At 45.7% G+C, this 57,671-nt stretch carries 44 protein-coding genes and 1 pseudogene (1 of these 45 running past the window's edge); 28 read left to right on the top strand and 17 right to left on the bottom strand.

Translation table 11 applies throughout. The annotated features are described in order from the left end of the window. Positions 1-560: EF-Tu C-terminal domain-related protein (locus ACXAGP_RS19355; RefSeq protein WP_475263277.1), on the top strand; the 560-nt coding region annotated here is incomplete at its 5' end. 542 nt (positions 561-1,102) lie between these two features. Here ACXAGP_RS19355 and glnG read toward each other — a convergent pair. The 4 genes from glnG to glnA form a co-directional block, all read right to left on the bottom strand. Further along, complete coding sequence (gene glnG / locus ACXAGP_RS19360; protein ID WP_475263279.1) at positions 1,103-2,512, bottom strand: nitrogen regulation protein NR(I); 1,410 nt, start codon at positions 2,510-2,512, stop codon at positions 1,103-1,105. Further along, positions 2,509-3,573 (bottom strand): nitrogen regulation protein NR(II), encoded by a 1,065-nt coding sequence (gene glnL, locus ACXAGP_RS19365; RefSeq protein ID WP_475263281.1) that lies wholly within the window; start codon positions 3,571-3,573, stop codon positions 2,509-2,511. The genes glnG and glnL overlap by 4 nt, the downstream gene beginning before the upstream one ends. A gap of 84 nt (positions 3,574-3,657) precedes the next feature. Continuing rightward, entirely contained in the window at positions 3,658-4,164 is a 507-nt protein-coding gene (locus ACXAGP_RS19370; protein ID WP_475263282.1) for a DUF4124 domain-containing protein, read from the bottom strand. Between the two features lie 148 nt (positions 4,165-4,312). Next, entirely contained in the window at positions 4,313-5,722 is a 1,410-nt protein-coding gene (gene glnA / locus ACXAGP_RS19375; protein WP_475263283.1) for a glutamate--ammonia ligase, read from the bottom strand. Between the two features lie 495 nt (positions 5,723-6,217). On the opposite strand from glnA, the gene typA reads away from it, so the two are divergent. The 4 genes from typA to ACXAGP_RS19395 all read left to right on the top strand — a co-directional run bounded on the left by typA (position 6,218) and on the right by ACXAGP_RS19395 (position 10,943). Further along, positions 6,218-8,065: a translational GTPase TypA gene (gene typA, locus ACXAGP_RS19380; RefSeq protein ID WP_475263284.1), complete on the top strand. Its 1,848-nt coding sequence runs from the start codon at positions 6,218-6,220 to the stop codon at positions 8,063-8,065. A gap of 132 nt (positions 8,066-8,197) precedes the next feature. Continuing rightward, positions 8,198-8,602, top strand: a complete 405-nt coding sequence (locus ACXAGP_RS19385) for an MAPEG family protein (RefSeq protein ID WP_475263285.1) — start codon at positions 8,198-8,200, stop codon at positions 8,600-8,602. Positions 8,603-8,619: 17 nt separating this feature from the next. Further along, positions 8,620-10,458, top strand: coding sequence for an ABC transporter ATP-binding protein (locus ACXAGP_RS19390; RefSeq protein WP_475263425.1), 1,839 nt, complete (start codon positions 8,620-8,622; stop codon positions 10,456-10,458). 95 nt (positions 10,459-10,553) lie between these two features. After that, positions 10,554-10,943 carry a DUF6746 family protein gene (locus ACXAGP_RS19395; RefSeq protein WP_475263286.1) on the top strand — a complete coding sequence of 130 codons (390 nt, stop codon included), beginning with the start codon at positions 10,554-10,556 and terminating at the stop codon, positions 10,941-10,943. Positions 10,944-10,995: 52 nt separating this feature from the next. Here the strand turns inward: ACXAGP_RS19395 and ACXAGP_RS19400 are convergent, their stop codons facing one another. Next, complete coding sequence (locus tag ACXAGP_RS19400; protein ID WP_475263287.1) at positions 10,996-11,409, bottom strand: YbaN family protein; 414 nt, start codon at positions 11,407-11,409, stop codon at positions 10,996-10,998. Between the two features lie 252 nt (positions 11,410-11,661). Between ACXAGP_RS19400 and ACXAGP_RS19405 the strand changes: the two genes are divergently transcribed. The 13 genes from ACXAGP_RS19405 (at position 11,662) to cspE (ending at position 29,686) form a co-directional block, all read left to right on the top strand. Beyond that, positions 11,662-12,183: a hypothetical protein gene (locus ACXAGP_RS19405; RefSeq protein WP_475263289.1), complete on the top strand. Its 522-nt coding sequence runs from the start codon at positions 11,662-11,664 to the stop codon at positions 12,181-12,183. Further along, positions 12,168-12,386, top strand: coding sequence for a hypothetical protein (locus tag ACXAGP_RS19410; protein ID WP_475263291.1), 219 nt, complete (start codon positions 12,168-12,170; stop codon positions 12,384-12,386). The genes ACXAGP_RS19405 and ACXAGP_RS19410 overlap by 16 nt, the downstream gene beginning before the upstream one ends. A gap of 141 nt (positions 12,387-12,527) precedes the next feature. Beyond that, positions 12,528-17,069, top strand: a complete 4,542-nt coding sequence (locus ACXAGP_RS19415; protein WP_475263292.1) for an EAL domain-containing protein — start codon at positions 12,528-12,530, stop codon at positions 17,067-17,069. Next, entirely contained in the window at positions 17,056-17,562 is a 507-nt protein-coding gene (locus tag ACXAGP_RS19420; protein ID WP_475263293.1) for a DUF2244 domain-containing protein, read from the top strand. Before ACXAGP_RS19415 ends, ACXAGP_RS19420 begins: the two co-directional genes overlap by 14 nt. Before the next feature lie 110 nt (positions 17,563-17,672). After that, a complete protein-coding gene (locus tag ACXAGP_RS19425; protein WP_475263295.1) occupies positions 17,673-18,842 on the top strand; it encodes a tetratricopeptide repeat protein in 1,170 nt (389 codons plus the stop codon). A 43-nt stretch (positions 18,843-18,885) separates the two neighbouring features. Beyond that, entirely contained in the window at positions 18,886-19,839 is a 954-nt protein-coding gene (locus ACXAGP_RS19430) for a M28 family peptidase (RefSeq protein WP_475263296.1), read from the top strand. A gap of 196 nt (positions 19,840-20,035) precedes the next feature. Continuing rightward, positions 20,036-20,374 carry a P-II family nitrogen regulator gene (gene glnK, locus ACXAGP_RS19435; protein WP_229531447.1) on the top strand — a complete coding sequence of 113 codons (339 nt, stop codon included), beginning with the start codon at positions 20,036-20,038 and terminating at the stop codon, positions 20,372-20,374. Positions 20,375-20,393: 19 nt separating this feature from the next. Then, on the top strand, positions 20,394-21,650 hold the full coding sequence (locus ACXAGP_RS19440; protein WP_475263297.1) for an ammonium transporter: 1,257 nt from the start codon (positions 20,394-20,396) through the stop codon (positions 21,648-21,650). A gap of 287 nt (positions 21,651-21,937) precedes the next feature. Next, complete coding sequence (ggt, locus tag ACXAGP_RS19445) at positions 21,938-23,608, top strand: gamma-glutamyltransferase (RefSeq protein WP_475263426.1); 1,671 nt, start codon at positions 21,938-21,940, stop codon at positions 23,606-23,608. A gap of 85 nt (positions 23,609-23,693) precedes the next feature. Next, entirely contained in the window at positions 23,694-24,632 is a 939-nt protein-coding gene (locus tag ACXAGP_RS19450; protein ID WP_475263299.1) for a Dyp-type peroxidase, read from the top strand. 106 nt (positions 24,633-24,738) lie between these two features. Then, the gene (melB, locus tag ACXAGP_RS19455; RefSeq protein ID WP_475263300.1) at positions 24,739-26,112 is read left to right on the top strand and encodes a melibiose:sodium transporter MelB; all 1,374 of its coding nucleotides are present in this window, start codon (positions 24,739-24,741) and stop codon (positions 26,110-26,112) included. Between the two features lie 25 nt (positions 26,113-26,137). After that, the gene (locus tag ACXAGP_RS19460) at positions 26,138-29,227 is read left to right on the top strand and encodes a beta-galactosidase (RefSeq protein WP_475263301.1); all 3,090 of its coding nucleotides are present in this window, start codon (positions 26,138-26,140) and stop codon (positions 29,225-29,227) included. A gap of 249 nt (positions 29,228-29,476) precedes the next feature. After that, positions 29,477-29,686: a transcription antiterminator/RNA stability regulator CspE gene (gene cspE, locus ACXAGP_RS19465; RefSeq protein WP_338291080.1), complete on the top strand. Its 210-nt coding sequence runs from the start codon at positions 29,477-29,479 to the stop codon at positions 29,684-29,686. A gap of 66 nt (positions 29,687-29,752) precedes the next feature. Here the strand turns inward: cspE and ACXAGP_RS19470 are convergent, their stop codons facing one another. The 3 genes from ACXAGP_RS19470 to ACXAGP_RS19480 form a co-directional block, all read right to left on the bottom strand. Next, positions 29,753-32,872: a beta strand repeat-containing protein gene (locus ACXAGP_RS19470; RefSeq protein WP_475263303.1), complete on the bottom strand. Its 3,120-nt coding sequence runs from the start codon at positions 32,870-32,872 to the stop codon at positions 29,753-29,755. Between the two features lie 222 nt (positions 32,873-33,094). Next, positions 33,095-33,631: a DUF3750 domain-containing protein gene (locus ACXAGP_RS19475; protein ID WP_475263305.1), complete on the bottom strand. Its 537-nt coding sequence runs from the start codon at positions 33,629-33,631 to the stop codon at positions 33,095-33,097. A gap of 102 nt (positions 33,632-33,733) precedes the next feature. Further along, positions 33,734-34,525 (bottom strand): Rossmann-like fold-containing protein, encoded by a 792-nt coding sequence (locus tag ACXAGP_RS19480; protein ID WP_475263306.1) that lies wholly within the window; start codon positions 34,523-34,525, stop codon positions 33,734-33,736. 176 nt (positions 34,526-34,701) lie between these two features. Here ACXAGP_RS19480 and ACXAGP_RS19485 point away from each other — a divergent pair, with 176 nt between their 5' ends. Beyond that, positions 34,702-35,322, top strand: coding sequence for a hypothetical protein (locus tag ACXAGP_RS19485; protein WP_475263308.1), 621 nt, complete (start codon positions 34,702-34,704; stop codon positions 35,320-35,322). Between the two features lie 73 nt (positions 35,323-35,395). On the opposite strand, the gene ACXAGP_RS19490 is transcribed toward ACXAGP_RS19485, so the two are convergent. After that, positions 35,396-36,571: a DcaP family trimeric outer membrane transporter gene (locus ACXAGP_RS19490; protein ID WP_475263310.1), complete on the bottom strand. Its 1,176-nt coding sequence runs from the start codon at positions 36,569-36,571 to the stop codon at positions 35,396-35,398. Positions 36,572-36,798: 227 nt separating this feature from the next. On the opposite strand from ACXAGP_RS19490, the gene acs reads away from it, so the two are divergent. The 3 genes from acs (at position 36,799) to ACXAGP_RS19505 (ending at position 40,895) form a co-directional block, all read left to right on the top strand. Beyond that, on the top strand, positions 36,799-38,736 hold the full coding sequence (gene acs, locus ACXAGP_RS19495; RefSeq protein ID WP_475263311.1) for an acetate--CoA ligase: 1,938 nt from the start codon (positions 36,799-36,801) through the stop codon (positions 38,734-38,736). 13 nt (positions 38,737-38,749) lie between these two features. Further along, complete coding sequence (locus ACXAGP_RS19500; RefSeq protein ID WP_475263313.1) at positions 38,750-39,400, top strand: response regulator transcription factor; 651 nt, start codon at positions 38,750-38,752, stop codon at positions 39,398-39,400. Positions 39,401-39,530: 130 nt separating this feature from the next. Continuing rightward, the gene (locus ACXAGP_RS19505) at positions 39,531-40,895 is read left to right on the top strand and encodes a mechanosensitive ion channel family protein (protein WP_475263315.1); all 1,365 of its coding nucleotides are present in this window, start codon (positions 39,531-39,533) and stop codon (positions 40,893-40,895) included. Positions 40,896-41,054: 159 nt separating this feature from the next. Here the strand turns inward: ACXAGP_RS19505 and ACXAGP_RS19510 are convergent, their stop codons facing one another. The 3 genes and pseudogenes from ACXAGP_RS19510 to ACXAGP_RS19520 form a co-directional block, all read right to left on the bottom strand. After that, positions 41,055-41,561: a toll/interleukin-1 receptor domain-containing protein gene (locus ACXAGP_RS19510; protein WP_475263316.1), complete on the bottom strand. Its 507-nt coding sequence runs from the start codon at positions 41,559-41,561 to the stop codon at positions 41,055-41,057. Between the two features lie 9 nt (positions 41,562-41,570). After that, a pseudogene (locus tag ACXAGP_RS19515) lies at positions 41,571-41,711 on the bottom strand (helix-turn-helix domain-containing protein); the annotation flags it as partial. Between the two features lie 192 nt (positions 41,712-41,903). After that, complete coding sequence (locus ACXAGP_RS19520; protein WP_475263318.1) at positions 41,904-45,332, bottom strand: PAS domain-containing hybrid sensor histidine kinase/response regulator; 3,429 nt, start codon at positions 45,330-45,332, stop codon at positions 41,904-41,906. A gap of 131 nt (positions 45,333-45,463) precedes the next feature. On the opposite strand from ACXAGP_RS19520, the gene ACXAGP_RS19525 reads away from it, so the two are divergent. From ACXAGP_RS19525 to ACXAGP_RS19540, 4 genes are all read left to right on the top strand, one after another. Continuing rightward, positions 45,464-45,730, top strand: a complete 267-nt coding sequence (locus ACXAGP_RS19525; protein ID WP_338291097.1) for a DUF4212 domain-containing protein — start codon at positions 45,464-45,466, stop codon at positions 45,728-45,730. A gap of 9 nt (positions 45,731-45,739) precedes the next feature. Further along, positions 45,740-47,446: a sodium:solute symporter family protein gene (locus tag ACXAGP_RS19530; RefSeq protein ID WP_475263320.1), complete on the top strand. Its 1,707-nt coding sequence runs from the start codon at positions 45,740-45,742 to the stop codon at positions 47,444-47,446. Between the two features lie 98 nt (positions 47,447-47,544). Beyond that, complete coding sequence (locus ACXAGP_RS19535; RefSeq protein WP_475263322.1) at positions 47,545-49,410, top strand: DUF294 nucleotidyltransferase-like domain-containing protein; 1,866 nt, start codon at positions 47,545-47,547, stop codon at positions 49,408-49,410. Continuing rightward, entirely contained in the window at positions 49,379-50,068 is a 690-nt protein-coding gene (locus ACXAGP_RS19540) for a 3'-5' exonuclease (protein ID WP_475263323.1), read from the top strand. Before ACXAGP_RS19535 ends, ACXAGP_RS19540 begins: the two co-directional genes overlap by 32 nt. Positions 50,069-50,071: 3 nt before the next feature. Here the strand turns inward: ACXAGP_RS19540 and ACXAGP_RS19545 are convergent, their stop codons facing one another. Together ACXAGP_RS19545 and ACXAGP_RS19550 are read right to left on the bottom strand one after the other, a co-directional pair. Then, positions 50,072-50,557: a hypothetical protein gene (locus tag ACXAGP_RS19545; protein ID WP_475263324.1), complete on the bottom strand. Its 486-nt coding sequence runs from the start codon at positions 50,555-50,557 to the stop codon at positions 50,072-50,074. A 51-nt stretch (positions 50,558-50,608) separates the two neighbouring features. Next, complete coding sequence (locus ACXAGP_RS19550; RefSeq protein WP_475263325.1) at positions 50,609-51,988, bottom strand: alpha-amylase family glycosyl hydrolase; 1,380 nt, start codon at positions 51,986-51,988, stop codon at positions 50,609-50,611. 336 nt (positions 51,989-52,324) lie between these two features. Here ACXAGP_RS19550 and ACXAGP_RS19555 point away from each other — a divergent pair, with 336 nt between their 5' ends. Beyond that, positions 52,325-53,227 (top strand): class I SAM-dependent methyltransferase, encoded by a 903-nt coding sequence (locus ACXAGP_RS19555; RefSeq protein WP_475263326.1) that lies wholly within the window; start codon positions 52,325-52,327, stop codon positions 53,225-53,227. Positions 53,228-53,229: 2 nt separating this feature from the next. Next, positions 53,230-54,171 carry an N-acyl amino acid synthase FeeM domain-containing protein gene (locus tag ACXAGP_RS19560; protein WP_475263327.1) on the top strand — a complete coding sequence of 314 codons (942 nt, stop codon included), beginning with the start codon at positions 53,230-53,232 and terminating at the stop codon, positions 54,169-54,171. Between the two features lie 34 nt (positions 54,172-54,205). Here ACXAGP_RS19560 and dbpA read toward each other — a convergent pair whose 3' ends face one another. The 3 genes from dbpA to ACXAGP_RS19575 all read right to left on the bottom strand — a co-directional run. Beyond that, positions 54,206-55,585: an ATP-dependent RNA helicase DbpA gene (gene dbpA, locus ACXAGP_RS19565; protein WP_475263328.1), complete on the bottom strand. Its 1,380-nt coding sequence runs from the start codon at positions 55,583-55,585 to the stop codon at positions 54,206-54,208. 139 nt (positions 55,586-55,724) lie between these two features. Then, positions 55,725-57,116, bottom strand: coding sequence for a M16 family metallopeptidase (locus ACXAGP_RS19570; RefSeq protein ID WP_475263329.1), 1,392 nt, complete (start codon positions 57,114-57,116; stop codon positions 55,725-55,727). Further along, a protein-coding gene (locus tag ACXAGP_RS19575; protein ID WP_475263330.1) for a M16 family metallopeptidase crosses the window boundary here: on the bottom strand, positions 57,100-57,671 show its end. Its footprint extends 775 nt past the window's final position; only the last 572 of its 1,347 coding nucleotides appear in the window; its start codon lies beyond the right edge, outside the window — the gene reads right to left on this strand; the stop codon is at positions 57,100-57,102. Before ACXAGP_RS19575 ends, ACXAGP_RS19570 begins: the two co-directional genes overlap by 17 nt.

The following is a 57,671-nucleotide window of genomic DNA, read 5'->3' on the forward strand; positions in this document are numbered from 1 at the left end:
AGCCGTTCATCCTGCCTATCGAAGACGTATTCTCAATCTCAGGCCGTGGTACAGTAGTAACTGGTCGTGTTGAGCAAGGTATCATCAAAGTAGGTGAAGAAGTAGAAATCGTAGGTATGAAAGAAACTACGACTACGACTTGTACTGGTGTTGAGATGTTCCGTAAGCTGCTTGACGAAGGTCGTGCCGGTGAGAACGTTGGTGTTCTTCTTCGTGGTACTAAGCGTGACGAAGTTGAGCGTGGTCAAGTACTGGCTAAGCCTGGTTCAATCAACCCACACACTAAGTTCGAAGCAGAAGTATACGTACTGAGCAAAGACGAAGGTGGCCGTCATACTCCTTTCTTCAAAGGTTACCGTCCACAGTTCTACTTCCGTACAACTGACGTAACAGGTGCTGTTGAGCTTCCAGAAGGCGTAGAAATGGTAATGCCTGGTGACAACCTTAAGTTCGTAGTAGAACTGATTGCTCCAATCGCGATGGACGAAGGTCTGCGCTTCGCAATCCGTGAAGGTGGAAGAACTGTTGGTGCGGGCGTAGTTTCCAAGATCCTTGATTAATTTCGAAGATTAACACCACACATTAAAAGAAGGTCGCGCAAGCGGCCTTTTTTGTGCCTGTAGGTTCTGCTTTAGCTGGACAAGTTTGTTGTGATCTATCCACCGTCTTCTAGATTAGGAACTTGTTATTCGGGGCGTCGTCGATTTTTGTTCCCGACAAAATCGACATTCATTACGTTCCTGTAATTTGGGCAGGGACAGCCTGGAGTAACGTGGTCGTACAGGTCGAAAACTGCTCCTGCGCTTTCGACACTTCCGCCATCCATGGCGGTCGTAGGTGCTGGTGTTGTTTCTAAAATCTTGGACTAATATCTAAGGTTAACACCACACATTAAAAGAAGGTCGCGCAAGCGGCCTTTTTTGTGTCTGTAGGTTGAGCGCCACGGATGGCGTGAATGTCTTTTTTGCAGGGACCACAAAAAGACCAGTTCGACAAGATTAGTTAAAGGTAGCCACAATTGCCCGCCTGGCCGTTTAAATGTTCCCGACATAAACGGCATTCACTGCATCCCTGCAGCTTAAGGCGAACCAACAGGCTCAGCTTACTTATAATTGAGTTCTTTCAGTTTTCTGGTGAGGGTATTGCGGCCCCAACCTAGTCTCTTTGCAGCTTCCTGCTTATGTCCATGGGTATGATTAAGTGCTCTGTCCAATAAGATGCGTTCAAATTCAATGGTTGCATCATTCAAGATATCATTTTTTCCAGAGAGCAATTGTGCGTCTGCCCAACGAGACAACATTTCTTGCCACGAGAGTTCTGATTGCTCCTGGGGCGACAATGGTTGTTGTTTGTGTATCTCTGCCGGCAAATCCGAAGGTTGGATCTCTTTGCTGCTGGCCATTACCGTTAGCCAGCGACAGATGTTTTCTAACTGCCTGACGTTACCAGGCCAAGGCAATTTACTGAGGATTTTTTGCGAATCTTTACTCAGTATTTTGCTTTCAACTTGTAACTCCTTCGCCGCTAATCCCAGAAAGTGGTGAGCAAGAGGCACGATATCTTCGCTACGGTCACTGAGTTTAGGAAGGTGTATCTTGATTACATTCAGCCGGTGATACAAGTCTTCTCGAAACTTACCGTCTGTTACCCGCTTTTCCAGGTCCTGATGCGTGGCAGCAATGATACGCACATCCACTGAAACGGGTTCATGTCCACCAACGCGATAGAACTGACCATCAGCCAGTACACGTAACAATCGTGTTTGCACGTCCAGAGGCATATCACCAATTTCGTCCAGAAATAAGGTACCGCCATTGGCTTGCTCAAAACGTCCTACGCGGGTGGATTGTGCGCCGGTAAACGCCCCTTTTTCATGGCCAAACAATTCAGACTCGATAAGATCTCCGGGAATGGCCGCCATATTTAATGGAATAAAAGTCTTATCCGCTCTGGGGCTGTGCTTGTGCAATGCCTGAGCCACTAATTCTTTACCGGTACCAGATTCGCCGTTAATTAATACGCTAATACTGGAGCGAGATAGTCTGCCAATGGCTCTAAAGACCTCCTGCATTGCAGGGGCTTCTCCGATGATCTCGGTTCTGACTTTTGTCTCGTTATTACCAATTTTTGAGCTATTTTCTCGGGCTTTAGTCAGCGCCTTTTGCACCAGAGTAACAGCTTCATCAATATCAAAAGGTTTGGGTAGGTATTCAAAAGCGCCTTGTTTGTATGCATTGACGGCACTATCCAGATCTGAATGAGCAGTCATGATGATAAAGGGAATATCGGGATGCTCTTGATGTACGGTATCCAATAACTGCATGCCATCCATCTGTGGCATTCTGATGTCAGACACAATCACTTCAGGCAACTGGCCAGAGCCAAGTTGCAATAACAGATCTTCCGGATTCTCAAAACTGAAGCACTCGATATTTGCACCCTGTAATGCTTTTTGTAAAACCCAACGGATCGAGCTGTCATCATCGACTATCCAAACAGGTGCGTTGCTCATTTAATATCTTCCTTTTTTGCAATAGGGATCAAAATGGTAAATTCGGTGTGGCCGGGCCAGCTCTCCACTTCAATCTTACCTTTGTGGTGATTGATCAAAGATTGCGATATGGATAAGCCAAGCCCAGTGCCCTCGAGTTTTGAGGAAACCATAGGGTAAAACAAAGTATCCTTGATGCTGTCAGGGATGCCCGGTCCGTTATCGATAATTTTTATTTGGGCACACAATGGAAAGCGATTGCCGTGAATCGTTGATTGGCGCTGAATTCGGGTACTAAGTTTTAACGTGCCATCACCATTGAGTGCCTGAACGGAATTACGGGCTATGTTTAATATCGCCTGTTGTAACATATCAGAATCGATAAACATGTCGGGGATACTGGGATCGTAGTCGCGCTCAATGATGATGCCATGATGTTCAATAGTTAGCAGAGTACGAATCTTCTCAATAACGCGATGAATATTGACCCACTGAAAATCAGGTGGCTTGTTGGGACCTAATAATCTGTCTACCAGGTTACGCAAGCGGTCGGATTGTTCTATGATCAGCTGTGTGAATTCTCTGAGATTGGAGTCTTGCAGCTCCCTTTCCAATAACTGTGCTGCACCGCGTATACCACCAAGCGGATTTTTAATCTCATGGGCCAGGCCTCTGATGAGATCGCGTGAAGCTTGCTGCAAAGCCCATTGATGACTTTCCTGGCTGAGCTTTTTGATCTGATCGATGGGATTGATTTCCAAAGCCAACATGCCATTCTCGTCTGATTCGTAATAAGTCACGATCATCGATGCCAGACAGTGGCGTCCATCTTTGAAAATCAATTGAATTTCGTTTTCTGAAAAGCTGTCCCTGTTGTGCAAAGCACTATAAAAGCGTTCAATTTTAATGCAGTCGCCAATCAGAAACTCGCTAAGAGGGTGGCGAAACAATTGATTACGAGAATGCTCAAAAAGGGATTCTGAGGAGACATTGGCAAACAATATCCGCATATCCTGATCCAGTAGCAATATTGCTGTAGACAGATTGTCGAGCAAATTATTGAGTTTTATGTCTTCATTCATACGAGCATTTAACCACAATGCACCTTATTGGTGCATATTAAAAATTATAGAAGAACTGCTTCGACTCTCAAGCCTTTGATTTGTCTAGTTTGCTTGAATTAATGCAGAAGCTTTATGCAAATAAAATGTGTTTGGCTGAGTAGATGCAAGTAGCTTGCCTGACTGGTCAAGAAACTCAATTTTAATGTTATAGCTACCTCTATCCAGGCCCTCCAATTCAAACATTGGAGCAATGTGACGACTATGAAGTTGGCCATTTAAATAGAGTATGAACTGGCCAGTCATTTCCGGTGCCATGCTCGCTTCAATGGTTACCTCGCCTGCATTGCTTCTTACGGTGGCTTCATTGGCTGGTTTAAGTAGTTTTAGTGTTGGTTTAGCTACTGGCGCTAGTTGAGTCTCTTTGGCTTTTGAATTTTGGTTTGTGGCCATTGAAGGCATCAAATTTGGCTGTTTGAGGAGTTTGTATTCGGATGCACCGGGAGGCGGCTTGTCGGTATAGATGACGGTGCCATCAGGCTTCACCACCTTGTATATTTTGGTGCTCGCTGACGTGACAATAGATACAGTGGCAATTAAAGCTATGAGCAAACACTTTCGTAGCATGACTGTACAGACCGGGTGACTATCAATAACTCTAGTGTTGATGACTCTGCACTATTTCTCAATAGTGATTGTGAAAATGCTCACAAAAAAACCCGCTATCAAGCGGGTTTTTATATATCAATGTGTTACAGGTTTATACGCTGTAGTACATATCAAACTCAACAGGCGCAGTCGTCATGTTAAGTCTTTCTACTTCTTCAGCTTTCAGCTCAATGTAGGCGTCAATCATGTCATCACTCATAACACCACCGGCCTTCAGGAAGTCACGGTCGTTGTCCAGAGCTTCTAACGCCATTTCCAAAGAGCTGGCCACAGTTGGGATCTCTGCTGCTTCTTCTGCTGGTAAGTCATACAAGTCCTTATCCATAGCATCGCCAGGGTGGATCTTGTTCTTGATCCCGTCAAGACCTGCCATCAGCATGGCCGTAAAGGCCAGATAAGGGTTGCCTGTAGGATCAGGGAAGCGTACTTCGATACGACGTGCTTTTGCACTAGTTACGTATGGGATACGAATAGATGCAGAACGGTTACGTGCAGAATATGCCAGCATTACCGGAGCTTCGAAGCCTGGCACCAAACGCTTGTATGAGTTAGTAGACGCATTGGTGAAAGCATTGATTGCACGCGCGTGCTTGATAATACCGCCAATATAGTACAAGGCTTCGTCAGATAAACCGCCATACTTGTCCCCTGCAAAGATGTTTTGACCATCTTTACTGATTGACTGGTGGCAGTGCATACCAGAACCGTTATCGCCTACCAATGGCTTAGGCATGAAGGTCGCTGATTTGCCATAGGCGTCTGCTACATTGTGGATAACGTACTTGTAGATTTGAATCTCGTCTGCTTTTTCAACGATAGAGTTGAATTCGCAGGCGATTTCGTTTTGACCCGCGGTTGCTACTTCGTGGTGATGAGCTTCAACAGTCAAACCCATTTCTTCCATAACCAAACACATAGCAGTACGGATATCGTGGGCAGAATCTACTGGAGGTACCGGGAAGTAACCACCTTTAACACCCGGGCGGTGACCCAAGTTGCCGTTTTCGAATTCAGCACCTGAATTCCACTTTGCTTCTGCGGCGTCGATTTTGTAGAAAGATTCACCCATTTCAGTGTGGAAACGAATGTCGTCAAATAAGAAGAATTCTGGCTCAGGACCAAAAAACGCCTTGTCACCGATACCAGTAGATTTCAGGTATTCTTCGGCACGCTGTGCGATAGAGCGAGGGTCACGGTCATAACCTTGCATGGTAGAAGGTTCAACGATACCACAACGGATGTTAACCTGAGCTTCTTCTGCGAACGGGTCTAAAACTGCTGTTGCAGGATCTGGCATCAAAATCATGTCAGACTCGTTAATTCCTTTCCAGCCAGCGATGGAAGAGCCGTCAAACATTTTGCCTTCTTCAAAAAAATCTTCGTCGATAAGTGCTGCGGGAATCGATACGTGCTGCTCTTTACCTTTGGTATCGGTAAATCTTAAATCAACAAATTTCGCTTCACTTTCCGCGATTAAGGCTAAAGCCGATTCTACTGACATAGTGTCCTCCAATTGAGTAGGTCATGGTTGGTGTCAGGAAACACCAGAAAATAATCCTGAAATCATATCGTAATTTAGTAACAGATGTATTTAGCTAATTTCGTGCCATTCAAATAAAACATATTAACCCTTATAAAACAAAGGATTAGAACATGTCTCTGAGAGGTGTTGCACTGTTTTAGCTTCATTGATGCGCTAATATGATGCGCTCTGCACCAATGTGGTGCTGGCAGTGTCCTTCCATATGTTTAAAAGCTAGACTAATTCCAGATTGGTGCAAGATATTCCAAGCTGTTCTTAATTTACACCTCTATTGCCATAGAATTTGTGACAATCCAGTGAATATTCGGCAGAAAGTCTAGATTTCCATCGCTTATTTGTTGATAAACCTGTAAAATCCGCGCCTCGCTGGCATTGTCCGGTTAAAAACCGTACAGAATAAGCAGGATTACTGTTGCCAGTCATCGTTTTAATAAGTTACAGAGAAATCAATACATGACAGCCAATCCGGTAGCCATTGAAAAATTGCGCAATATCGCAATCATCGCCCACGTTGACCACGGTAAAACCACCTTGGTAGATAAACTTCTACAGCAGTCTGGGACTCTTGAAAGTCGCACAGGTGAGACAGAAGAACGCGTGATGGACTCCAACGACATCGAAAAAGAGCGTGGCATTACCATTCTGGCGAAGAATACGGCCATTAAGTGGAACGATTACCGAATCAATATCGTAGATACTCCCGGACACGCCGACTTTGGTGGTGAGGTTGAGCGCGTTATGTCTATGGCTGACTCTGTATTATTGCTGGTTGATGCTCAAGAAGGCCCAATGCCGCAAACGCGATTTGTAACGCAAAAAGCCTTCGCTCAAGGTTTGAAACCAATTGTGGTTATCAACAAGATTGATAAACCAGGCGCACGTCCTGATTGGGTAATGGACCAGGTATTTGATTTGTTTGACAACCTCGGTGCTACCGACGAGCAACTGGACTTCCAGGTGGTTTATGCCTCAGCACTTAATGGTTGGGCTTCACTGGATGCTGACCAGCCCGCGGATGACATGACTGCGCTGTTTCAAACTATTGTCGATCAGGTATCACCTCCTGATGCTGATGTTGATGGTCCTCTGCAAATGCAGATCTCTCAATTGGATTATAATTCTTATGTGGGCGTTATTGGCGTTGGCCGCGTTACACGTGGTAGCGTTAAAATTAACCAACAGGTTACCGTTGTCACTGCTGATGGCAAAAAGCGCAATGGTAAAGTAGGTCAGGTGCTGGGTTACCTTGGTTTGCAGCGCCACGAAGTAGAAGCCGCTTACGCGGGTGACATCATTGCTATCACTGGTCTTGGTGAGCTGAAAATTTCTGATACCGTTTGTGATGTCAACACAGTAGAAGCGTTACCGCCATTGTCGGTTGATGAGCCAACAGTAACCATGACGTTCCAGGTAAATACCTCACCGTTTTCAGGTAAAGAAGGTAAGTTCGTTACTTCCCGTAATATCCTTGATCGCTTAAAAGCCGAGCTGGTGCACAATGTTGCCTTGCGCGTCACTGAAATGGATGATCCAGACAAGTTCCGCGTGTCCGGACGTGGTGAACTACACTTGGGTATCCTAATTGAGAACATGCGTCGCGAAGGTTATGAACTGGCCGTATCTCGACCAGAAGTTATTCTGAAAACCGTTGATGGTGAATTACAAGAGCCATTTGAAACACTGACTATCGACTGCCAGGAAGAGCACCAAGGCTCTATTATGGAGCAGATCGGCTTGCGTAAAGGTGAGCTGACCGATATGTCTCCTGATGGCAAAGGCCGCGTGCGTATGGACTTTATCATTCCAAGTCGTGGGCTGATTGGTTTCCAAACTGAGTTTATGACATTAACCTCAGGTTCGGGTCTGCTTTATCATACATTCGATCATTATGGTGCTCATAAAGGTGGCAACATTGGCCAGCGCAAGAACGGTGTTCTTATCGCTAACGCTGCAGGTAAAGCGTTAACAAACGCATTATTTAACTTGCAAGAGCGTGGCCGTTTGTTCATCGGTCACGGTGTTGAAGTGTACGAAGGTATGGTTATTGGTATTCACAGTCGTGATAACGATTTGACGGTTAATGCGTTAAAAGGCAAGCAGTTAACTAACGTTCGTGCTTCGGGTACCGATGAAGCGCAGAATCTGGTTCCGCCTATCGTCATGTCTTTGGAGCAAGCGCTTGAGTTTATCGATGATGATGAGCTGGTTGAAGTAACACCAGAGAGCATTCGCATTCGCAAGAAGCTACTTACTGAGAATGAGCGTAAACGTGCTTCTCGTGAGAAAGCAAAAGAGGCATAATCTGCATTGCAGTGAAAAAGGGCTCCGAATGGAGCCTTTTTTGTTTGTACTAAAAGCAATAAACTGGTGCTGCACTGGAACATTTTCTCATATATTCGGGTCTGGTTTCTAAATCATAATTTGGAGTGTTTTATGTCTGCCACGATTATCGCACTTGCCGGCTATATCGGCTGGACTATCTTGTTAACCTTGGTTCTTATTGGCTATCGTTCAGTGATTGTTGCTAAAGGGCAAAAAGCCGCCAATGAATTCAATGCCAGTGGAGAAGATGTTACCGCGTTGGGGCTGCGTCTTACCAGAGCACAAGCCAACTGCATTGAGAGCTTCCCCATTGTGGGGGGGACATTTTTGTTGAGTCTGGCCATAGAGCAACAGGCCTTAACGGATCCTTTGGCGTTGGTTGTATTTGCCGCGCGGATGGCACAATCCGCTGTCCATATTCTGTCTACCTCTGTGATTGCGGTGCAATTGCGTCTTGCCTTCTTTTTGGTGCAATTGGGGATTTGCCTGTATTGGCTAACCCTCTTTATTTTATGAGTATTTGAGCTTCTATGATTTTCAGGTTTTTTGAGCAGTTAACCGAACCTTTCCCCAATAAAAAGCCCGTTAAGCCACCTAAAACTTTAATGGCTTTTTGTCTTCATTACTGCCAGGGGATGTGGTTTGTTCTGCTGATGATGTCGCTACTCAGTGCGGCGGTTGCCGTGCTGGAGGTATATTTATTCGGCTACCTTGGCACATTGGTTGACGCTGTTGCTGCAGGCGATCCGGATTCGTTTTTTCAGCAACATCAAAATACCCTGTATTGGATGGCTGCACTGTTAGTTGTTGGCTTACCAACCGTTGTGGTGCTGCAGGCGCTGTTTTCCCACCAGTCTCTGTTGGGGAACTTTCCAATGCGCATTCGCTGGTCGGCCCACCAGTATTTGATTCATCAAAGCCTGTCATTTTTCTACAACGATTTTGCCGGACGGATAGCCACTAAAGTGATGCAAACCGCCCTTTCGGTACGGGAAACTGTACTGAAAATGTTGGATTTGATGGTTTACGTGAGTGTCTATTTCGTGGGTATTGTCATCCTGGTCATGACTATGGATATCAACCTGGCTGTCCCTTTTATTCTGTGGTTTGTTGTTTATGTATTGATTCTGAGATTGTTTTTACCTCGTCTTAAACGCGTTTCACAGCAACAGGCTGATGCCCGCTCCAACATGACTGGCCGCATTGTAGACAGTTACACCAATATCCAGACAGTAAAGCTCTTCTCTCATAGCGCACAAGAAACTGAGTATGCCAGAAGTAGTATGGATACGTTCTTAAAAACAGTGTACCCCCAAATGCGTCTGGTTACGCTGCTGGATGGTTGCATTTGGCTGAGTAATGCCCTGCTGGTTTTTGCTGTGGTGACTGCCGGGCTCTACTATTGGCAAGAAGGCACAGTAACAGCTGGAGATATCGCAGTTTCCGTAGCACTGGCAATGCGACTCAATGGCATGTCCCAGTGGATTATGTGGGAAATATCCGGGTTATTTGAAAATATAGGAATGGTGCAAGATGGCATGAACACGCTCTCTTTACCCACCGAGGTTAAAGATAGCGAAGCGGCTAAGCCGTTACGTGTTGATGATGGTGCTATTACCTTTCAGCAAATCAATTTTAATTACAAAAGTACATCTCAGCAGGTTCCAGTATTTGACGGGTTGCAATTGAACATCAGGGCAGGGGAAAAAGTGGGCATTGTGGGCAAATCCGGTGCCGGTAAATCTACCTTGGTGAATCTGTTGTTGCGTTTCTTTGATGTTGATTCTGGTAGCATTTTTATAGATGACCAGGATATTAGCCAGGTTAAACAAGAAAGTTTGCGTGCCAATATCAGCATGGTGACTCAGGACACGAGCTTGCTGCATCGTTCTATTCGTGAAAACATTCTGTACGGCAAACCTGACGCGACAGAAGCGGAACTAATTAGCGCCGCAAAACAGGCGGAAGCCCATGAGTTCATTATGAGTTTATCTGATCAACAAGGTCGCACTGGCTACGATGCTATGGTGGGGGAGCGTGGAGTTAAACTTTCAGGGGGGCAACGACAGCGCATTGCTATTGCCAGAGTTTTATTGAAAGACGCACCCATCTTAATTTTGGATGAAGCTACCTCTGCTTTGGACTCTGAAGTTGAAGTGGCCATTCAGGAAAGCCTGAACAAAATAATGGACAACAAAACTGTTTTGGCCATTGCACACCGCTTATCCACAATTGCCGCGATGGACAGGTTGATTGTATTGGATAAAGGAAGAGTTATTGAAATGGGCTCACACCAGGAGTTATTGGCATTAAACGGCCAATATGCGAGGTTATGGAAGCATCAAACGGGCGGATTTCTGGGGCTGGAGTAAATTCTTTGCCTCAATGAGTGATTTCATATATCAGCGTTGTTGCAAATGCTAATAGTTACCATTAACATTGAGAAAACCAAACTAATGGACTCTCAATGAAAAATCTTTTGCTAAGCGCTGTCTCAATTTCGTTTCTAGTGGCTCCCACTCTTTCGGCGGACGAAGACTACGATCACTTTCCGGCATTGCAGGCACCTGATACCAGTGTTGCTATCTGCAATTTAAATAACTTTAACGCCAAGCTACAAGCGATATTGAATAAACCTCAAATCGGAGTTGAAGACATGGTTAAAGTGCACGAACTTACCTATACCTTAGAGAATGCCGTGCAGCGATTACAGCAGGATCTTGTGGTGATTGCTGATGATCTGGAGCGTGCCCACAAAGCATCGGAATCATTGCAGCAGGACATGCTGAGAACTTCTAGCAATGCTTACCTCAGTGCTTTAGAACTGCTATTACAACCCAAAGAGTGTAAAAGCTGACACTTGCTCAAATTGCTTCCCGAAAAACATAAATCTAGCGGCAGCCACTGGGCTAGTCAGTGTCAGGCTGGGCAGAGGTGGTTGCTATATTGTTTTTAATTGGAATTTTCAGCATAAATAGCAGTAGCGAACTGCACAGCAGGGCCAACATCAATTGTAACTGCCAGGTGTCTCTGACCAGATAAATAGATAGAGAAAACACCACGACGATCATGATCACTGCCCGACGGCGGGCGGAAGAAGTAATCGATCTTGACTCTTCCCATTGCCTCAACGTGCTACCAACCCATGGATTGTTTAAAAGCATAGCGTGAAATCGAGGTGAGCTGCGATTAAACAACCATAATGCCAGCAATAAAAATGGAGTGGTGGGTAGTATCGGCAAAAATGCACCTAACACACCTAACAAGATGCAAGTCCAGCCAGACATTATGTAGATAATCTTTGTTATTTTCTGTAGAGCCAAAAATACGCCTCAACTTATCGTTTGATGAGCCGGTGGGGTGCCTTTAAAGATACGCCGATGGCGATTTCATTTCGAGCAAAACTTTTACAAAGTTGTTTGCTGTTTTGCAGTGCCTCGCCATCGCTTTAGATCTTTTTATTCCCACCTCCGTTTTGGAAATAACAAAATGTTATGCAAATGATAATGATTATCATTTGAAATTAATTTCAGGTTAAGGCAGGATAATAACACCTGTAAAAAAAGTTAACCGTTATGCTCAAGTCTCAGTTAAATTTAAACCAATCTGGTACGACACATTCGGAAGCTCGGAACCAGAAAAAAAACGTAAACTTCCTGTGTGCACATCACCGCGATTGGTTGTACTTCAATTCGCATTTGGGTTTTGATTATTTGCATCAGATGCAGTTAAAAGGAGAAATCCTTGCAGAGCAGCAATGCTGGCAAGAGGCTTTACCCCAGTTAGGATGTGCGTGGGAAACCAGTCAAATCCTGGTGGATATTTATGGTACGGAACATCTCTATCTGATTACCCAGCTGGGTTGTTTAACTATGTTATTGCATCACTGCCTTGAGCAGTTAAAACAAGCCGAACTGGCTCAGCAAGTATGCACACAAGCGAGTAATAAGCTGTTGCAGGCGGTTGCCAGTGTTCAGCCTGATAGCGATGAGTATGCTTATATAATGCAGTGTATTACGCATCTTCGAAATCCAGCTCAATTTCGCTTGTATCTTATGAGCCCAAGGTCAGGAATAAAGCAATGGCCGACGCACTAAACAACTTCAAAGGAACCCTGTTCCTGTCGGCGAGCTTACTCGGGAGTTCAGCGCTTTTCGCTAGATCGGAAAGCTCTATTCATTCTTCTGATATTGACTGGACAGGCCGATTGTTTTTTGCGGGCTTTTTATTGGTAATGATGGCTATTTTATTTGCGCTGGTAAATTTTGTGCTGGCCCAACCTAAACAGCACAGTAACTGACGCACCCTCAGGTGCGGGCTTGTACTTCATCTTGAATGTGCACAAAGTTCATTAATGTCTAATTGTTATGCTAACTGTGCGTAAACTCTGATTTTTAACTATCATATTCAATGAGAATTTCAGTTATCGGGTTTATATCACTTGTTTCTTTGTCGTCGTATTTTATTTTGGGCTTTGTTACCTGTATTGCTGGTACCTGCCTCCTATGCTGATAATTTTCAGGCTAATCAACCAGTTACCCTCAAACGCATATCCACTGCTGAAGGACTAACTCAGGGCACTATCAATGATATTTACCAGGATAATACCGGGTTTATCTGGCTGAGTACTGCAGAAGGGCTGAACATATACAATGGTTACAGTGTCAGGCCTTTCGAGAGAGCTGACGGCTTGTTAAAGGGAGCTTATTTTTATTTTGTCACTCAGGACAAAACGGGATTGTTTTGGATATCGGTGTCTGAGCATGGTTTGTATAGCTTTAATGCACAAACAAACGAATTAAAACTGCACTGGGATAGCAGTGAGGATTGGAACCGAGATGTACTGGCCTTTCAATTTGATGAGGGCACCAATACTACCTGGTTTTTTACCTCCGACAACGTCCTCAAATATTCACATCACAGCCAGTCATTAGCTACTGAACCTCAGGTACTTGATAATTTCCTGGAAGAGCAGTTTATCACCACCTCTGAAACGCTAAATGGCTACACCTGGCTGGGAACCAACAAGGGACTGATGCGATTTTCCCCCCTTTCGGGTGAGACTAAGTTAATTCAGTTTTCCACGATTTCTGAACCGGAGCGTACCGATGAATATCAGCAGCGCATTCGGAAATTGATCACTGACCAGCAAGGCCGTCTATGGGTGGCCACAGCCAATGGTTTGTTCTTGTTAACGAAAGAACAACTTCCAGATCGAGATGATTCGAAACAAGAGAAATTGTTTGTAAAACCCGTTATTTCGGGTCTGCAGTTTCATGACTTGTTACTTGAGGAAAACCGCATTTTAGCGGCTTCTAATAAGGGTTTGATGGAAGTGCAACTGGATAATTTGCAGACCCGACAGGTGCTTAGATTCTCAAATTCTAATCAGGACATTTTTAACGATCGCATTATCAAACTGTTCCGAGACAAGAACAATAACTATTGGCTGGCCTCCAATGCTCGGGGGGTGTATGTCTGGAATCCAAAAACTCAAGCTTTCAAGAATTACTTTAACAGTAATACTACCGGGAAAATGCTCAGTAGTAATGAAATTTGGGATATTGAAGAAGTGGAGGCAAACAAACTGTGGATTGGTACCTCAAACGGACTGACATTTCTCGATTTGGAAAAGAATTTCTCAGAATTTTGGTTTACCGAGGAAGCCCAAGAAGGGCTGTTGTCTCAGGTCTACCAAGTGGCTTATCACGATAAGTTAGGCCTTTGGTTAGCAACCAGCGAAGGTGTTCGACTGTTTGATATTGAAACAAAAGCACTGAAGCCGGTTCCTTTGGCGAATGAAGAGCAGCGCACCATATTTGAAGATCAACAGTCATTTTTTTATATCGATCAACAGGAGCAGGTGTGGCTATCGACACTGGATAGTTATTACATTTATCAACCCGACACTGGAATTTTGAAAGAGCTAGCTCAACTGAAAGACAGTGTTAATCCTTATTTTAGCTTTGGATTTATCGGCGAGGTGCCTGGTACCAGAATGATGCTCTTGAGTGCTTCAGGCCAACTTTGGGGAGTAAACACCGAAACCCTTGAGCCTCGCTTATTATACGAACTTGAGAGCTATTCTCCGCAAGAGTTTATCTATGTGGATAACTGGAGTCTGGACAGCGAAAAAGGTTTGGTTTGGCTGAGCTTCACCAGCCATGGATTGGTGGCACTAGCGTATAATGATTGGCACGAAGTACACAGTTTTAAATCAGTAAACTCCAAGAGTATAGATTTTAATTATGGTCTGCTTCAAGACAATAATCGCAGGCTTTGGTTCAGTTCTCACAAAGGCATATTCAGCTATGGATTGGATAATGCCCACCTGATGAATTTCGACTTGTCTTATGGTCTCGCCGCATTGGAGTACAATGCGGGAGCTTGGAAAAAACTAAAGTCAGGCGAGTTGGCCTATGGTGGCGTCAAAGGCTTAACGATTTTTGACCCCGACATTATTGCCAAAGGGCAGGATCCTCACAGGAGTGTCATCATCGACAGCGTTACATTGGCCAATAGAGAGTTAGCATCAAGTTACACTGATTTGGCAGAACGGTCTTTTGCACTTCAGTACAATGATGCTGGTATCAATATCAGTTTTTCTACTTTGGGTTTTGAGCAACAGGATCAAGTTCAATATCTGTATTCCTTACAGGGCAAAGAGACGGTGGATTACCCAATTACAACGGACAATAGTGCTCGTTTTTCACAGTTATCACCGGGGAATTACGATTTTGTCGTGCGTGCTATTTCCCCTGTGACGGGATTTACCACTAAGCCTGCTAAGGTTCATTTTGTGGTGGCTTATGCCCCGTGGAATTCGCCACTTGCAAAAGCCGGGTACGCGTTTGTCGTGTTACTTATCATTACTGCCATCATTTACCGCCGCAAGTTAAAGCAGCGAGTGCTGCTAACCATTAACAAAGAGTTAGTGGACAGTGAGCAGCGCTTACGTATGGCTTTAAAATCCAGTCAAAGCGAAGCATGGGAATGGCAAGATAAAGACAAAATGATCAGTTTTGTGGGCAGTGCCAATCAGAAAAATATGGGAGCCGGGCAGACATTCAGGCAACACTGCCAACAAATTCATCCAGATGATCGAAGCGAATTCATGCGGGAATGGAAAAGCTTATTTGATTCAGACTCAGTGGATGCTTTTAGTTTTACCTATCGCGTACAGCAAGCAGATAACAGTTATCACTGGTATCGCAATGTGGGCCAAATCCTGAAACGCAACGACAGTGGAAAGCCCGTTTTCATCTCAGGACTGTTCACTGATGTCAATGAAGCGCAAACGGCTGTTGCCAGCGCCATGGTGTTTGGTGAAGCATTCCGCAATACCAAAGATTGGGTGTTGATTATTGATTCCGATTTCAATGGTGTGATGGCGAACAACTCCTTTTACAAGGCGTTTAATTATGATCTGGATTCGCAAGTATCCCTGCGCGATGAAGTATTCATTGGCCTGACTGACAAAATGCGTAAGTATCGCCAAATCATGGTACAGATGGCTGTGGGCGAGCACTGGCACGGAGAAGACAATATCGATGTCAAGAATTTGGGGAATCGGGATGTACTGATCAATATCAGTTTGATCAGTATCGAGAATCGAGAAAAAAACCACTATGTGGTGATCTTTACTGACATCACTGAACAGAAAAAAGCAGAAGAAGAAATCAAGCTGCTGGCCAATTATGACACGCTGACACAACTGCCTAACCGCACCTTATTGCTGGACAGAATGGAACACGCCATCCAGGTAGCAGACCGCAACAAAAATACCCTGGCGGTGTTGTTTGTGGATCTAGACCGATTTAAGCAAATCAATGATTCATTGGGACACGATTACGGCGACAAATTACTGCAAGCGGTTGCGACCAGGTTAAAAGAGCGTGTGCGCAAACAAGATACCGTTGCGCGTTTAGGTGGTGATGAGTTTGTGGTGCTATTGGAGTCATTTAAAGATGTCACTCAAGTGGGGGAAGTGGCTCAGGAGTTAAGCCACTGTATTGCGGAGACCATGGCGTTGGGCGAGCACAATGTCAGTATTACTCCCAGTATCGGCATTGCCTTGTACCCCAGCGATGCACGAGTTCCAGAAGAGTTATTGCGAGATGCCGACATTGCCATGTATCACGCTAAAAAAGATCCCGGTAAATGTTATCACTTTTACACCGAATCAATGGATGTAGAAGTCCGCGAAAAACTGCAAAAGGAATCCAAAATTAAGCGTGCTCAAGCTTGCCAGGAGTTTGTAAACTACTATCAACCCATTTTGGATTCTGATAGTGGCCGGGTTGTAGGTGCTGAGTTACTGCTGCGCTGGGTCACCAATGATGGCATCGTACCGCCCAATGAATTTATTCCTATGGCAGAACAAATTGGCTTGATTATTCCAATGACCAATGACGCTTTGCGTCGCGGTTTATCAGATACCGCGGGCTGGCGGAAAGTGGTCCCTGATTTTTATCTATCTATCAACCTTTCCGTTACTCACTTTGAACAGGATGGTGTTGCTGAGAGTATGGTAAGTGTGCTTGATGAATATCAATTGCCAGCGTCTGCTTTACGAGTTGAAGTGACGGAAAGTGCATTGATGTTACATCCCGAAAAAGCGATCACAACGATGCAGCGGTTCCAGTCTTTGGGTGTGCAGTTAGCTTTGGATGATTTTGGTACCGGCTATTCTTCTTTTGCTTATTTAAAACGACTGCCTCTCAATGTAGTGAAACTGGACAGAAGTTTTGTGGCGGGCATTGGCTCTGATGAAAAAGACGAAACCATCGTAGAAGCCATTTTAGGTTTGGCGCAGAACTTGGGACTTTTGGTAGTGGCCGAAGGGGTTGAATCAGAGCTGCACGAAGCGTTTTTAAAACAGCGTACCTGTCAGTACTTTCAAGGTTTTTATTATGCCAAACCAATGGGAAGCGGGGACTTTTCAAGTTATTTGAAGTGCAATCTCAGCGATGGTGAAGACTAAACACTTGCCGGGTAAGGTGCAGATAACCTTGGCACCGAATCGCTCTTTAACGTGGCGACAAAGCAAGTTAATCATGGGCACTTTTGCTCTTTTTTGTTTGACCATCGCCATTATCTGGGCTTTTGTGGGGGCTTGGCTGGTGCTACCTTTTGCTGGGCTGGAAGTGGCACTGCTTTTGTTCGTAACCTGGTTGGTGTCGAAGTCCACCTATCAGAGCCAAATCGTCTTGCTAAGTCCGCAATATATTTCTCTACAAAAAGGCTATGGCAAGCGTTTGCAAGGTTATTTATTTGAATATAGTCAAAGCTATTTGGTTACCTATGAACCCCGTCACCCTGAAGACACATTGGAATTACTGCTGAGAGATAAAATTAAATCCGTACCTATAGCAGAATTTCTGAATCTGGAAGACCAGCAGCGGTTGATCAAGCTGTTACAAGAGCACGGCATAACTCTTCACAAAATTAAGCCGTCTATTGCACTTGATTGTTGAGCGAGTGTAAAACTTCTTTTACCTGTATCAGGTGAATAAACTGATATCTGCGTTGAACTAACTTGAGTGTAAATCCGGTCTAAACTAGTCTTAACAGATAGGAGGTGACTATGCGTATTTCTGGTCTTCTAACTATTTTTGCCATTCTGTTGTTGAGTGGTTGTCAAAGTACTGAGCAAGCTCAAGTGGAGCTTAAACCTGTCTTTCTGGATACTTCTTTTTCTGGTTACGAGGCTGTTCCGGTAGAGTCCGAGCAGGAAATATTTGCCTTAGACTCAGACGCTAAGGTATTTGTAAATAACCTCACCATCGCCAAAAATATGGTGCATGCCAAGAATCGCAATAAGGTGATGGAGGGCTTGATTAGAGCCATTTTCAATCGTTCTGATTTTAATATGATTTACGACAATGGCGCTAACACCACCGCCAGTGAAACCTTCAACAATAGAGCTGCGAATTGTCTGTCTTTGTCGATAATGACTTATGCGCTTGCCAAACAGGCTGGTTTTAACGTGACGTTTCAGGAAATCGAAATCCCAGAATACTGGACGCGAAAAGATGGATACAGCCTGATCAATGGTCATATCAATTTGCGCATTAGTGATGTCAGCGACACCTCTATGATCTTGTTAGAAAACCGCACTATGGTGGTGGACTTTGATCCGTTTTCACCGAAAAAATACTTCCCTTCTACTGAAGTAGATAAACAGCGGGTTGTATCCATGTTTTACAACAACAAAGGCGCAGAAGCCTTGGTAAATGGTGATTACCTTACGGCTTATTCGTATTTAAAAGCTGCTGTTCAAGCCGATATCCTGTTTCAGGATGCCTGGACCAATTTAGGTATTTTATACCGCATGGCTGGCCACTATGATTGGGCCGAAAAAACTTATGAAGAAGCGTTAAAACTCAATCAGGATAACCTGACCATCTGGGAGAACCTGGCGATTTTGCATGAACATCAGGGGCGCCTGGAACTAGCAAAAAACATTCAGGCGTTTGTAACTCAGAAACGTCTCAGCAATCCTTATTATCACTTTATTCTCGGGGAGCAAGAGCTTGAAATGGGCAACTTCCAAGAGGCATTGGCGCACTACAAAAAAGCGATTCGCATAGACGAAAGTCACCATGAGTTTTATTTTGGTATGGCTAAAGCTCACGCCAATTTGGGCAATAGCAAGCAGGCTATGAAATACCTCAAACGAGCGAAGCGAAATACTCAAATTGATGATCTAAAAGATCGTTATCAACACAAAATGGATTTATTTGCCAAACTATAATGGCTTAACGTCGGCATTAATTTTTATTGTTTGCTGCGCATGTTTGCTCAGCATTATTTCTCGGCCAGTATTGGCTGATGAGCAATGTCGTGCTTTAAATCAGCAATATACGCCCGAGCAGGAGCAACTTTGGCAGGACATTTCCTTTCTCAGTGATCCTGATATGCAAGGGCGTAAAGGTGGGACCGAAGGAGCTCGATTGGCGCGTGACTACATTGTACAGCGCTTTGCACAATCAGGGCTACAGCCCTTGACACAACTAGCCTCTCAGCAAGATAAACAGGAGGCTGATTTCGCTTGGCACCATTATTTTTCTCCCGCAAGCCTGTCTTCTGTCAAAAAGGGCGTGAATGTTGTGGGGTATCTGCCAGGAGAAAATCAACAGCAGTTTATTGTCATCACCGCCCATTATGATCATCTTGGGAAAAAGGGCCGGCAGATTTTTGCTGGCGCTAACGACAATGCCTCTGGTGTTGCAGCCTTGTTTTACCTTGCACATAAGTTAAGTGAGCACAAGACTGCGCTTTCTGTATTGTTCCTGGCTACAGACTACGAAGAGGCCGGGTTGAAGGGGGCTACGGCCTTTTTGGAAGATAACCTGATCGCGCAAAGTGACATAAAACTCAATATTAATTTGGACATGATCGCTCAGCCCGGTAGAGAGTGGACTCTTTACGTTTCCGGGACGCACAGACAACCGCAATTTAAACCTGTGATTGAAGAGGTTATCGCTTCTGCATCGATTTGCCTGGAGATGGGATTGGATAAACCCTCTCGCAGTTACGACCGAAAATTGCGTATCGACTGGCGCAAAGCCAGCGACCACTGGGAATTTGCACGCCGTGACATTCCCTGGTTATATCTTGGAGTGAAGGACTATAAGTACTATCACACCCCAAGAGATACTATCGAAAAGCTGTCTCAACCTTTCTACACTGGCGTGGTAAGCACCGCTTTAAATACCGTTATCGCGATGGATGACTTTTTGTCCCGTTAGCTTTAACGTTTTTGCACCATTCTGAATCTCCATCTTGACTGCTGCACCAATAAAGTGCAAATAATGGTTTTGATTCTTACCTGAAAATTGTTAAGTTTATGAAATATATCAATTATTTTCTCTGGCACAGGTTTTGATTATCAAAATACGTGGAACACACCGCTTTTAAAATAGCCAAAAATATGGGGAACAATATATGAAATTAGTCAGTGCCATTATCAAGCCATTCAAGCTTGATGATGTCCGTGAAGCAATTTCGGACATCGGGATAGACGGCTTAACCGTGACAGAAGTCAAAGGTTTTGGTCGTCAAAAAGGTCACACCGAATTATATCGTGGTGCCGAATACCAGGTGGACTTTTTACCTAAAGTGAAGTTAGAGATTGCCGTACAAGACGATCAGGTTGAGCGTCTTGTAGAAGCTATCGTTAACGCCGCTAAAACCGGGAAAATTGGAGACGGTAAAGTCTTTGTTTTCGATCTTGAACACGCCGTTCGTATCCGTACCGGTGAAACTGATAGCGACGCTATCTAAGTCACATTAGGAGAACACAATGGAAACAACATTCGAATTACAATACGCACTAGATACTTTTTACTTCTTGATATGTGGTGCCCTGGTAATGTGGATGGCAGCAGGTTTTGCCATGTTGGAAGCGGGTTTGGTACGCGCTAAAAACACCACTGAAATACTGACTAAGAACGTCGCTCTGTATGCAATTGCCTGTACTATGTACATGATTTGCGGTTACTCCATCATGTATGGTGGTAGTGATTTCTCACTATTTTTAAGTGGTATTACTGGTGATGGTGCAACAGGCGCTGAAGATCCAGCTACCTATGCTCCGTCTGCGGATTTCTTCTTCCAGGTGGTATTCGTTGCTACAGCAATGTCTATCGTATCTGGTGCCGTTGCTGAGCGCATGAAGCTTTGGGCATTCCTTGCTTTTGCGGTTGTTATGACTGGTTTTATCTACCCAATGGAAGGTCGTTGGACTTGGGGTGGCGAAGCCGTATTTGGCATGTACACTTTAGGTGACTTAGGTTTCTCTGACTTCGCCGGTTCAGGTATTGTACACATGGCGGGTGCCGCAGCTGCTCTTGCTGGTGTTATCCTGCTGGGTGCTCGTAAGGGTAAATACAGCGCTGACGGTAAAGTTAACGCTATTCCGGGGGCGAACTTGCCACTAGCCACTCTAGGTACATTCATCCTTTGGATGGGCTGGTTCGGCTTTAACGGTGGTTCCGTATTGGCGACAGCAAGCGTTGAAAGCGCTAATGCCGTAGCCGTTGTATTCATGAACACTAACGCTGCAGCTGCTGGTGGTTTGATTGCTGCTCTTGCCGTGGCTAAATTCATGTTTAAGAAAGCGGACCTGACCATGGCCTTAAACGGTGCCTTGGCTGGTTTGGTTGCCATTACTGCTGAGCCTTCAACACCTACGCCTCTGCAAGCAACACTATTCGGTGCTTTAGGCGGTGTATTAGTTGTCTTCTCTATCGTAGCTCTGGACAAGTTCAAGATTGACGATCCAGTAGGTGCGATTTCAGTGCACGGTACTGTTGGTTTGTTAGGTCTGTTGCTTGTTCCAGTAACTAACCCACTGACTGAAGACGGTGGTGCTTCGTTCAGCGGTCAGTTAATTGGCGCGTTAACCATCTTCTTATGGGTATTCGTAGCGAGCTTCGTAGTTTGGTTTATCCTGAAAACCGTGATGGGTATCCGGGTATCTGAAGAAGAAGAATACGAAGGTGTTGATACCACTGAATGTGGTATGGAAGCCTATCCAGATTTTACTGTGAAAAGCTAATTTCATATTAATCAGGAAATTGAATAATAACAAATTTGGGCGGCTCGTTTGACATCCGACCCGCTCCACCAGAGTTCCTTCAGGAACCGGGGGAAACCCCAAAATAGCTTCATATGCTATATGCCCTTTTTCGCCCCGGCACTGCCGGGGCTTTTTCGTATAATGTCTTGGCGGTTATAGCAGAAATTTTTTTAAACTACGATCCTGTAGTAATGTATGTCAGTATCAAGAAAAAAATCTAGCACACTCAGGAGCTTGTCTTGAAAAGCCGTACATTACTCACCTTAATACTCAGCGCTTTGCTGCTCATTAGTTTTTCCGGAAATGCTTTTGACCGAGTCACCGGGAAACACTTTGCCAGTCGTTCGGAAGTGATCGCCCAAAATGGCATGGCTGCCACTAGTCAGCCACTGGCTACTCAAGTGGCATTGGATGTTTTGAAAGCTGGTGGTAATGCCATTGATGCTGCTATAGCTGCAAATGCTATGCTGGGCTTGGTGGAGCCCACAGGTTGCGGCATTGGCGGTGATTTGTATGCTATTGTTTGGGATGCAAAGTCGAAAAAACTACACGGTCTGAATGCCTCAGGGCGCTCACCTCAAAGCTTACAAATGAGCCATTTTGAAACGCTAGGGTTAGAGAAAATTCCATCCTTTGGCCCTTTACCTGTTTCGGTACCTGGCGCCGTGGATGGTTGGTACCAGTTGCATGATAAATTCGGCTCTATGCCGATGGCGGAGCTGTTGAGTCCGGCGATTCAATACGCCCGAAATGGCTTTCCTGTGTCAGAGTTGATTGCCCACTATTTTGCCTTAAACGAAGCGCGCATAGGCCATTATCCCGGCTTTAAAGAAACTTTTTATGTTAACGGCGGCGTGCCTAAAAAAGGGGATATTTTTACTAATCCGGCGTTAGCTGCCACTTATGAAAAGATTGCCACTGGCGGGCGTGACGCTTTTTACAAAGGCGATATCGCTCGCATTATTGCTGCCTATATGAAAGAGCAAGGTGGATTTTTGCAATACGAAGACCTGGCGTCACATACTTCAGACTGGGTGGAGCCCTTATCTACCAGCTATCGAGGTTATGATGTCTGGGAGTTACCGCCCAACGGACAAGGAATAGCTGCACTGCAAATTTTGAATGTGATGGAGCTATTTGATGTGGAGGAGATGGGTTTTGGTTCCTCTGACTATGTTCACGCTTTTGTGGAGGCGAAAAAGTTAGCCTTTGAAGACAGAGCGCGTTTTTATTCCGATATGGACTTTAACAAACAGCCTATTGATATGTTGATCTCCAAAGAGTATGCACAAACCCGCAGACAGCTTATTGATATGAATAAAGCGGCGAAGCGCTATGATGCAGGCCCTTACGAAGGAGACACTATTTACCTCACTACCGCTGATAGTGAGGGCAACATGGTGTCGTTGATCCAGAGTAACTACCGAGGTATGGGCTCTGGCATGACTCCAACAGGGCTTGGGTTTGTATTACAGAATCGAGGCGAGTTATTTGCTTTGCAGGCGGATCACTTTAATGCCTATGCCCCCGGTAAACGCCCGTTTCACACTATTATTCCGGCGTTCGTTACCCGTAACGGTAAACCCTGGATTAGCTTTGGAGTTATGGGCGGTGGCGCACAACCACAAATGCATGCCCAGGTGATAATGAACCTGATTGATTTTGGTATGAACTTGCAGGAAGCCGGCGACGCGCCGCGCATCCTTCACAGTGGCTCCAGTCAGCCCACAGGTGAAATGATGATAGATGGCGGTTTTGTTAGTCTGGAAAATGGCTTTTCAGCGCAAACGCGACGGGAATTGCTGGGCAAGGGGCATTCTTTGCGTGAAGTCTCAGGTTGGTTTGGTGGTTATCAGGCCATCATGCGGGATCCGAAAACCGGTGTATATTACGGTGCTTCTGAGAGTCGTAAAGACGGTCAGGCGTCAGGATATTGATTATCTGGCGCTGAAATTAACGCAAATATTCACGCTTTAAAAAATATGCGATATTCTTAAGTATCGCTTTTTATTCAGGAATCTTATGCCACAACCACAAAAAGGCATCTGTGCAGAGCCAAATCTGCATGCCTTGTATTTGATGTTCAATGTGATTGATGAGCAAGATCATGCGATTCGAGAAAAGCTGGCTAAAATCCTCGATGTCTTCAATCACTACGACGAAGAGCATTATGAAGCCATGATTTCGGGGGTTGTGGCGATTGGTAGCAACTATTGGATGGAGCTGTATCCAGGTGAGCTACCTCTCGAACTCGCCCCTTTTCCTGATATGTCCTGCGAAGATCGCAGTGCACCTGTGGTACCCAGTGATTTGTTTATTCAAATTAGGGCCGATAGAGCCGATATCTGCCATGCCATTGGTGTGGAGGTTTATGAGCTGCTAAAGATTCACGTAGAGCTGGTGGAGCAAGTAAAAGGCTTCCGCTATCTGGATGGTAGAGATCTCACTGGCTTTGTGGACGGCACTGAAAACCCCAAGGGCATGAAGAAGCTAGATGTGGCGATAGTAGCTGATGAAGATCCCAACTTTACTGGTGGTAGCTATATCCATGTGCAGCGCTACCGTCATAACCTGGATCGTTGGAATCAGGTGGAAGTGGAAGAACAGGAAAAGATTATCGGTCGCACCAAATCGGATGATGTTGAGTTTCTATCCCATAAAAAAGCCCGCTTTGCCCACACTAAACGCACCAGCTTAAAAGATGAAGAGGGTAACAGCCTGGAAATCCTGCGACAAAGCATGCCATACGGCAATATGAAGGTGCAGGGCTTGTTTTTCGTTTCCTGCTGCAAGAGTAGTAAACCCTTTACTAAAATGCTGGAAAGTATGATTTTTGGTGATGAAACAGGCACTTACGATAAGTTACTGGATTTTACTACGCCTGAAACAGGGGCCGCCTATTTTGCGCCATCCGTGGACTTTATTAAACGCTTAGGAAAAATCCCGCCAGCGCATTTTTAGCCTACTCACAAATAAGTCTTCTGTCTTATATAAAACTGGTGCTTTTTAATGTGGTTTGATGATAAATTGCTATGCTTTTACATGGTAGCAACTTCAGATAACCCTAATGAGTGCACAAATCGATAACCACATCAGTCTAAAAACCAAAGCCAGCTATGGTATAGGTGCGCTCGGAAAAGACTTTGCAGTATCCATCATCTATGTCTATCTGATGTTCTATTATACAGATGTTGTCGGGTTATCTGCGGCCTTTGTAGGAACCCTGTTTTTGTTTGCCCGCATCATCGACGCCGTTACTGACCCTATGATGGGGATGGTAGTGGATAATACCCGAACGCGTTTTGGTAAGTTTCGGCCCTGGATCTTAATCGGAACTTTGGTCAATGGGGCCTTTTTAGTTGCGGTGTTCAGCACACACCATTTCGAAGGCAGCATGCTCTATGTTTATGCTGCGATCACTTACATCCTTTGGGGGGTTACCTACACCATCATGGATATTCCCTATTGGTCTATGATACCGGCGCTTTCTGATGACAGAGGAGAACGGGAGAAGCTGGTGGTATGGCCGCGTATCTTTGCCAGTATTGCATGGATGATTATGGGGACTTGGGGATTGTATGCCGTAGGTGTACTTGGCGGAAAAGACAAAGGCACAGGCTTTGTCTATTTGACGCTATTAATAACGGTCTTTTTTATATTTAGTAGTGTCCTGACCGTGCTCAATGTCAAAGAGAAGGTGACGGTAAATACCCATACTGAGAAGTTTGGGCTCACCGATGTTGTCGCGATTCTCTCAAAAAATGACCAACTCAAAGCACTGTTTGGTTGTGTATTGTTTTTCAATCTGGCAATCCATCTTATTGGTGGTTTTGCTATTTATTATTTTACCTATGCCATTGGCCGAGATGACTTGTTTCCTGTTTTTATGGCGGCCAGCGGCATTTCCGAAATCCTCGGGGTTTTTCTGTTTCCTCGTTTATCAAGGATCTTACCGCGTCGCTTTATGTGGTTTTTGGCCTGCGGCTTCCCGGTATTGTGCTGTTTTATCTTGGCTTTTGCTGCTTTTGCCGCACCAGAAAACACCTTGCTAGTGGCTGCTGCAGGGGCTTGTCTTAAGTTTGGCTTTGGCATTGCCAATGGACTCGCAACAGTGATGTTGGCTGACGTCGTGGACTACGGTGAGCACAAAACCGGCAAGCGTAGCGAGAGTATCATTTTTTCAGTGCAGACCTTATTGGTGAAAGGCGCAGGCGCGCTGGCGGGATTCTTTACCGGGGTAGGGTTGTCAGTGGTGGGGTATATACCCAATGAGCAGCAAAGCACAGATACCATTTGGGGAATTCGCACCCTGATGATAGGTGCGCCTTTTATTTTGATGTTTTTCAGCGCGTGGGTATACAAAAAGTGGTATCACCTGCATGAAGGGTTTTCTCCTGAGAACAACAAGCTCAAACACCCAAAGCAACCAGTTATTACTTAACTTTTCAAAGAGATCAGGAACTAAAGTGAGAACGTTACACGATATATTGGCGTGCCGGGATTGGGAAAATCCCCAAATCACTCGCATTAATACACAGCCAGCACACACTGGATTATCGGCATGGACAGATTTAGAACAAGCCCGAAGCGACAACCCATCGCAGTTCAAACTCTCTTTAAATGGCACATGGCGCTTTAAGTTGTTTGCCTGTCCAGAAGATGTGCCAGAAGAAGCGGTTTCGGCAAATTTTGATGCAGCAAACTGGCATGGCATTGACGTTCCATCAAATTGGCAACTGCAAGATGCAGCTAAAGGCCAAGACAACCCCATTTATACGAATGTGAAGTATCCTTTTGAGGATAAGGCGCCGTTAGTTCCAAAAGACAACCCAACCGGATGTTATTTCACCGAGTTCGAAGTGCCTGACAGCTGGCGAACAAGGCAAAATCGTATTTGCTTTGAGGGGGTAAATTCCGCCTTTCACTTGTGGTGCAACGGTCGCTGGGTGGGGTATTCTCAAGACAGTCGGTTACCTGCTGAATTTGATTTGAGCCATTGTTTGGTGGATGGCACAAATCGCTTGATGGTGATGGTTTTGCGCTGGAGCGATGGCTCTTATCTGGAAGACCAGGACATGTGGTGGTTAAGTGGTATTTTTCGGGATGTTACTTTATTGAGTAAACCTCAGCTTGCAATCCAAGACTTTACCGTGCGCACGGAGCTGGATGCCGTCTACCGAGATGCCAGTATCGAAGTTGAGACTCTGTTGACTCAAGCCAATGATACTGTAAAGGTTGAAGTTTCAATATTTGATGCCCAAGGCAAGTTGATTGAGCGTCAATCGAGCCAGCCCAAACAAAAGCCCATCGATGAGAAAGGAGCCTATCCAGATCGCTGCTTTAGCAGGATTGCGTTGCATAATCCTGAAAAATGGAGTGCTGAGTCACCTTATTTGTATCGATTGATAGTAACCCTCTACTCCGACAACGGTGAGGTTCTGGATTGTGAAGCCTGCGATTTGGGTATTCGTCAGGTGGAAATTAAAAATGGCTTATTATTGTTGAATGGCAAGGCGCTGCTCATCCGCGGTGCTAATCGCCACGAACATCACGAGGATAAAGGCCACACGGTGGATTATGACGACATGCTGCAAGATATTTTGCTGCTAAAGCAGAATAATTTTAATGCGGTGCGCACCGCCCATTACCCCAATCATCCGCTTTGGTATCGCTTGTGTGATCAGTATGGATTGTATGTGGTGGATGAAGCCAATATCGAAACCCATGGTCAATTCCCGATGCGAAAATTGTCCGACGACCCTCATTGGCTACCGGCATATAGTCAGCGCGTGACAGGCATGTACGAACGGGACAAAAATCACGCCAGCATCATCATCTGGTCTTTGGGTAACGAATCGGGTATTGGCAGTTCACACCATGCTATGTATCAATGGTTGAAGCAACGCGATCCTTCGCGCCCGGTGCAATACGAGGGAGGCGGTTCGAGAACTGCGGCAACTGATATTATTTGTCCTATGTATGCCAGGGTGAATACGGCATTAAAAGAACCGGCAATTGATCGATTTTCTATCATAGATGAGATTGGGCAACCGGGGGAAAATCGCCCTTTGATTTTGTGTGAATACGCTCACGCCATGGGGAACAGTCTGGGCTGCTTCGACAAGTATTGGCAGGCGTTCAGACAGTACCCACAACTGCAGGGCGGGTTCATCTGGGACTGGGTGGATCAAGGGTTAACTAAAATCGCAGACAGCGGCGAAAAGTATTGGGGATATGGCGGCGATTTTGGTGATCTGATCAATGACCGCCAGTTTTGTATTAACGGCCTGTTGTTTCCCGACAGAACCCCACATCCACATTTTTTTGAGGCTAAATATCAGCAACAGTTTTATCAATTTAAATTGTGCTCGCAAGAGCCGTTAATCATTGAAATTGAAAGTGAGTACTTGTTTACTTCGGGGCCGAAAGAAACCCTTAGCTGGCAATTGCTGGAGGATGGCATCGTCATTCAAGAAGGTGATTTGCCTTTACAAATTGATCCAGAAGAGACCACAAAACTACTCTTGTGTGAGGCCTTGCCGGAGCGTAAATCGGGGAGCCAGTATCATCTCAATATTGATTTGCACCTGGCCGAGAATACAAGTTGGGCGAATAAAGGTCACTGTACTACCAGTGCACAATTGACTTTAACCGGATTATCGGAATTGCAAACAACGACAACTGTGGCGAGTAGTTTACCTGTGGACATTAGCGAAACCGATGAGTTGCTCGATTTGAGTTGCGGCGAACATCAGTGGCAAATTACAAAGTCTGTGGGGCAGTTGAGTTCCTGGTTGCAAAGTGGCAAAGAGACGTTGGCGGCAGCGCTAACCGATAATTTTTACCGTGCGCCATTGGATAATGACATCGGTGTGAGTGAAGTTAATCGCATCGATCCCAATGCGTGGGAAGCCCAGTGGCGAGAGTGGGGGCTGGACAACCTCAGGCATCAATGCACGGAGCTTAATTTCAATAAGCTTAACGATGGCGTTTTGGTTACTTCTTCGCACCAATATTCTGGCAATGGCAAAGCCTTAATTGCGACTGTCTGGCAATATCATTTCTCCGAGCACGGCGTCAGTGTCAATGTCGATGTCAGCGTAGCGCCGGGTATACCTTCGCTAGCGCGGGTAGGAATGGAGTTACAGTTAGCTGAAATTCCAGAAATGGTAAATTGGAAAGGCTTAGGGCCTCTGGAAAACTACCCGGATCGCAAATCCGCAGCCCGTTTTGGTCATTGGTCACTGCCAGTTGAGCAGATGCATACTGACTATATCGTCCCTTGTGAGAACGGCCTGCGCTGTGAAACGCGACATTTGGAAGTTGGCAATTTGAATATTGCTGGTGATTTTCACTTTAACGTTAGTCAATATTCCACTGCACAATTGGATAAAGCCACCCATACCTGGCAGCTACAGCAAGAAGGCTGCTTTGTGCGCCTGGATGGTTTCCACATGGGTATTGGCGGCGATGATTCCTGGAATCCTAGTGTACATCCAGAGTTTTTACTTAATCGGGAGCGCTATAAATACAGCTTGCTATTAATGGGGCAATAAAAAAGGTGAGCCGTTGCTGAATAAAAATTCAGCAACGGTTTGAAAAATTACTTCGCTTCCAGGCACTTATAGTGCTATTATCATTCTCGGCCTTTGGTCAGTTATATTTTTTGTTATCCGCTTAAGTTCTGCTTTACCCGTCAAACCTGTTTGGCGACCATGTACCTTCAGCAATTCCAAATAAGTAATTAAACAAGGCTCTACCGGCGCTTATGCGTCAACATTTAATATTTTTATAGGTTTATTTTTATGTCTAAATTGACAGGTTCAGTTAAGTGGTTTAACGAAGACAAAGGTTACGGTTTCTTAACTCCAGAAGAAGGCGGCAAAGACGTATTCGTTCACTTCCGTGCCATCAAATCTGAAGGTTTCAAAGTGTTGGTTGAAGGTCAACGCGTAGAATTTGAAGTACAACAAGGTCAGAAAGGTCCTCAGGCTGCTGAAGTTGTAGTACTTTAATCCCCAGCGGATTAAACAAGAAAAACGCAGCTTAGGCTGCGTTTTTTGTTTTTGAGAGCTTCGTTTTTATTCTTCAATGATTTTACATACATAGTCTCCGCACACCGAGTGGTTTACCGTTTTTGCGGGGCGCAAGGTCCGACTGCTTGTAGAGTTAGTACATGAACCGCTGTTGTAAAGTAAATATGATTTATAGGTTTTTGTGCTAGTGGCTACACTAGTGTCTGACTCATACAAGCGTCCATCATTATATGCTGGATGGTAAGTTATACCGGCCGTATTATAATACAGTGTCCCTGTGCAATTGCTGCCTGAAAAATACATGTTTTGGCCACTTATCTTGGTATCTCCGCCTGATAGCATGTCCAGTGTTTGTGGGATACCAGAGCTTGGCACTAATACCCAATTATAAACTTGTTCTATATTTTCTCCGGTTCTCAGGAATCGTCCTATTTTCGTGCTACCCGAGCCATCATAAACATATAAAGCACCGGTTTTCGCGCTGGAGGTAGCCGACGCTATCGCATTGTCTACATAGGTTTCGGTGGCCATACCCGTCAGGGTTACGGACTTGGTATTGCCACTCTCATTGATACTGATTTGTCGATTACTATTGTTGAAACTCACCGTAGAAATCAGCTCATTGCTGTCATTCGCATCGTTGTCATTAATTGAGAAAGAGCCGCCGCTGCGCGACAAGGTAACCGTGCTGCCGGACTTACTTACCGTTTGAAGTTCATTAGTACTACTACTATCGCCATCGGCAACATTCACATTCACCGAACCTCCGCCATTAGAAAGTGTAATGGTGGCACCGTCGGCGCTGAGTGTCTGGATTTCATTGGTGGCATCCGAGTCACCGTCATCGATACTGACAGAGCCGCCACTGCGCGACAGAGTCACGGTATTGCCGGTTTTACTCAAGGTTTGAATTTCATTGGTACTGCTGGAGTCATTGTCGGCAACGCTGATCGAACCTCCACCGTTAGACAGGGTTACAGTATTTCCTGTTTTACTCAGGGTTTGCAGTTCGTTGCTGGTACTGGAGTCGGCATCATTAATGCTAAAAGAACCACCGTTATTGGACAACGTTACTGTTGTGCCTGAAAGGCTAACCGTTTGTAACTCGTTACTGGCATCAGCATCAGCGTCTTCAACTTCATCGGTAAAGCTGCCACCACTGCGTGACAAGGTGACGATACTCCCTGTTTTACTGATGGTTTGTAATTCATTACTGGTACTGGAATCGGCATCGTTGATACTAAAACTACCACCACTATTAGAGAGTGTTACAGTACTGCCTGTGATACTGACCGACTGTAATTCGTTACTAGCATCAGCATCGGCATCGTCCACTTCGTCCACAAAGCTACCGCCACCATTTGACAAGGTAACAGTATTACCCGATTTGCTAATTGATTGTAGCTCGTTGCTGGCATCAGCATCAGCATCATCCACTTCGTCGATAAAACTGCCGCCGCCATTCGATAAGGTAACGCTATTGCCCGATTTAGTGATTGTTTGCAGCTCGTTGCTGGCGTCGGCATCAGCATCATCTACTGCGTCTACAAAGCTGCCACCGCCAAGAGTAAGGGTTACCGTATTATCGGTTTTACTCAGGGTCTGTATTTCATTGAGGGGATCGGAGTCTGCATCGTTAATGCTGACACTGCCACCACCATTGGACAATGACAAGGTACTGTCAATTACTGATAATAGCTGAATTTCATTGGTTGCATCGGCGTCACCGTCATCCCCTAAACTATTAAGATCAAGCACGTATGTGTTGCCAGCGTCTATTATGGTTAGTGTGCCTGTTTCAGCTGCGAAAGTCGCTTCTGTAATTAATTCGTTGCTGCTATCAGAGTCAGCATCATTAATGCTGAATGAGCCTCCGTTTTGCGAGAGTGTCACCGTGTCGTCACTTAGCGTAATGGTTTGCAACTCGTTAGTAGCGTCGGCATCTGCATCGTCCACTTCATCAGTAAAGCTACCGCCATCCAGTGATAAAGAAACGGTGCTTCCTTGCTTTGATAGTGTCTGAATTTCATTAGTATCATCAGAATCTGCGCTCAGTACCGTTAAGTCAACGCTATATGATTGTCCTGCCTCCGTTAGAGTTAACATGTTACTTTCCGAGTCAAACGCTATACTCTCCAACAACTCATTACTGGCATCAGCGTCAGCATCATCTACCAGATCTTCGCCCTCTATGGCAGACCATTCAGTGCCATTGCACACCATAGTCATTTGCGCAATTGTGTCGTAATAAAGGGCTCCTTCGCCTTCGGTACTACAAGTAATTGGCGGCTCTGAAATCGGGATCAAACGAATGCCAATAATCTCAATTGGCATTCGGGTTAACAGGGTATTTTGCACTTCGGAGGATTCTGAGAGTGATTGCACCTGTTCCTGGTTGTAGGGGTGTAAGTTATCAGTAATGTCCCAAGGGTCGGTACCAGCGAGATACTCATCATAGTTACTTACGCCGTCCTGATCGTAGTCCGCACTCGCGTCAGCTGCATTGCCTGGATCCAGGCTATAGGAGCGCTCCCACTCATCCATAATGCCATCGTTGTCAGCGTCCAGGGACGTAGGTTTATAATTGGCATAGCCTTCTGAAAAGAGGATATTGTCTGCGAAAAGCTGAGCGTTGCCTCGTTCACTCAAAGCTTCAACTACCAGGTAAACATCTTCGTAGCCTGAAGTAAAATCAAAGTGGGCTTTATTGGGCGTAAAATTGATAGCGACAGTTTTGAAGGAACCTTTATTGGGTATACCATGACTGTACTCATTGGCTAATTCAATAAACTTATTGCCCGATTGCAAACCGATTCTATAAGCCGGGAAATCTCCTTGTTGCTTTCGGCCCAGTCGCAGACTCAACCTGTAGGTTTCATCTTCTAGCAGTGTAGTATTCAGCTTTTGTCTGATGGCACCATTGCGTACGAATACCACATTTCCCAGTGCTTCAGCGTTTTCAAATTGCGACTCTGACGGTTTAAATTGCCCGCCAACGGCTGTGTATTCGTCGAGATAATCAACTAGCTCCCAAGGATACGATTGATGGTTGTACTGGATTAAACTTTGGGCCTGGTCTTCAAAATCACCATCAATGAGGATGTTGTTGGCACTCAGCGACTGGCTTATTAGCGCTAACGTGAGCGTGGATAAAAAGTGTTTCATAATACATTCCTTAGTGGGACAAAATAATAAAATTGATGTGTCCTTTCCTTTTGGTGTGCACAACCTGAAAGGTAAAACAATTTCTCATATCGGAATGTTTGGGTATTTCTTTACACGTTTATGGGAAAATATTTCTCTCAAGAGACGCCCGAGAGTATTGACGGTGATTTTATAGGTGATGGAGAACGATAGAATTCCGGGGGCGCGGTTGTTCACGCAATTCTATCGAGCATAACCACTACCAATGGCGCGAAAGGGCATTTCCAGCTCCAGCTCTGGTACCTGTAAACCCACCCAGGCGGGAAAGGTATTGCTATTTGGCCCCGGAAACAGAGTGTACTCGTCTGCCCAAGGATATTTGCCAACTGCGGCAATAATTTGTGGGATCAAGGTTTCGGCTTTCTCTCCTGAGACACTGTGAAATTTCTCTGGTTTTGCTCCATACCAGTATCGGTCTGGTGTCGCTGTTTTATATTTTCTCAATGCGGGTTGACCATGTCGCACACGCCAACCGACTACCTCGTAAACTGTATATTCCGGTGAATTCTTCTCTTTAACCGCAATCCAGGTATGCACCGCAAACCAGCCTCGCCAGCTAAACGCATCTGCGGCATAAAACTCGATCACGGCTTCTTTATGTAATAACGGATCAGCAGCGATGCCTGCCGGCGCGCGACTAGCGGTACGCCAGTTATTGCCTGAACAGGCAACTAACAAAATAGATACTAATACCAGAAATACATATTTTTGAAATTTCATAGGTGCTCACTGCAAGTGTTCTTGCATCATCATCGTTGAATAGGGAGCAATCAGGCAACAGGGATTCGATAAACGTCAAAAGAAAAGCGTTAGATCAACGCATCAGTTATTTTCGGTGAGGTAGTTTTCCCAGTTTTGCTGATATTCGGCGCGGCGCTTGTGTTGTCTGGAATTCAAATGATTTAGCCAATCTTGCTCGTCAGCCACGGGGCCTACTTTGCACAAGGGGCAATATTGCGCACCTGCAGTAACGGGCGAATTTAGTTGAGGGATGGTTTCGGAAAATGCTTTGTCTGACCACACATAAGTTCTGGCGGCGGTGCTTTTTACTTGCTTGTCTCTATCCACATTACGCACTCTGTAACCGTGAAAATCACTTGGGTTGAAGGGCATATCCCCCAAATACTGTAATGCACTTTGCTCACCCAAACATTCAATGTGCCAGTCGCAATAGGGTTTGACATCCTTTGAAGTAACGTAGCACAGGCGAGCGCCATCGGAAGACAAAAAGTGATTAGCGGAATGCTTAATAAAATCACTGAGTAAACGTCGATTCAAAAGATTGCTATCTGGACCCTGATGCCAGCTTTGACCGGGCTTGCGCTGTCCATTATTGGGCACTAAGGGGAATTGAAAAATAGTCACATCGAAGTTAGCTGCCAGCTTCGGCTGAAAAGAGTCAGGCGCGGTGATATCCACTTCGAAACACACTTGATGCCCATTGCTTTGCAGGGTATCGATGGCATTGAGTTGATACTTTTCCCTGATCTCCTGCTCTGAATCCAGGACACTGGCACAAACTCTCAAATCCGGGTATTTTTGGGTTAATGCCAGTGAAAAAGACAGGTCGCCATCACCGATAGTGAGTACACGCCAAGATGGATGCAGATACATAGATTTATGGTTTCTGATAATCAAAGAGCGGTTATTGTAGCGTCTTACCAGTATGAATCAATTTGTTGAAATCACACTATTTTAGGTATCATGGGATTTCAGGAAAGGTTAGGGTAAAGGCAACAGCTTATTACTCAGCCAGATAAGAGAGACAATCTTCAAGGACACCCCAAGGCATGTTACAAATTAACACCGCAAAAGCAATTAAGTGGCGGGCAGTATTTGCCGAGTCCGCTTTTATTGGTGCCAGTATTCTGTTGGCGTTTGCCTTGCAGGATTGGGACGAAGAAAGAGATATTGAAGAGCGCACCCACATTGCCATGTGTAATGTTAAATCTGAATTAGCCTTTAATCGGGTGCTCATAAAACGTGGTTACGTGCCTAAACAGCAAGGTTTATTAGCCACCATTCGCGCGGCGATTTCCATGGGACGTCAAGGCGAACAAGCTCAATCAATTGATGTGAACCTGGAGTCTATGTTAATTCAGGAATCGCTGCGTTATTCCGCCTGGTCGCTGGCTGGTGAGTCGGGTTACATGTTGCATGCAAACTATGAATTGGCCACCGAGATAGGCGCGGTTATTGATTTTCAAAAAGACAGCTATCAGCCGGTCATTAATCGCCTTAATGCCGCCATTTTTAATCACGGTGAAGCACTGCAGGAGAATAAACGGGAGTCGCATGTACGGTTAATTAGTTTAACCAACGAGTGGGTTGCACAAACCCGATATCTGGAAAGTAAATACGAAATGTTATTTGCCCGTGAAGATTTTATCAATCTGGAATGTGCCCAATAAATTAAAGTCTTTTGAAAAAAAGGCGACAAGAGAATTGTCGCCAACACACACGAACAATGTGATTTTACTGATATCAAAAAGCGTATTTTGCAGAGAATTGCAGGCGATTCATATCACCTTCCAGGCCACTTTCCACTTCCCGTTGAGCAAAAGTATATTCCCCGCCGAAGGTAAGCTCTTTACTTGGTGAGTAAAGCAAGTTGGCGCGAGTGCTCCAGGTGGATTCCGTGGTGTTCAATCCCGTCAGGTCGGTATCGTTATCCGCCGAAAACGCAGAATAAGTAAAGCTGGAGCGCCACTGTTCATTCCACATGTGTCGATAGGCGATAGCGAAGCCCGTAGAATCAATGGCTTGTAATTCATTGTGCTCATCCAGCACGGCGCCATTAACAATGTTTAACCCAGAGTAACGCCCCAGGCCAGCTCCAGTATTAAACATCAAACGAAGATCATCGTCACCAAACTTAAACTTTGCCCCTATACTGATGCCATAACTGGTTTCAGTGCTGTCTATGTCATTGTCGCCTTGTTGATTCTGATAGGCTAACTGTCTGACCAATGCGGCGACAGTAACATGGCCCCAATCTCGTTTGTGGTTATAGCGCAATACCAAATCGGGCACGGCATTATCGTCAGCGACGATGCGTCCACCACCTTGGAATGGCGTCACGGTTGTTTCGGGGTTTTCCAAAGCAATTTGAAAGGGTCCATTGGTATAGCGAATCATGGCTTGTCGAGCGAAAATAGTGCCGTCGGTAACTCCGATAAAATCTAGCGTTTCCGGCAGCGCACTGACGTCCTGGAATGTGGTCCAGGTTTGTCCAAATAGCCAGTTCTTATAGGTTAGAAAAGCGTGTCGAATTCGAGGCTGATGACTGTTGCTGATGCGCTCATCACCATCAGGGACAACTTGCATGTCAAATTCTAATACGCCTTTTATGGTTTCATCGTTTGCCAATTGAGTACTGGTGGTAAAACGAAAGCGAGACTGACGGATATGGGCGTCGAACTGAGTGTCTTCGTCTTCCCCCCCCACAGGAGTTAAGCTGGGGATGTAAAAGTCTCGTCCAATATTGCCTGAGGCTAACGTGCCGTCGCTGTAGTTGCTGGCCATGGCATCTAGTTTGACGTAGCCAGAAAAACTAAAGTCGGTATTTTTAAGTGGACTTGCCGAGACTGTTCCTGACAGAAACGAGCTACTGAGTAAGACGGCACTTAACAGGGGTAGGGCTGAAGCTATTTTTTTCATTTTTTTTCCGGAGTCAGTGGAACACCGTTTTAAAATGAGCCTGAAAACGCGATTTGGATATAGGGCTATGGTCCCAATAAGACCAAAGTCCTGGATGGCCCTCTACATCCGCTCATTTTTTTGATGTAACACAACTTTTGTGCATACGGGACCAAGGTCCTATACAGAATTCTGGTGAGTTGGTTTAAAGTTTTGTTAACATCTCACTATTACAAGCAAGGTTGGTTATGAACATGCCCGTAGATCAGCAAGCCATTGAGCGCGATTACCAAATTAAAGCGCAAGATTATCTGGAACAGTATCAGTCATCATTAGAGAGTAATGACGCCTTTTGGTTAGATAAGGCGAACACATTAGATTGGATTAAAACCCCCACCCAAGGTTTTGAAGGCGGCTTTGAGCCGGGGAATATCAATATTAAATGGTTTGCCGATGGTGTGTTGAATGTCAGTACCAATTGTATTGACCGCCACCTGGCACAGCGCGCCAGCGACACTGCTATCATTTGGGAAGGCGATAGCGCCGACGAAGATAAACACATCAGTTTCCAGGAGTTGCACGATGAAGTGTGCAAACTGGCCAATGCCTTGAAAAAACTGGGTGTGGAAAAAGGTGATCGAATTGCCATTTATATGCCCATGATCCCACAAGCTGCTTATGCCATGTTAGCTTGTGCCAGAATTGGTGCGGTACACTCGGTTATCTTTGGTGGCTTTTCGCCAAATGCCATCGCTGACCGAGTGAATGATTGTCAAGCGAAGGTAGTGATCACTGCTGATGCCGGTCGACGTGGTACTAAATCGGTACCTCTGAAGACCAATGTTGATGCGGCGTTGAGCAATAACGCTTGTCCCAGCATAACCCATGTTTTGGTTTTTAATGCCGTGGGTCTTGATGTGCCTATGGGCAGTGTCGATGTGGATGCAGCTACTATCCTTGCCGAGTGCGACAGCCACTGTGAACCTGAGCCCATGGCGGCGGAAGATCCGCTGTTTATTCTTTATACCTCCGGCTCTACCGGTAAACCGAAGGGGGTATTGCACACAACGGGGGGGTATCTGGTATACGCCGCGGCGACTCATAAGGCCGTTTTCGATTACCAACCCGGTGAAGTGTATTGGTGTGCGGCAGATGTTGGCTGGATAACTGGTCATACTTATATTGTTTATGGGCCGCTGGCCAATGGTGCCACTACGGTCATGTTTGAGGGGGTACCTACTTATCCTGATGAGCGTCGTATCGGTCAGATTGTTGATAAACACAACATTAATATTCTTTACACTGCACCCACTGCCATTCGCGCACTGATGGCAAAAGGTGAGTTTGCCGGCGAAAGTTCAAGCAGAGAAAGCTTACGTTTGTTAGGCTCTGTGGGTGAACCCATTAACCCAGAGGCCTGGCACTGGTACCACCGTGTTATCGGTAATAGCCGTTGTCCGATAGTGGATACCTGGTGGCAAACTGAAACCGGCGGCATGATGATCACGCCATTACCCGGTGCTACCGAGATGAAACCTGGTTCAGCGACTAATCCATTTTTCGGAATCGAACCTGAGCTGGTGGATAACGAAGGCAAAACTCTCGCAGGTGCCACTGAGGGCAACCTTATCATTAAGCGCAGTTGGCCGGGACAGGCTCGCACCTTGTGGGGTGATCACGAGCGTTTTGAGCAAACCTATTTTTCCACTTATCCGGGGAATTACTTCACCGGTGACGGAGCTCGTCGCGATGAGGACGGCCACTATTGGATCACCGGGCGGGTTGACGACGTGCTCAATGTATCTGGACACCGCTTAGGCACAGCCGAAATTGAAAGTGCTTTGGTATCGCACCCCGCCATTGCTGAAGCGGCAGTCGTGGGTTATCCCCATGATATTAAAGGCCAAGGCATCTATGTGTATGTTATTCCGGTAGCGGGCACTGAAGTGACAGATGAGTTAAGCAAAGAAGTCGTAAGTTGGGTACGAAAGGAGCTCAGTCCAATTGCCTCGCCAGATCTGATGCAGTGGACACCGGGATTACCCAAAACTCGTTCCGGAAAAATCATGCGTCGTATTTTGCGCAAGATAGCTGCAGATGATTTCGCCAGTCTGGGGGATACTTCTACACTGGCAGATCCGGGGATTGTGGACACCCTGATTGAAAACCGTATGAATCGCGGCTAATCGGGGTTCACTGGTGTCGGTTATACTCATTGCAGACGACCATCCGCTCTATCGAGATGCGCTACGCATCTCGTTGGATGCGCGTTTGCCCGGCACCCGTATTCTTGAAGCGGCGGATATGCAAAGTACGCTGAAGCAACTGCAAGAGGCATCAGATATTGACTTGCTCCTGTTGGATTTGCACATGCCCGGCAGCGATGATTTATTTGGTTTGCTGCATATTCGCAAGCTACATCCAGAAGTGCCTGTTGCGGTGGTTTCTGGCCTTGAACAAGTGGAAATTGTTAGCAAGGTTATGAACGCAGGGGCAATGGGATTTATCCCTAAAATAACGCCTGCTGCAGAAGTGGTAGACGCCATCAATCAAATGTTACAGGGAGAAACTTGGTTGCCGGAACGAGTGGCCGGGCAAGTAGATGATAGCGATGATGAGTTCAGTGCATTGGCAGATAAAGTCGCAACACTAACACCCTCGCAATATAAGGTGTTATGCCTGTTGCGCGATGGTTTACTCAATAAACAAATCGGTTATCAATTAGGTATTGCTGAAAAAACCGTAAAAACCCATGTTACCTCTGTTCTGCGCAAGCTGGAAATTACCAATCGTACCCAAGCGGTGCTAATCGCTAATCAGTTAAAGTTACAAGCACCTCAGCAAAACTAATTGCTTCAAACAATCTTCCTTTATTATTTACGCGTTTTTCTTGCGTTGTCATGCATAACTGCGCTAATAGTGATTCATTAAAATAAAAATTTCTTATCTGACCTGACAGGAAGCCCTTGGCATTTACACTATGAATAGCAACGAAAACCACGCTGAGTCATTTGAAGCAACAACTCAATCCCTCAGCACGACCTTAAATAACTATGTCGTTGTGGCTCAAGAGGCGGTATTGAGCATGGGCTTTATAGTGCAGTTATCCATTATTCTCATTATATATTTGTTTGCCTTTTTACTGGCCGGACAAATCCGCGCTCGTTTTGGTGCCGTGAGCAAACCACCAGAGCAAGGTGCTCATACCTTAAAGGTTTTGGCGTATAAGTTAACCGGTATTATTTTTCCTATATTGTCGATTTCCTTCCTCAAACTTTCCACGGTGCTGGGTAAGCAATATCAGTTTGACGATTGGCTGCTAAACGTTGCATTGGTGGTTGCCGTGCTGTTATTTCTTAATACCTTGGTACGGGCACTGGTAGACAGTAAAAATATCGCTACCTTTATGCGCTGGGTGATTTTGCCTGTGGTGTTCTTGCACTTAGTCGGCATCTTACCGGGCATAGTGGCGGTGATGGAGTCTATGTCTATCAACGTTGGCAATGTTGAGGTGTCCAGCTATGGGGTCGCCAGGGTTTTAATCTTCGGCGTAGTATTGTTTTGGTTAGGTCGCGCTTCCAGAAACGTCGGTAAAGAACTTATCCGCAACCACGAAAAACTGGACGTCACTACCAAGGAAGTCTTCACCAAAGTCTTTGAAGTGGCGCTGTTCTGCGTGATGTTCGTACTGCTGTTAAACATCATGGGCATCAACCTGACAGCACTGGCTGTTTTTGGTGGTGCGGTCGGTGTGGGCTTGGGGTTAGGTTTGCAAAGTATCGCTTCAAACTTTATATCCGGCATCATCATTTTATTGGACCGTTCACTGACTATCGGCGATTTTGTAGAACTGGAAGATGGCAGCAAAGGCTTTGTGCGCGAGTTTCGGATGCGCTACACCGTGTTAGAAACCTATGATGGCAAAGACATTCTGGTGCCCAATGAGAAGTTCATTAACTCCTTAATGATCAACTGGACCCACAAGGATCCCAAACAGCGCTACCGCATCGATTTTAGTGTCGCTTATAAAACCGATATCCGTGCCATGTGCGACATTATTAAAGAGGCTGTGGGTCAGCATCCGCAAGTGATCAGCGGCGAAGACATCCCTTTTGAAGAACGCCCCGATTGTGAGATTGATTCTTTCGGCGATTCCGGTGTGAACATGTTTGTGGAGTTCTGGATGATTGGCATCGACGATGGTAAGAACCGCGTCGGCGGGGACTTGCTGTTGATTGTGTTCGAAACTCTGCGAGAGCACGGCATTGAAATTCCGTTTCCACAACGGGAAGTGCGGGTGTTGGACAATTCTGCGATTACCATGCGCAATACTACTTCTGAGTGAGGTTACACTATTACATGAACAAGGGAGCCGATGGCTCCCTTGCTTTATGGCTGAAAGGTTTTTAATTCGCTCATTTACTATTACATTATCGCGCAGGTCGAGTCTACTTTTGCTGACTTAAGCTACTCTCTTTTAACCTACTGTGCGTTATATTTCCTCTTAGAGTAATTCCTCTATTCTCTGGGCAAGAGCATCGTATACAAGCTCACTTTCATGTTCAGAAGCTGCAATTAGAGGTTCTTCAGGTGAATTAATCGCTTGAAATCTTGCTAGTGAACCTTCACGGACAAACCTACATGGTTTGAGAATTACGGGGATAATTGTTGCACCATCGGCTTCTGCTTTATCAAGTAAAGGTGGTAACTCATTGTCAACTATAAAATCAGACGCTAGAAAGTCTGCGCTTATCAATAATATTGCAACTTGAGTCTTGCTTAACGCTTTTTCGATTTCTTTTCTCCACAGTTCTCCAGCGGAGATTCGAGTATCGGACCAAGATTCAACCAAGTCTTTCTTCTCAAGAGGCTTTAAGTGGACGCTCATTCTGTCAAAGTAGTCTCGGTCACGATGTGAGTAACTTATAAAAACTTTTTTCCTACTTGATGTCGATTTAGATTTCTCTGCACTTGGAATTTCGCTGTCTGAAATTTCCAATAAAGTCTTCAAAATATCCAGTCGGTCATCGTTAATACCTATTGGACTTCCTCTCTCCGCTAGAGATACTACAGGTTGTGAAACACCAAGCTCCTTAGCAAGAGTAACTTGACTTATACCTTTCTCTTTCCTTTTTGACTTGATTACTTCACCAAATCCAATTCAATTTATCTTGCTCACAATACTCCCTTACATATTTTTCAGTTGAATTTACAAAATTGATTATATTGTCTAATTTTTTCTCGGCAATTAAATTGAACATTAATCTTCTTAATCATATTTGAGCTATTAATTTGTGACCACAAAAAAAATTATAGACATATACGTAACTCGTTAATTTTTATAAATTATTGCTCAAACCCCAAAGCTCTTCAGTAGCGCCCTTAATTTAGCCGGTTTTACTGGTTTCGGCAGGTAGTTAACCTGCGCCGCTTTGGCAGCATTGATTATCCTTTCATCTCGCTCAGCGGTGATAAGCACTGCGGGGATTGTTTTGTTTGTGTTTTTCCTTGCGTACTCAATAAAATCCAGTCCACTGCGCTGCTCGCCCAATTGGTAGTCTACTAAAAGCACATCCGGCGGGCTTTCGTCGAGAAACTTTGTGGCCTCTTCAAAGCTCTGAGCTAACAGGGTTGTTATTTGCCAGCGGGACAGCAAGGTTTGCATGGCATCCAGATTATGGGCATCGTCATCCAAACACAGCGCCGTGAGTTGTTTGAGTTTTTGCTGGTTGCTGTCGGTTTTAGTTTCAGCGACTTGCGGTTTTTCGGTAACTGGCAAAGTCAGCGAAAAGCAACTACCTCGGCGCAACTGAGATGTCATTGTCAGCGGCATGTTCAATAGCTTGCTCAGGCGTGCCACCACGGCAAGTCCTAACCCTAACCCTGATTCTTGCCCTTCATGAGCGCGATAAAAGTCCTGGAAAATCTTTTCTTGATTGGCTTCTGATATGCCTTCGCCAGTATCCCACACTTGCAGTAGTAGTTTTTCGCTACGTTTGCGGACAGTGACCAGCACACCGCCTTGATGCGTGTACTTCAACGCGTTGGATATCAGGTTGCGTACAATGCGATGCAAATAAACCGGATCAGCCATCACCCAGCAGTCTTTTGGACAACATAATTTAAGCTTTAGTGCTTTGTGTTCTGCACCTGATGTGAATTCATTGATAAGCCCTGACAATAACTCACGGAGATTTTGCGCGCTGAGCTTGGGGGTGAGGGCGCCTTGGTCTAAACGGGCAATTTCCAGAAGCGTAGCGATCAGCGTTTCACCCGCCTGCAGGCTCTGTCCAAGCTTACCCAGCGTCGCTTTTAAATCTTCAGACATGTTCATATCTTCGGTTGCGGAGAGATATAGCTTGGCGGAGTTGATGGGCTGCAATATGTCGTGACTGGCAAGAGCCAGGAACTGAGTTTTAGAGGCATTGGCTTGTTCCGCTTGTTCTCGTGCCACCATCAGTTGTTGTTCCACTTCTGCCCGGCGTTCAATTTCGCGATGTAATTCCGAGTTGATGGCTTTGACTTCATCGGCACGAGAAGAAACGCGTTTTTCCAGGTCAATGTTGGCCTCTTTTAGCGCGGTTTGAAACTCGATGTGCTCTGAGATGTCGTTAAAGCTGGTGACAAAGCCACCGTGGGGCAGTGGATTACCGATCATTTCAATCACCCGGCCATCACTGCGCTGACGCACGAACTTATGGGGCTTACCGGCCCGAAGGTGTTCCATGCGTTTGTGTACCAGGCTGTCGATATCGCCAACACCGCATTCGCCACGCTGGGCGTTGTAACGCACCAGCTCTTCAATGGGCGTGCCCACTTTTACCATCTTGTCGGGGTAGTTAAAAATGTCCAGGTAGCCCTTGTTCCAAGCGATCAGGCACAGATTTTTGTCAACCACACTAATGCCTTGGGCGAGGCTTTCCAGGGAAGCAAAAAGGGTGTTTTGATTGGCCTGGATGGCCTGGGTGGTATCATCGAATACCGTTACCAGTTGTTCAAAATTCATTTGCTGATTGTTCAGCACGGCATTGATCAGTAAGTTGGAACTGGAAGCACCAATCACCCCACCTAACGAACGCTCACAAAACAGAACAAAGTCTTGTAGTGGGGTATCGTCGGGGTGAATGCTTTGCTGCTGCGAATGTTCAAAATCTGAAAGTAACTGCTGAGTGCGGTTGTTGCCCAGGAAGGTTTTTAAGACAGTGATCAAATCTTCGTTTTTGATACGGGTTTGATTCGGGCTGAGCACACCCGGGGGGCTTTCCTGCGATGCCACGAAGCTACGGGCCTGTAGCTTATCCATTAAATTGGGTTCAGCCATCAGGGAAAATACCACAAAAAACACCAGGTTTACCGCCAGGGCTAGCGACGCGGTAATACTGATGAGTTCACTGCTGAGTCCGGTTTGTAATTGCGGATGATTTGCTCCGGTGAGGAGCGGAAACAATAGCAATAGCACCCAAGCAAAGATACCGGCGATTAAACCCGCAATGACGCCATGGGCATGCGCCTTTTGCCAATAAAGACCGCCAATTATGGCCGGGGCTAATTGCACCACCAGTGAAAATGCCAGTAATCCTATGCTGGACAGTGGCATATCTCCTGACAAAAAAGTGTGATAACTAAAAGCCATCAAGAGAATACCTGCGATTACTGCACGTCGCAGCCAGAGAATAAAATGTATGTGAGATTTTTGGTGTTTTAAGCGTTGTGATTGATTGAGTAGTTTCGGCAGAATAACATCGTTACTTACCATGGTGCTCAGGGTTAATGTTGATACGATAATCATAGCCGTGGCGGCTGCTAACCCACCCAAAAACACCATGGCTTGCATAAAGACATTGTCAGCTTCATTGGCGATAGCCAATACATAACTATCAGGTGATACCTGACTGCCCATAAATAAGTTCGCACCAGCAGTTGCAATGACGGGGATCAGTAATGCGATAAGGGCCAGATAAGCCGGAAATAACCATCGTGCCGTATGCACGTGGTTAATGTTTAAATTGTCGATAATGGCCACGTGAAATTGGCGTGGCAGGCAAAGTACGGCTATCGCTGCAATCAGGGTTTGTAACCAAAATGGGATACTGGCGAAGCTATTCTCTACGGCGCTTTGAGTGAAGAACTTATCGCCTAGTGAAAATTCATTGAAACTGATAGTCCACAAGGCAAATAAAGCAATTAGACTCAAAGCCACAATTTTCAAAACTGACTCAAAGGCGATGGATAGCATCAAACCATGGCGATATTCGGTGACATCGGTTTTGCGCGTCCCAAAAATAACACAGAAGACTCCGATAAACAGCGTAGCGGTGAGCACGATTAGGGATGCATTTTTTTCTCCAGAGACAAGACTGAAGGCCGTTCCTATAGCCTGCAGTTGCAACGCGATGTAGGGAATAGTGGCCAGCAGCACAATCACGGTAACCATCAAGGCCACCATTTGGCGTTTTCCATAACGCGATGACACGAGGTCCGCTATGGTGGTCACGTGCTGTTTTTTACTGACGTTGATTAGCTTGATGATCAGTTTATAACCAAACAGATAAAGCAGAATAGGGCCGAGCAATATTGGCAGATAGTTCCATTGATTGCGCGCGGCTTCGCCTACCGCACCAAAGTAAGTCCAGGCAGTACAATAAATAGCAATAGCAAACCCATACACGAATGGGTGAGAGCTTAACCGTTTGGCTTTGGGGCTGCGTCCGTCTCCCCAGCTTCCCAGCCAAAATATAAATCCAAGATATGCGGCAGCGAGAGCAAACCATAAAAATGTCATGAGTTATGCGTTTTGTTTTTTTGTGCAGTTTAGCACAGCTAATCGGGACCAAAGTCTTATTGGGACCAAGGTCCCATTTCTAATACTGCCAAACCCAACTATCTTAACCCTGTACCTTTGGAGATAGAACGATGGCATTTGAATCAGAAGAACAAAAAACGGCGTACTGGCGCCGCAATATCCAGTTAATGCTGACCTTACTTGCGGTTTGGTTTGGCGTCTCATTTGGCTGCGGCATATTGCTGGTGGATGTACTCAACCAGATTCCATTCTTTGGCTTCAAATTGGGATTTTGGTTCGCACAACAGGGTGCGATATATGTCTTTGTGGCGCTCATTTTCGTTTACGTGGTGAAAATGAACCAATTAGACAAAGAATTTAACGTAAGTGAAGAGTAGGAGAAGGGCATGGGTATTCAAACAATGACCTTCATCGTGGTAGGTATTACTTTCGCGATGTATATCGGTATTGCAGTCTGGGCTCGAGCAGGCTCTACCAAAGAATTTTATGTTGCAGGTGGCGGTATTAATCCGGTGGCCAATGGCATGGCAACCGCCGCAGATTGGATGTCGGCTGCTTCGTTTATTTCTATGGCGGGGTTAATTTCTTTCATGGGTTACGACGGCTCTGTTTATCTACTGGGATGGACTGGCGGTTATGTGCTTTTAGCCTTATGTCTTGCACCTTATCTGCGCAAGTTTGGTAAGTTTACCGTACCGGACTTTATCGGTGACCGTTACTATTCTCAAACTGCCAGAACGGTGGCAGTAGTGTGCGCTATTTTTGTCTGTTTTACTTATGTCGCAGGTCAGATGCGCGGCGTGGGTGTGGTGTTTAGCCGCTTCCTTGAAGTGGATATAACCATGGGCGTATTAATTGGTATGGGGATCGTATTTTTCTACTCCGTTCTTGGAGGCATGAAGGGCATTACCTATACGCAAGTGGCACAATATTGTGTGATGATCTTTGCCTATCTGGTGCCTGCGGTCTTTATTTCAATCATTATGACTGGGCATGTGATCCCGCAGTTTGGCTTTGGTGGTGATCTAGCCGATGGCTCTGGGGTTTCGCTGCTGCAAAAACTGGATGGGCTTTCTACTGAGCTCGGATTTACCGAATACACCTCCGGCACTAAGAGTATGATTGACGTATTCTGTATTACGGCGGCATTGATGGTGGGAACTGCGGGTCTGCCTCACGTTATCGTGCGCTTTTTCACGGTACCGAAGGTGCGAGACGCCCGTAAGAGTGCAGGATGGGCACTGGTGTTTATTGCTCTGGTATATACTACAGCACCAGCCATTGCGTCATTTGCTCGGGTAAACATGATTGAAACCATCAATGGCAAAGAGCAAACGGGTACCGAATACACTGAGGCGGCTTCCTGGATTAAGAACTGGGAAAAAACCGGCCTGATCCAGTGGGAAGACAAAAACGGCGACGGCAAAATGTTTTACTCTGGTGATGAGCGCAACGAAATGAAAGTGGATCGCGACATCATGGTACTGGCCAATCCTGAAATTGCTGACTTGCCAGTGTGGGTTATCGCGTTGGTGGCGGCGGGTGGTGTTGCTGCGGCGTTATCGACGTCTGCGGGCCTGTTATTGGTGATTTCTACCTCGGTATCCCATGACTTGTTGAAACGCAACCTGATGCCGCAAATCACCGATAAACAAGAGCTGTTTTATGCTCGCCTGGCGGCTGCTATCGGTATTGCCATTGCAGGTTATCTGGGGATTAATCCACCTGGCTTTGTAGCGCAAGTGGTAGCCTTTGCCTTTGGCTTGGCAGCGTCTTCATTCTTCCCTGCTATCATCTTGGGTATCTTCCACAAGCGCATGTCCAGCAAGGGCGCCGTGGCAGGTATGTTAGCGGGTATCGGGTTTACCGCGGCCTACATTATTTACTTTAAGTTTGTAAACCCGGCGGCGAATGTTCCTGACAACTGGTTCCTGGGCATTTCGCCTGAAGGTATTGGTACCATTGGCATGCTGGTGAACTTTACCGTAGCCTTTATCGTGTATAAATTGGGCGAAGAAGCGCCCGCTGATGTGCAGCAGATGGTGGAAGACATCCGCTATCCGAAAGGGGCAGGTGAAGCACAGGCTCACTAGTAAATTTTAGTAAGTTTTGTAAAGTCAGCGTCTCGGCAAAGCACTAGTAAAGGTGTTTTCCCACAGAGCCGCTTTGTCGTTTTACGAGAAACCTGAGCATGTCAGATTTACCCAAACACACAATTGATTTTTTTACGCAAGTTGCCCCGTGGGATTCTCTGTCTCAAACGGAATTATTCAGCTTGATCCAGTCTGCCAATTTGGTCTATCTGAATGAGGATTCATTGCCGCTGTTGGATACACAGCAGCGATTGCAGCATGGAGTTCTGTTGATTCAAAGCGGTGAATTTGAGGTGGCCAGTGACAATTCTGGCGCTGCGCCTTCGCGGCGTTTTATCAGTGAGTCTGAATACGTTTTTCTGCACAAGCCCGAATTTCTCTCTACAGAAGCGGTTGAATTCAATACTGAACAAATCACCAAAATACATACCCCGGGTTTGGTGTTTTGCCTGGATATTCAGATTTTGCAGGCATTGGCTGAACAAAAAAAAGCCATCAAAAGTTTCTTCCTCGAATTGCTCAAATCACTGCGCAGGGAAGAGCAGCACTTTTCACAGTCAAACTGGCAGGAAGCTAACCTTTTTGAGTTGTGTCAGCGTGATCTGATCACCGTCACAGAAGAGACGACTATCGCAGAGTGCGCTCAAATCATGTCCCATAAGCAAGTGTCCTCGGTACTGGTGTGCCAGCAACAGCGGCTGTCGGGTATTCTCACTGACAAAGATTTGCGCAGCCGGGTATTAGCTAAAAGCCTATCGGCAGAGTTACCTGTAAAGCATGTGATGACAGTTAACCCCGAGGTGGCTTATCCTGAACAGGACTGGCTGGATGCTGTGTGTTTGATGTCAGAGCAAGGTTTTAGTCATGTCCCCATCGTGGACGAGCAGCATAAACCCCTGGGAATAATGACCAAGTCTGATGTTATCAATCAGCAAAAGTCCAATATTGCCTGGCTCATCAAATCCCTCTCTCGTGCTGCTAACCTCTACGAACTCATCCAACAGGCCTGGCAAATCCCTCACTACATTCGTTTTAGCATGCAAGGTAAGCAAGGCTTTGCCACTGTAGGGCAATGGTTGGCGCGAGCCACGGATGTTATGACCCGTCGTCTTATCCAGTTTTATACCCGCAGTCATGGTCCTGCACCGATGGCGTATTGTTGGCTGGTGTATGGTAGTCAGGCGCGCAAGGATCAACTTCTGACTTCTGATCAGGACAATGGCCTGTTGTTAGCCGGAGCACCTAATCCAGAGCAGGCAGCCTGGTTTAAAGGGATGGGGGAATATGTTTGCAATGGCTTGGCGAAATGCGGTATTGCCCTTTGCAATGGCAACATCATGGCCAGTAATCCGGAACTCAGATGTTCTTTAGAAGAAGCAATCGAAGAAGCACGGCGGTGTGTCACTGAACCTGATACTGAACGTTTATTGCACTTTAATATATTTTTGGATGTACGCTTGGTGGAGGGTTGTGAAGACCTGTTTTCGCAACAACAAACCCATCGTGCTGAATTGTTTAAAAAGCCGTTATTTTTAGCGGCGTTAGCGCGGGAAGTGAATAGCAACGACATTCCGCTAAACCTGTTTCAGCGTTTTGTCTATGAAGAGCAGCAGGAAGGCAAAAAGATTAATCTTAAAGTGAAGGCAGTGGCGGTGGTGAATAGCATTGTGCGCTTGTATAGTTTGTCGCAAGGGATCAAGTGCGCCAGCACCCCGGAGCGTTTAGCTGCGCTGTCGGAAAAGGGGATGCTTTCAGCGAAAGATTGTACCAATTTGAAGAGTATTTGGTTCTTTCTCAATGAATTGCGACTCAATAGCCAGCTTAATCAAGCGCAACCAGATAACTTTGTGGATGTGACGTTGTTAACACCATTGGAAAAATATCAATTGAAAAAAGCGCTGCAAAGTATCAAGCGAACCCAGTCAGCGCTGCTTGTTAAATTTAGCGCGGGACTGGGAGGTTAGCAGTTTGCTCGGGCGCTTCTTCCAAAAATATCTTAAGCCAGAGCAATCCCACTACAAATTACTTAATTTGGAATGGTCTCAGTTACCGCTGTTAGCAATTGATCTGGAACTCACAGGGTTGAACCCGAAAGAGGATAAAATTCTGTCTGTTGGATGGATTGAGGGGGTCGGTAGCAGCATGACACTTTCCTCTGCGTTTCACACCCATATTCAAGGTGCGCAGCAACTGAAACAAAGTCCGATTATTCACGGGATAACGGCATCAGAAATTGCCGAGGGAGCTTCCATAAGAGCGCCATTGGAAGTGTTAGCCAAGTATGCAAAAAGCCATGTCTGGGTAATGCACTGCTGCACTCTAGATTGGCAAATGCTGCATAAAAGCTATATGGAACAACAAATGTTATCTCCGACGCCGGTGATTGTGGATACCTTATTGCTAGAGCGTTATTTACTGGCTAAATCGGGAGATACTCATAGCCCGGTGGATTTAAGCCGGGCAAGATTACGTCACGGTTTGCCCGAAGCACATGCTCACAATGCATTAGATGACGCCGCGGCGACCCTGGAGTTATTATTTGCCCAGGTGAGTCGATTGGGGCTGACAGCTCAAAGCAATATCAAAGCCATTAAACACACCGGGGCGGTTAAAATACCCTAACCTTTAACGACGAGTACCTTTCCCTAAGCGCACGATACCCACGGTAAACCCCTGGTCCTGAAATACCGCACTTTTACCTGGTGGGAGTTTTTGCTCAGAAGAGTAATCGACGGCTTCACCACTGGTAAAACGCGTGCGCAGCTTAATGCTAAAGGTATCGTTGTTTTCATCTTCGGCGGCAATCATGCCGGTGGTTCTGGCGCGATTATCAGGTTGTATTGCCGCGTTTACGGGAGACAACCCGGCGGTAGGCACACCAAAGGAGCGGGTGCGTTGCGAATTCATTTGCGCGTAAAATTGCCCATAAACCGCTTCCGTAGCATCGTTACACACTACAATGGCAAAGCGATTATCGGGGCCGTTAAACATGTTATTAGCCTGTTCCACCGCACTGTTTTGCAATGCCACCAAACGCTGACAATTTTGGGCCATCGCTTGCCCGGAGAAAAGACCTGTCAAAACTGCAAGAAGCAGGACTTTTTGTTTCATAAAACCTTCCACGTTTTGCGCAAAAGCTAAGTATACGCGCAAATGCGCAGATTAGTTCTGCAAAATTTTAAATCCCCAAGGCGGTAAGGTCATTTCGCTGTTTTGATTGAAGTTTAACTTTACCTCTGAAAACACATCTTGATACTCACCGTGATACAGGGTTTCTTCGAAGGACACTGTTTGAGCGCTGTCTGAGAAGTTAAATATTGCGAAAACCTTGTCGCCGTCTTTTTTTCGTACAAAACTCAGTACCTGTTTTGCTGCCGTATTGGGTACGTGTACCATGCGGCCGCCATACTGACCATTCCACAACGCTTTGTTGTTTCGTTTTAATGCGAACAGCGTTTTATACAGTTCACCTATGGGATGGGGTTTCCAGACAATAGGATCTTTTTCAAAGAAAGCTAAACGCTTGGCGTTTCCGGCCTCCTGGCCGTTGTACATCATGGGGAAACCTTCCCCTACAACGGATAAGGCAATCACCGCATCCAGCGCTTCACCATAATTCTCAAACATGGTGCCTTCCCAAGCATTGCTGTCGTGATTGGCCACATGCACCATGCGGTACGCCTCTGCGGGAAAGGCGCTTTCATTCCATGAATAATAAACAAACAAACCGCCAACATCGGCATGGCCTTTAACAATCTCATGCATGGTTTTAGACCAGGACCAGGCGTAGGTCATATCAAAGGCTTCTGCGTGTAAATCACGAGACTCCCATTCTGCCAGCATCAATACTGGTTTAATAGCATCCAGTTCTTTGCGCACATTGTTCCAGAAATCTACCGGGACGAAACCTGCTACATCACAGCGGTAGCCATCGATACCCACTTCGGCCACCCAGAATTTCATAGCCTCTGTCATGTATTTGCGCAGTTCGGGCTGGCTGTAGTCTAAATCAATGATATCCGACCAATCCCACCAAGGTGTAGGACGAAAGTCCCCTTTGTAATCCCGGTCATACCATTCAGGGTGTTCAAAACGCATCCAGTTATCCCAGGCTGTATGGTTTGCGACCCAATCCAAAATCACATACATGTCTAACTTGTGAGCCGCATCTACAAAGGCTTTTAAATCTGCCAGGGTGCCAAATTCAGGGTTCACCTTCATATAATCTTTTACTGAATAAGGGCTGCCCAATGTACCTTTGCGATTCTCTTCGCCAATGGGATTGATGGGCATTAACCACAGCACATTAACACCGAGTTCTTTCAATCGAGGTAGTTGTTGCTGCGCCGCGGCAAAGGTGCCTTCCGGGGTAAATTGGCGGGTATTGATTTGATACAGTACTGCGTTTTTGGACCAGTCTGGTGGTGTTATTTTAACGTAAGGCTGAGGTTGGTAGGGAGAGGGCGCTTTAGAGGTTGCTCCGCAGGCAGTAAGTAAAATCAAAATGATACAAGTAAAAAGCGCACGAAGTCGGTTGGCCATAGCTAATTTCCCTAATCCAGACGGAACAAAAAATAGTTTTTAACTATAGCTACGGCGCGGCAGAACGAGCAATGTTGTGCATACGTATTCACTACAGGAGCATAGGAGTAGAGATTTTAAATATAGGGTTTGTGTTTACCTCAAATTATACGATTTCAAGTACTTTGCCCCATAGATACGGATTATGATTTTAAGTTTATGACCAGAACACCATAGACTTTTTGGCTTTTGGGCTTTAACTTTCAATTAAGGAAAGAGTTTAACCATAATTACACACCGAGATGGTATGTTGTGATATCTGGTTGAGCGTAAAAAATACTGACGAAGGAAGGTACAGTGAAAGACAATGAAGCAAGTTCTACCGCCTATACCGTGTTGCAAGGATTGCTGTTTGTAGCGGATAAAACGGAATTTCGTCATTTGGTGTCGAGCCGAAACCGTGAGTTAGGTATTCACATTCTGCAAAGCTCTGAGCAGGGGCGTAAAAGGCTTAAACAAATCCATTCTGCTGTCGGAAAACTGTTTCTACCGTTATTAGAGCGCTTACTTTTGCCCTCTATTAGTCTCCATTACGCATTGCGCAAGGCGTATATTGAAAAAAAAGTTCGGGAGGCTATTGCCGCCGGTGCTACACAGGTAATTAATTTGGGAGCAGGGTTCGATACCTTATTGTACCGTCTCGCAGAAGAAAACGATAAGCTCAATTGTATTGAAATCGATCATCCCGCAACGCATCAGGTTAAAAAGAGGGCGTTAACTTCCGGTCAATTAAAAATGAGTAATCTGCATTTTTTGCCAGTGGACTTTACCCATCAAACCTTACAGCAAGAACTTGGACAGTTTAGCGCCTTTGCCCCGCAAGAAACTACCGTATGTATCGTCGAAGGGGTGTTCATGTATCTGACACCAGAGCAAATCTACAATGTACTACAGTCTCTGCAGGATTTGCTTGGTAGCAGCCCCAGACACCTGGTATTTACGGCAGTAGAGCCGGCCAGCAACCACCCAGATTCTTATGGACCACTATTGAAGTTATACCTGAAAATCAAAGGTGAGCCGTTGAATTGGTTGTGTGATGAAAATCATTTAAAAGCCTTTGTCGAACAGTCTGACTTCAAATTACGAGAAACTGCTGACAGTGAAGTGTTTCGGCGGCAATTTGTTCCTGATTACAAAGCGCGTTTGCACAAGGGCGAATATGGGGCTTATGCCGTCTCTCACTCGGCAAGGAGGGCCTAGCTATGCCGATTTGTATGCGCCTTGCGGACAGCACGGAAGAACTTGATAGCGTATTTCGATTGCGGCACTTAGTTTTTGTGGAACAGGAAAAGATATTGCAGGGCAACAGTGAAAAACGACTATACGACAGGTTTGATGCATTCCCTTCTTCGGTGCAAATGATTGCTCAGCACAACGGGCATACGGTTGGGGCTTTTCGCTTTTCGATAGATGATTCTTGTGGATTACCCGCGGATGATTATTTCGACTTTCGTCCCTTCGTACCCAAAAACGCGAGACTCATGCATTCAGGTATGTTTTGCGTTCATAAGGACTATCGTGGCGAAAAAATTGCGATGGGACTCATATTGATGGCTGCGTATTACGCTATGTCCAACAACATTACTCACGTTGTTGCTCCCATTAATCCCACTATCGCCCCCTTACTCAGGCGTATTGGTTTCAAAAAGGTGGGTGAGCAATTTCACGATCCCCATCTTGATTACCAGGTTTTACCTTTGCTGATGGATTTGGCTGATATTAAAGACTTTTTCGTGGAGTTTATTCGCCAGAATAAATTGCATGATTTCATCATGGATTATCAACGATGGTTCTGTAAGGCTGGCGAGACAATCGTAAAAGCCGGAGATGATGGAACTGAAGCGTTTATTATTATCGATGGTATTGCGGAGGTGAGATTGCCTGGTAAAAATACAGTACTCGCCACCCTTGAACCGGGAGAAATGTTTGGTGAACTGGCGCTTATAACGGGGGATAGCCGTAGCGCCGATGTGGTGGCCAAAAGTGACTTGCAAATGATGGTTATGACCAAAGACGTCTTCTTGAAGCGCTTCGTGGAAGATTCCAATAAAGCGCTGGCATTGATGCGTATGATCAGCAAGCGCAGTCAAAGTATGATCATGAATATAAAATATGGTCACTTGGCCCGTGATGAGACCAGATAACCTGAGTAAGTGCTCTTTTCTGACACATTGTGGCTCAGGCCAGTTTTCTTGCTTTACAGCGACGACCTTTAATTTTGCCTTCTTTGAAGTAATTCAAGGTGCGCTTAACGCTGCGTACTTTAACCGCCACAAAGGAGTGGGTGGCGGTGATTTTGATTTTGCCTATGTCATCGCCGGGAATATCAGCATCCTGTGTCAGCGCACCTAAGATATCGCCGGGGCGCAGTTTGTTCTTTTTGCCAGCATCGATAGCAACCGTTTGATATTTCGGCTCGATGATGCGATTGGCGTGAAAACGCAGGGCCTGAATGCCTTTCCATTTGGCTTTTTGTTGTTGCAACTCTTCAATGGCGCGTACAAAGTGAATTTCTTCTGGTGCTGCAAGCGTAACGGCCACTCCCTCGCTATCGGCGCGGCCGGTGCGACCAATGCGATGGATGTGGGCTTCGGATTCCATGGCTACCTGATAGTTGATCACCAGGCTCACGCTATCAATATCCAAGCCGCGCGAAGCCACATCGGTTGCTACCATAATCAGTTCACTTTGGTTGCTAAAGCGAGCGATTACCTGATTGCGCTCTTTTTGTTCAAGATCGCCGTGCAAAGCGATGGCGCTAAAGCCCATCTCCCGCAAATCATCTGCCAGGTCCTGACAAGCCACTTTGGTATTGCAAAAGATAATGCAAGATTCCGGTTGGTATTCAGAAAGTACCGCAGCGGTGGCTTTGGTTTTATGCTCTTTTTGCACTTCGAAGAAAGTCTGTTCAATCTTCTTGTTGTCGTGAGTGGTGGTAACTGTGACCTCAACGGGAGAGCGTTGGATGTCCTGACTAATGCGTTTGATGCTATCGGGGAAGGTAGCGGAAAATAATAAGGTTTGGCGTTCTTGAGGTACTTCCCGGATAACAGTGGTCATCTCTTCTTCAAAGCCCATATCCAGCATGCGGTCGGCTTCATCCAGTACCAGGGTTTTCACATGCCACAGGTTCAGATGACCTTTGTCTATAAGGTCCATGATACGTCCCGGTGTGCCGACGATTACATGGGCACTGTGCTGCAAAGACTGAATTTGTGGACCTATGGCGGTACCGCCATACAACGTAAGTACTTTCAGGTTTGGCATACGCTTGCCCAACTTGCGAATTTCTTCGGCAACTTGCTCTGCCAATTCACGGGTAGGACACAGCACCAGGCTTTGCACGCCAAAGCTGCTGGTATTGGTTTTTTGTAATAGCCCCAGAGCAAAGGTCAGGGTTTTGCCACTGCCGGTTTTTGCCTGTCCTAACACGTCTTTTTCCACCAGAATTTCTGGTAAAGCTTTCTGCTGGATTTCAGTCATCGTTTTAAATTGCATATTATCCAAAGCTTCAAGCAAAGCAGGAGTAAGCGGAAGTTGACTAAATTGGCTGGACACGAAACACCTTTGAACTGATAAACCAGAATTGGCGGGGATTATCCCGGTTATTGCCAAAGGGTACAAATTTAAATCGCCCGGGGGCGTAAAAAAGCCCGGCGAACCGGGCTTAAATCTGTCAAAAACAACGATTCCTGGATTAAAAGGAAAACCCCGGAGCGGTAATATCCACTTCGGTAATGTCACCGTATTTTTTCACAATGTCTTTGATTTCTGCGCTTTTACCAATGATGGTAAATTGCAGATTGTCTTGCGGAAAGTACTTTGCAATGAGTGCTTTACTGGATTCGCTATCCAGCTTGTCCACATTGCTTTGGAAATTGTTAATAAAACTCTCATCAAAGCCATAGATGAACATGTCCCCGAGTAACCCGGATAATTGCCCTGAAGTTTCGTATCTGGGCGGGAATAAGCCTTTCACATAAGCTTTGGCCGATTTTAAGGTGGCATCATCCAGACCTTTCTCCCACAATCTGGCGTAGGTGCTTAAGGCTAAATCTATCGCCGCTTCGGTGTTTTCAGTGGCGGTAAAGGTGGAGATGTAGAAGTGACCAGAATGTTTCATGGCACTAAAACGACTTCTGGCACCGTAGGTTAAACCCGAATTAACCCGAAGCTCATCGTTTAACCACGAAGTAAAGCGACCGCCTAAAACCGTGTTAATCACACTTAGCGCGACAAAATCGGCATTGCTGCGCGGGATCCCCAAACCACCGATATAAAAGGTAGTTTCTCGAGCATCATCTTTATTCACCAGCAGTACGCGATCTTTGTCAAAGCCCTCTACTACCGGAAATGCGGTTTTGTTTGCGGCTTTGCCAGTACCCCTCCAGTCAGCAAACAACCCTTCAATGTTGGCTAACATGGCTTTAGCGTCGAAATCACCCACAATCACCAATGCTGCGTTTTCCGGACGGAACCAACCTTGATAAAAGGATTTTAAATCATCCAGTGTCGCTTTTTCAGTGGACTGGGCATCCCCACCGACAGGATTGCTATAGGGGTGTCCCCCGTAAATCAACTGGTTGTTGTATGAAGCAATAACATTGCGAGGGCTTTCTTTTTGACGTTTCAACGCGCCCAGGTAACGAGATTTGTATTTATCAAATTCAGCAGTATCGAATAGCGGTGCTTTAACTACATCGGCTAATAATCCGAGGATTTGTTGCTGGTCTTTCCTGGCAAACGACGCGGAAATACGGCTGTCGTCCAGTGATACATCCGTATCAAACTCAGCGCCGACAAATTCCAGGGCTTCTTCGAAAGCGTTTTTATTGAGTTTACCGGCACCGAATAACATATTTTCGGTGGTCATAGTGGCCAAACCGGCTACATCGCCATCTCGGGTGGCACCAGCATTAAACACCACAGTAGCGTCAATTAATGGCACCTCTTTTTGTTCCATTAAATACACTGTCAGACCGTTATCAAGCGCCATTTTTTGGTATTCCGGGAGGGTGTAAGCTGCAAATGCTTGCCCGAAAAAACAGAGGATGAATCCTGAAAGTAAAGTTTTATAGATCGTTTTCATGGCTGTCCTCCTTGGAATCCAAAACACCTACAGTGCGGTTTTTCTTAATCAGATAGGTTCTCGCAACCCGCTGAATATCTTCTTTAGTGACTTTTTCGAAGTCTTCCGGAGCACTGAACATCTTTTTGTAATCGCCGTGGAATAGTTCATGGCGACCTAACATATCCGCGCGGTTATTGATGGTGCCAACGTCGCGGTAAAAATTAACAAGACGTTGGTTTTTCACCTTTTGCAATTCTCTTTCAGTAACGCCTTCTTTGGCTACCTTGTTAAGCTCTGCGATGATGGCTTTTTCCAAGGTTGTTGCATCTGCAGATTGACTGGCCACGCCATAAACATAAAACAGGTTTGGATCGAAGCTATCAAACGCAAATGTTGAAACACTGTCCGCTACTTGCTGTTCGAATACTAATGAACGCATTAAACGCGAGCTGTTGCCTGAGGACAGAATGTCGCTGAGCAATAACAGCGGATAATAGTCTTCATGGGCGTTAGGCGGTATGTGAAAACCCATCATGATATTGGCACTGGTAACCGATGGTTTTTGCACATAAA

Source organism: Planctobacterium sp. AWM4_229 (assembly GCF_056160305.1).

Excerpts from the sequence above, each read along its gene's own strand:
- ACXAGP_RS19560 (WP_475263327.1), top strand. The coding sequence starts at position 53,230 with ATGCCGATTTGTATGCGCCTTGCGGACAGCACGGAAGAACTTGATAGC.
- ACXAGP_RS19570 (WP_475263329.1), bottom strand. The coding sequence starts at position 57,116 with ATGAAAACGATCTATAAAACTTTACTTTCAGGATTCATCCTCTGTTTT.
- ACXAGP_RS19530 (WP_475263320.1), top strand. The coding sequence starts at position 45,740 with ATGGGTATTCAAACAATGACCTTCATCGTGGTAGGTATTACTTTCGCG.
- typA (WP_475263284.1), top strand. The coding sequence starts at position 6,218 with ATGACAGCCAATCCGGTAGCCATTGAAAAATTGCGCAATATCGCAATC.
- ACXAGP_RS19395 (WP_475263286.1), top strand. The coding sequence starts at position 10,554 with ATGAAAAATCTTTTGCTAAGCGCTGTCTCAATTTCGTTTCTAGTGGCT.
- ACXAGP_RS19385 (WP_475263285.1), top strand. The coding sequence starts at position 8,198 with ATGTCTGCCACGATTATCGCACTTGCCGGCTATATCGGCTGGACTATC.
- ACXAGP_RS19470 (WP_475263303.1), bottom strand. The coding sequence starts at position 32,872 with ATGAAACACTTTTTATCCACGCTCACGTTAGCGCTAATAAGCCAGTCG.
- glnA (WP_475263283.1), bottom strand. The coding sequence starts at position 5,722 with ATGTCAGTAGAATCGGCTTTAGCCTTAATCGCGGAAAGTGAAGCGAAA.
- ACXAGP_RS19505 (WP_475263315.1), top strand. The coding sequence starts at position 39,531 with ATGAATAGCAACGAAAACCACGCTGAGTCATTTGAAGCAACAACTCAA.
- glnL (WP_475263281.1), bottom strand. The coding sequence starts at position 3,573 with ATGAATGAAGACATAAAACTCAATAATTTGCTCGACAATCTGTCTACA.
- ACXAGP_RS19525 (WP_338291097.1), top strand. The coding sequence starts at position 45,464 with ATGGCATTTGAATCAGAAGAACAAAAAACGGCGTACTGGCGCCGCAAT.
- glnK (WP_229531447.1), top strand. The coding sequence starts at position 20,036 with ATGAAATTAGTCAGTGCCATTATCAAGCCATTCAAGCTTGATGATGTC.
- acs (WP_475263311.1), top strand. The coding sequence starts at position 36,799 with ATGAACATGCCCGTAGATCAGCAAGCCATTGAGCGCGATTACCAAATT.
- ACXAGP_RS19405 (WP_475263289.1), top strand. The coding sequence starts at position 11,662 with ATGCTCAAGTCTCAGTTAAATTTAAACCAATCTGGTACGACACATTCG.
- ACXAGP_RS19545 (WP_475263324.1), bottom strand. The coding sequence starts at position 50,557 with ATGAAACAAAAAGTCCTGCTTCTTGCAGTTTTGACAGGTCTTTTCTCC.
- ACXAGP_RS19520 (WP_475263318.1), bottom strand. The coding sequence starts at position 45,332 with ATGACATTTTTATGGTTTGCTCTCGCTGCCGCATATCTTGGATTTATA.
- ACXAGP_RS19485 (WP_475263308.1), top strand. The coding sequence starts at position 34,702 with ATGTTACAAATTAACACCGCAAAAGCAATTAAGTGGCGGGCAGTATTT.
- glnG (WP_475263279.1), bottom strand. The coding sequence starts at position 2,512 with ATGAGCAACGCACCTGTTTGGATAGTCGATGATGACAGCTCGATCCGT.
- ACXAGP_RS19425 (WP_475263295.1), top strand. The coding sequence starts at position 17,673 with ATGCGTATTTCTGGTCTTCTAACTATTTTTGCCATTCTGTTGTTGAGT.
- ACXAGP_RS19550 (WP_475263325.1), bottom strand. The coding sequence starts at position 51,988 with ATGGCCAACCGACTTCGTGCGCTTTTTACTTGTATCATTTTGATTTTA.
- melB (WP_475263300.1), top strand. The coding sequence starts at position 24,739 with ATGAGTGCACAAATCGATAACCACATCAGTCTAAAAACCAAAGCCAGC.
- ACXAGP_RS19450 (WP_475263299.1), top strand. The coding sequence starts at position 23,694 with ATGCCACAACCACAAAAAGGCATCTGTGCAGAGCCAAATCTGCATGCC.
- ACXAGP_RS19410 (WP_475263291.1), top strand. The coding sequence starts at position 12,168 with ATGGCCGACGCACTAAACAACTTCAAAGGAACCCTGTTCCTGTCGGCG.
- ACXAGP_RS19535 (WP_475263322.1), top strand. The coding sequence starts at position 47,545 with ATGTCAGATTTACCCAAACACACAATTGATTTTTTTACGCAAGTTGCC.
- ACXAGP_RS19475 (WP_475263305.1), bottom strand. The coding sequence starts at position 33,631 with ATGAAATTTCAAAAATATGTATTTCTGGTATTAGTATCTATTTTGTTA.
- ACXAGP_RS19440 (WP_475263297.1), top strand. The coding sequence starts at position 20,394 with ATGGAAACAACATTCGAATTACAATACGCACTAGATACTTTTTACTTC.
- cspE (WP_338291080.1), top strand. The coding sequence starts at position 29,477 with ATGTCTAAATTGACAGGTTCAGTTAAGTGGTTTAACGAAGACAAAGGT.
- ACXAGP_RS19490 (WP_475263310.1), bottom strand. The coding sequence starts at position 36,571 with ATGAAAAAAATAGCTTCAGCCCTACCCCTGTTAAGTGCCGTCTTACTC.
- ACXAGP_RS19420 (WP_475263293.1), top strand. The coding sequence starts at position 17,056 with ATGGTGAAGACTAAACACTTGCCGGGTAAGGTGCAGATAACCTTGGCA.
- ACXAGP_RS19480 (WP_475263306.1), bottom strand. The coding sequence starts at position 34,525 with ATGTATCTGCATCCATCTTGGCGTGTACTCACTATCGGTGATGGCGAC.